The 52,740-nt window shown below is 66.5% G+C and carries 51 protein-coding genes and 1 riboswitch (1 of these 52 running past the window's edge); of the genes, 20 read left to right on the forward strand and 31 right to left on the reverse strand.

The genetic code is table 11. The features are described 5' to 3' along the window. Positions 1 to 386: the 3' portion of a DNA alkylation repair protein gene (locus AB4089_RS08430; RefSeq protein ID WP_441408830.1), read on the forward strand. Its footprint begins 313 nt before the window's first position; the window shows 386 of its 699 coding nt (coding positions 314-699); its start codon lies off the left edge, out of view; it ends in the stop codon at positions 384 to 386. 69 nt (positions 387 to 455) lie between these two features. Here the strand turns inward: AB4089_RS08430 and AB4089_RS08435 are convergent, their stop codons facing one another. Beyond that, positions 456 to 1,679 (reverse strand): cation:proton antiporter, encoded by a 1,224-nt coding sequence (locus tag AB4089_RS08435; protein WP_441408831.1) that lies wholly within the window; start codon positions 1,677 to 1,679, stop codon positions 456 to 458. A 137-nt stretch (positions 1,680 to 1,816) separates the two neighbouring features. Beyond that, the gene (locus AB4089_RS08440) at positions 1,817 to 2,074 is read right to left on the reverse strand and encodes a hypothetical protein (protein WP_441408832.1); all 258 of its coding nucleotides are present in this window, start codon (positions 2,072 to 2,074) and stop codon (positions 1,817 to 1,819) included. A 173-nt stretch (positions 2,075 to 2,247) separates the two neighbouring features. Next, positions 2,248 to 2,447, forward strand: a riboswitch (cyclic di-AMP (ydaO/yuaA leader). A gap of 4 nt (positions 2,448 to 2,451) precedes the next feature. On the opposite strand from AB4089_RS08440, the gene AB4089_RS08445 reads away from it, so the two are divergent. Further along, positions 2,452 to 3,126 carry a hypothetical protein gene (locus tag AB4089_RS08445; RefSeq protein ID WP_441408833.1) on the forward strand — a complete coding sequence of 225 codons (675 nt, stop codon included), beginning with the start codon at positions 2,452 to 2,454 and terminating at the stop codon, positions 3,124 to 3,126. 175 nt (positions 3,127 to 3,301) lie between these two features. Here the strand turns inward: AB4089_RS08445 and AB4089_RS08450 are convergent, their stop codons facing one another. The 5 genes from AB4089_RS08450 to AB4089_RS08470 form a co-directional block, all read right to left on the reverse strand. Further along, on the reverse strand, positions 3,302 to 4,309 hold the full coding sequence (locus AB4089_RS08450; protein ID WP_441408834.1) for a sensor histidine kinase: 1,008 nt from the start codon (positions 4,307 to 4,309) through the stop codon (positions 3,302 to 3,304). Continuing rightward, a complete protein-coding gene (locus AB4089_RS08455; RefSeq protein WP_441408835.1) occupies positions 4,302 to 4,979 on the reverse strand; it encodes a response regulator transcription factor in 678 nt (225 codons plus the stop codon). The genes AB4089_RS08450 and AB4089_RS08455 overlap by 8 nt, the downstream gene beginning before the upstream one ends. 5 nt (positions 4,980 to 4,984) lie before the next feature. Continuing rightward, a complete protein-coding gene (locus AB4089_RS08460; RefSeq protein WP_441408836.1) occupies positions 4,985 to 5,728 on the reverse strand; it encodes a DedA family protein in 744 nt (247 codons plus the stop codon). Between the two features lie 2 nt (positions 5,729 to 5,730). Beyond that, positions 5,731 to 6,558, reverse strand: a complete 828-nt coding sequence (locus tag AB4089_RS08465; RefSeq protein WP_441408837.1) for a phosphatase PAP2 family protein — start codon at positions 6,556 to 6,558, stop codon at positions 5,731 to 5,733. A gap of 100 nt (positions 6,559 to 6,658) precedes the next feature. After that, positions 6,659 to 7,216, reverse strand: coding sequence for a dihydrofolate reductase family protein (locus tag AB4089_RS08470; RefSeq protein ID WP_441408838.1), 558 nt, complete (start codon positions 7,214 to 7,216; stop codon positions 6,659 to 6,661). Positions 7,217 to 7,845: 629 nt separating this feature from the next. On the opposite strand from AB4089_RS08470, the gene AB4089_RS08475 reads away from it, so the two are divergent. Next, complete coding sequence (locus tag AB4089_RS08475) at positions 7,846 to 8,562, forward strand: serine hydrolase (RefSeq protein WP_441408839.1); 717 nt, start codon at positions 7,846 to 7,848, stop codon at positions 8,560 to 8,562. Between the two features lie 15 nt (positions 8,563 to 8,577). Here the strand turns inward: AB4089_RS08475 and AB4089_RS08480 are convergent, their stop codons facing one another. The 4 genes from AB4089_RS08480 to AB4089_RS08495 are packed head-to-tail and all read right to left on the reverse strand — an operon-like array spanning position 8,578 to position 16,339. After that, positions 8,578 to 9,477, reverse strand: coding sequence for a hypothetical protein (locus AB4089_RS08480; RefSeq protein ID WP_441408840.1), 900 nt, complete (start codon positions 9,475 to 9,477; stop codon positions 8,578 to 8,580). A gap of 43 nt (positions 9,478 to 9,520) precedes the next feature. Next, entirely contained in the window at positions 9,521 to 12,661 is a 3,141-nt protein-coding gene (locus AB4089_RS08485; protein WP_441408841.1) for an efflux RND transporter permease subunit, read from the reverse strand. A gap of 1 nt (position 12,662) precedes the next feature. After that, the gene (locus AB4089_RS08490) at positions 12,663 to 13,130 is read right to left on the reverse strand and encodes a hypothetical protein (protein ID WP_441408842.1); all 468 of its coding nucleotides are present in this window, start codon (positions 13,128 to 13,130) and stop codon (positions 12,663 to 12,665) included. Next, positions 13,127 to 16,339, reverse strand: a complete 3,213-nt coding sequence (locus AB4089_RS08495; RefSeq protein WP_441408843.1) for an efflux RND transporter permease subunit — start codon at positions 16,337 to 16,339, stop codon at positions 13,127 to 13,129. The genes AB4089_RS08490 and AB4089_RS08495 overlap by 4 nt, the downstream gene beginning before the upstream one ends. Before the next feature lie 296 nt (positions 16,340 to 16,635). Between AB4089_RS08495 and AB4089_RS08500 the strand changes: the two genes are divergently transcribed. Further along, entirely contained in the window at positions 16,636 to 16,830 is a 195-nt protein-coding gene (locus AB4089_RS08500) for a DUF1918 domain-containing protein (RefSeq protein ID WP_441408844.1), read from the forward strand. On the opposite strand, the gene AB4089_RS08505 is transcribed toward AB4089_RS08500, so the two are convergent. Beyond that, positions 16,827 to 18,281, reverse strand: coding sequence for a DUF5129 domain-containing protein (locus AB4089_RS08505; protein WP_441408845.1), 1,455 nt, complete (start codon positions 18,279 to 18,281; stop codon positions 16,827 to 16,829). The genes AB4089_RS08500 and AB4089_RS08505 overlap by 4 nt on opposite strands. A 198-nt stretch (positions 18,282 to 18,479) precedes the next feature. Between AB4089_RS08505 and AB4089_RS08510 the strand changes: the two genes are divergently transcribed. The 3 genes from AB4089_RS08510 to AB4089_RS08520 all read left to right on the forward strand — a co-directional run bounded on the left by AB4089_RS08510 (position 18,480) and on the right by AB4089_RS08520 (position 20,536). Then, positions 18,480 to 18,677 carry a YegP family protein gene (locus AB4089_RS08510; RefSeq protein WP_441408846.1) on the forward strand — a complete coding sequence of 66 codons (198 nt, stop codon included), beginning with the start codon at positions 18,480 to 18,482 and terminating at the stop codon, positions 18,675 to 18,677. A gap of 50 nt (positions 18,678 to 18,727) precedes the next feature. Continuing rightward, positions 18,728 to 19,195 (forward strand): SRPBCC family protein, encoded by a 468-nt coding sequence (locus AB4089_RS08515; RefSeq protein WP_441408847.1) that lies wholly within the window; start codon positions 18,728 to 18,730, stop codon positions 19,193 to 19,195. A gap of 399 nt (positions 19,196 to 19,594) precedes the next feature. After that, positions 19,595 to 20,536: an alkaline phosphatase family protein gene (locus tag AB4089_RS08520; protein ID WP_441408848.1), complete on the forward strand. Its 942-nt coding sequence runs from the start codon at positions 19,595 to 19,597 to the stop codon at positions 20,534 to 20,536. Between the two features lie 38 nt (positions 20,537 to 20,574). On the opposite strand, the gene AB4089_RS08525 is transcribed toward AB4089_RS08520, so the two are convergent. The 3 genes from AB4089_RS08525 to AB4089_RS08535 form a co-directional block, all read right to left on the reverse strand. Beyond that, on the reverse strand, positions 20,575 to 21,777 hold the full coding sequence (locus tag AB4089_RS08525; protein ID WP_441408849.1) for an alkaline phosphatase family protein: 1,203 nt from the start codon (positions 21,775 to 21,777) through the stop codon (positions 20,575 to 20,577). Continuing rightward, complete coding sequence (locus AB4089_RS08530; protein WP_441408850.1) at positions 21,774 to 23,033, reverse strand: alkaline phosphatase family protein; 1,260 nt, start codon at positions 23,031 to 23,033, stop codon at positions 21,774 to 21,776. The genes AB4089_RS08525 and AB4089_RS08530 overlap by 4 nt, the downstream gene beginning before the upstream one ends. 102 nt (positions 23,034 to 23,135) lie before the next feature. Next, positions 23,136 to 23,843 (reverse strand): endonuclease/exonuclease/phosphatase family protein, encoded by a 708-nt coding sequence (locus AB4089_RS08535; protein ID WP_441408885.1) that lies wholly within the window; start codon positions 23,841 to 23,843, stop codon positions 23,136 to 23,138. Positions 23,844 to 24,052: 209 nt separating this feature from the next. Here AB4089_RS08535 and AB4089_RS08540 point away from each other — a divergent pair, with 209 nt between their 5' ends. Then, positions 24,053 to 24,856 (forward strand): thioesterase family protein, encoded by an 804-nt coding sequence (locus AB4089_RS08540; protein ID WP_441408851.1) that lies wholly within the window; start codon positions 24,053 to 24,055, stop codon positions 24,854 to 24,856. 32 nt (positions 24,857 to 24,888) lie between these two features. Here the strand turns inward: AB4089_RS08540 and AB4089_RS08545 are convergent, their stop codons facing one another. Further along, complete coding sequence (locus AB4089_RS08545) at positions 24,889 to 25,278, reverse strand: DUF2177 family protein (RefSeq protein ID WP_441408852.1); 390 nt, start codon at positions 25,276 to 25,278, stop codon at positions 24,889 to 24,891. Between the two features lie 16 nt (positions 25,279 to 25,294). On the opposite strand from AB4089_RS08545, the gene AB4089_RS08550 reads away from it, so the two are divergent. Together AB4089_RS08550 and AB4089_RS08555 are read left to right on the forward strand one after the other, a co-directional pair. Further along, positions 25,295 to 26,041: a lipoate--protein ligase family protein gene (locus tag AB4089_RS08550; protein ID WP_441408853.1), complete on the forward strand. Its 747-nt coding sequence runs from the start codon at positions 25,295 to 25,297 to the stop codon at positions 26,039 to 26,041. 162 nt (positions 26,042 to 26,203) lie between these two features. Beyond that, positions 26,204 to 27,640, forward strand: coding sequence for an MFS transporter (locus AB4089_RS08555; RefSeq protein ID WP_441408854.1), 1,437 nt, complete (start codon positions 26,204 to 26,206; stop codon positions 27,638 to 27,640). Positions 27,641 to 27,683: 43 nt separating this feature from the next. Here the strand turns inward: AB4089_RS08555 and AB4089_RS08560 are convergent, their stop codons facing one another. Together AB4089_RS08560 and AB4089_RS08565 are read right to left on the reverse strand one after the other, a co-directional pair. Beyond that, on the reverse strand, positions 27,684 to 29,231 hold the full coding sequence (locus tag AB4089_RS08560; protein WP_441408855.1) for a carboxyl transferase domain-containing protein: 1,548 nt from the start codon (positions 29,229 to 29,231) through the stop codon (positions 27,684 to 27,686). Continuing rightward, positions 29,225 to 30,478 carry a CaiB/BaiF CoA transferase family protein gene (locus tag AB4089_RS08565; RefSeq protein ID WP_441408856.1) on the reverse strand — a complete coding sequence of 418 codons (1,254 nt, stop codon included), beginning with the start codon at positions 30,476 to 30,478 and terminating at the stop codon, positions 29,225 to 29,227. The genes AB4089_RS08560 and AB4089_RS08565 overlap by 7 nt, the downstream gene beginning before the upstream one ends. Positions 30,479 to 30,692: 214 nt before the next feature. On the opposite strand from AB4089_RS08565, the gene AB4089_RS08570 reads away from it, so the two are divergent. From AB4089_RS08570 to AB4089_RS08580, 3 genes are all read left to right on the forward strand, one after another. Further along, a complete protein-coding gene (locus tag AB4089_RS08570; protein WP_441408857.1) occupies positions 30,693 to 31,400 on the forward strand; it encodes a FadR/GntR family transcriptional regulator in 708 nt (235 codons plus the stop codon). A 6-nt stretch (positions 31,401 to 31,406) separates the two neighbouring features. Next, positions 31,407 to 32,732, forward strand: coding sequence for a carboxylesterase family protein (locus AB4089_RS08575; RefSeq protein ID WP_441408858.1), 1,326 nt, complete (start codon positions 31,407 to 31,409; stop codon positions 32,730 to 32,732). Positions 32,733 to 32,836: 104 nt separating this feature from the next. Next, entirely contained in the window at positions 32,837 to 33,751 is a 915-nt protein-coding gene (locus AB4089_RS08580) for a helix-turn-helix transcriptional regulator (RefSeq protein WP_441408859.1), read from the forward strand. A 28-nt stretch (positions 33,752 to 33,779) separates the two neighbouring features. Here the strand turns inward: AB4089_RS08580 and AB4089_RS08585 are convergent, their stop codons facing one another. Both AB4089_RS08585 and AB4089_RS08590 read right to left on the reverse strand, forming a co-directional pair. Then, on the reverse strand, positions 33,780 to 34,487 hold the full coding sequence (locus AB4089_RS08585) for a hypothetical protein (RefSeq protein ID WP_441408860.1): 708 nt from the start codon (positions 34,485 to 34,487) through the stop codon (positions 33,780 to 33,782). Between the two features lie 131 nt (positions 34,488 to 34,618). Beyond that, positions 34,619 to 34,789, reverse strand: coding sequence for a hypothetical protein (locus AB4089_RS08590; protein WP_441408861.1), 171 nt, complete (start codon positions 34,787 to 34,789; stop codon positions 34,619 to 34,621). 329 nt (positions 34,790 to 35,118) lie between these two features. Here AB4089_RS08590 and AB4089_RS08595 point away from each other — a divergent pair, with 329 nt between their 5' ends. Next, entirely contained in the window at positions 35,119 to 35,949 is an 831-nt protein-coding gene (locus tag AB4089_RS08595; protein WP_441408862.1) for an oxidoreductase, read from the forward strand. Positions 35,950 to 36,125: 176 nt separating this feature from the next. Here the strand turns inward: AB4089_RS08595 and AB4089_RS08600 are convergent, their stop codons facing one another. Next, a complete protein-coding gene (locus AB4089_RS08600) occupies positions 36,126 to 36,467 on the reverse strand; it encodes a hypothetical protein (protein WP_441408863.1) in 342 nt (113 codons plus the stop codon). Positions 36,468 to 37,090: 623 nt separating this feature from the next. On the opposite strand from AB4089_RS08600, the gene AB4089_RS08605 reads away from it, so the two are divergent. Next, positions 37,091 to 37,636 carry a GNAT family N-acetyltransferase gene (locus AB4089_RS08605; protein WP_441408864.1) on the forward strand — a complete coding sequence of 182 codons (546 nt, stop codon included), beginning with the start codon at positions 37,091 to 37,093 and terminating at the stop codon, positions 37,634 to 37,636. A 6-nt stretch (positions 37,637 to 37,642) separates the two neighbouring features. Here AB4089_RS08605 and AB4089_RS08610 read toward each other — a convergent pair whose 3' ends face one another. Genes AB4089_RS08610 through efeO form a run of 3 tightly spaced genes read right to left on the reverse strand, consistent with a single transcriptional unit; the run spans position 37,643 to position 40,901 of the window. Beyond that, complete coding sequence (locus AB4089_RS08610; protein ID WP_441408865.1) at positions 37,643 to 38,314, reverse strand: hypothetical protein; 672 nt, start codon at positions 38,312 to 38,314, stop codon at positions 37,643 to 37,645. Then, complete coding sequence (efeB, locus tag AB4089_RS08615) at positions 38,311 to 39,684, reverse strand: iron uptake transporter deferrochelatase/peroxidase subunit (RefSeq protein WP_441408866.1); 1,374 nt, start codon at positions 39,682 to 39,684, stop codon at positions 38,311 to 38,313. Before efeB ends, AB4089_RS08610 begins: the two co-directional genes overlap by 4 nt. Continuing rightward, on the reverse strand, positions 39,681 to 40,901 hold the full coding sequence (gene efeO, locus AB4089_RS08620) for an iron uptake system protein EfeO (protein WP_441408867.1): 1,221 nt from the start codon (positions 40,899 to 40,901) through the stop codon (positions 39,681 to 39,683). The genes efeB and efeO overlap by 4 nt, the downstream gene beginning before the upstream one ends. 180 nt (positions 40,902 to 41,081) lie before the next feature. On the opposite strand from efeO, the gene AB4089_RS08625 reads away from it, so the two are divergent. Beyond that, entirely contained in the window at positions 41,082 to 43,643 is a 2,562-nt protein-coding gene (locus tag AB4089_RS08625; protein WP_441408868.1) for an AMP-binding protein, read from the forward strand. Here the strand turns inward: AB4089_RS08625 and AB4089_RS08630 are convergent. After that, on the reverse strand, positions 43,623 to 44,468 hold the full coding sequence (locus tag AB4089_RS08630; protein WP_441408869.1) for an alpha/beta hydrolase: 846 nt from the start codon (positions 44,466 to 44,468) through the stop codon (positions 43,623 to 43,625). The two genes, AB4089_RS08625 and AB4089_RS08630, sit on opposite strands and share 21 nt — an antisense overlap. Before the next feature lie 159 nt (positions 44,469 to 44,627). On the opposite strand from AB4089_RS08630, the gene AB4089_RS08635 reads away from it, so the two are divergent. Together AB4089_RS08635 and AB4089_RS08640 are read left to right on the forward strand one after the other, a co-directional pair. Then, a complete protein-coding gene (locus AB4089_RS08635) occupies positions 44,628 to 45,116 on the forward strand; it encodes a hypothetical protein (protein ID WP_441408870.1) in 489 nt (162 codons plus the stop codon). A 75-nt stretch (positions 45,117 to 45,191) separates the two neighbouring features. Then, on the forward strand, positions 45,192 to 45,980 hold the full coding sequence (locus AB4089_RS08640) for a GNAT family N-acetyltransferase (protein WP_441408871.1): 789 nt from the start codon (positions 45,192 to 45,194) through the stop codon (positions 45,978 to 45,980). A 61-nt stretch (positions 45,981 to 46,041) separates the two neighbouring features. Here the strand turns inward: AB4089_RS08640 and AB4089_RS08645 are convergent, their stop codons facing one another. Both AB4089_RS08645 and AB4089_RS08650 read right to left on the reverse strand, forming a co-directional pair. Further along, positions 46,042 to 47,484: an AAA family ATPase gene (locus tag AB4089_RS08645; RefSeq protein ID WP_441408872.1), complete on the reverse strand. Its 1,443-nt coding sequence runs from the start codon at positions 47,482 to 47,484 to the stop codon at positions 46,042 to 46,044. Between the two features lie 59 nt (positions 47,485 to 47,543). Next, the gene (locus AB4089_RS08650) at positions 47,544 to 48,302 is read right to left on the reverse strand and encodes a VOC family protein (RefSeq protein ID WP_441408873.1); all 759 of its coding nucleotides are present in this window, start codon (positions 48,300 to 48,302) and stop codon (positions 47,544 to 47,546) included. Between the two features lie 166 nt (positions 48,303 to 48,468). On the opposite strand from AB4089_RS08650, the gene AB4089_RS08655 reads away from it, so the two are divergent. Then, a complete protein-coding gene (locus AB4089_RS08655) occupies positions 48,469 to 48,792 on the forward strand; it encodes a hypothetical protein (RefSeq protein ID WP_441408874.1) in 324 nt (107 codons plus the stop codon). A 610-nt stretch (positions 48,793 to 49,402) separates the two neighbouring features. After that, positions 49,403 to 49,606: a hypothetical protein gene (locus tag AB4089_RS08660; protein WP_441408875.1), complete on the forward strand. Its 204-nt coding sequence runs from the start codon at positions 49,403 to 49,405 to the stop codon at positions 49,604 to 49,606. Positions 49,607 to 49,720: 114 nt separating this feature from the next. On the opposite strand, the gene AB4089_RS08665 is transcribed toward AB4089_RS08660, so the two are convergent. The 4 genes from AB4089_RS08665 to AB4089_RS08680 form a co-directional block, all read right to left on the reverse strand. Beyond that, positions 49,721 to 50,221, reverse strand: coding sequence for a DinB family protein (locus AB4089_RS08665; RefSeq protein WP_441408876.1), 501 nt, complete (start codon positions 50,219 to 50,221; stop codon positions 49,721 to 49,723). 101 nt (positions 50,222 to 50,322) lie between these two features. Next, positions 50,323 to 50,982: an MBL fold metallo-hydrolase gene (locus AB4089_RS08670; protein WP_441408877.1), complete on the reverse strand. Its 660-nt coding sequence runs from the start codon at positions 50,980 to 50,982 to the stop codon at positions 50,323 to 50,325. Continuing rightward, complete coding sequence (locus AB4089_RS08675) at positions 50,979 to 52,064, reverse strand: S-(hydroxymethyl)mycothiol dehydrogenase (RefSeq protein WP_441408878.1); 1,086 nt, start codon at positions 52,062 to 52,064, stop codon at positions 50,979 to 50,981. Before AB4089_RS08675 ends, AB4089_RS08670 begins: the two co-directional genes overlap by 4 nt. Before the next feature lie 120 nt (positions 52,065 to 52,184). Beyond that, complete coding sequence (locus tag AB4089_RS08680) at positions 52,185 to 52,442, reverse strand: mycoredoxin (RefSeq protein WP_011692168.1); 258 nt, start codon at positions 52,440 to 52,442, stop codon at positions 52,185 to 52,187. Positions 52,443 to 52,740 lie beyond the last annotated feature (298 nt).

The following is a 52,740-nucleotide window of genomic DNA, read 5'->3' on the forward strand; positions in this document are numbered from 1 at the left end:
ACCTCACCCGGCTGGAGGGCTTCATCCGGGAGGCGCGGCTGCGGGACCTCGTGGATCCGCTCGCCGTCGACGTCGTCGGGCCCCTGGTGGACGGGCTCGACGTCCTGGCCAGGGTGCGGGCCGACAGCGTGCTGGACCGGTGGGTGCGCGAGCCCGATGCCTGGCTGCGCCGGGCCGCGCTGCTCTCGCCGTTGCTGGCGCTGCGCTCCGGGGCGGGGGACTGGGACCGGTTCATCCGTCACGCCACCGCGGTGCTCGGCGAGCCTTCCGGGAAGTTCGACGCCGACGCCGACGCAGACGACGGTGCGGTCCGGGAAGCGGTGTTCCGCGTCCGCGCCGAGATGGCCAAGAGGCGACCCGAGCTGCAATTCACAGCCGTGGGGTGACCCCCAGAACCCTCCGTCCGGCACGGCCGGAGGGTGCCGTCTGGCAGGCGCCCCAGCCCGTCGCCTTGTTCAGTCTTTCGGCCCTCCCGGTCCGCTCGGTCCGCTCGGTCCGCTTGGTCCTACGGCGCTGCCGGTATCGCCGGACCTGCCGCCGGCCTTTGCGGGCAGCGAGAAACCCCTGGCGGCCCGTGATCCGGCGACGGCGCTCGCGGCTATGGTGACCAGCGCGCCCACCAGCAGGGCCGCGGCCTCGCCCGGGAGCAGGACCTGGAGTTGCGTCCCGATGCTCGCCGCCGCGGCAGGTATGCCGAGTTGGGCCGCCGACAGCACTCCGAGGGGCAACGGGAGCCCCAGTACCACCAGGGCGGCGTGCGTCAACAGGGCGCCGACGCCCAGCGCCACACCGAGGGCGATCATGTCCGGATGTCCGGCCAGGTCCTTAAGGGTCAGTGATGCGCCCAGCCAGACGAAGAACACCGGACCCAGGAAGCCGTCGCTGAGGGCGAACAGTTGCCGGGCCAGCCGCCTCGGTTCCCCGACGGCGGCCACCGCCAGGCCGAGGGAAAAGCCTGCCAACATCACGGACACGTTGCTCCACGTCGCGACCGCGGCCAGGGCGAAGAGAACCACCAGCTGGATCCGCAGCTCGAGGGCAAACTTGCGGCTTTCGGAAAGTCGGTGCATGCGCCCGTTGATTCCCCTGCGATCGAGCCAGCGCAGTACGACAAAGAGAACCACCGCGCAGCCGGTCACCGTGAGCACGCCCAGCGCCGCCCGGAGCGCGTGCGGCGGGTCCACCATGAGCGGCAGCGCCACTATGCAGGCTACGTCCGCGATGGCCACTTGCGCAGTCATGGAGATGACGTGGGGTCCGCCGAGGCGGAGGGAATCGATGATCGGCAGGACCAGCGCGGCTGAGGAGGATGCCAGAAGCACTGCGTAGAGGGGAGCATGTCCAGTCCCAAAGAGCAGGCCTATGCCGGTTCCGACCGCCACCGCTGCCGCCGCGCACGCAGCGGCGCGGCGGGAACCACTGCCGAGGGCGGAGCGGATCTGCGGATCCCGCACGGGAACATGGGTTCCGGCCACAAACATCATTAGCGCAAACCCGATATTGGCCAGCAGGCTGAACGTCGGGTCCGCCGGATCAACCAGGGCCAGGCCCGAGCGCCCGATCACGATGCCGGCCAGCAGCTCTCCCAGCACCACGGGCAACCGCCAGCGCACCGGCAGCGCCAGAAGCGGGCCGGCCAGTGCGACGACGGCGATCAGCGCCAGGGACAGGAACGTCACGGCTCGCCCCGCCGGACCTGCCCGGGGCCCACCGGGGCAGCAGGCTCGGCCTGGATGGTGGCGTCCGTGGCCACCGGGTCCTTCGTCATGGAAAGAGATTAGTCCCGTTGACCCTGCAGTGGCCTGGGTGTTGGCAATCAGGAGGTCGTTGACCGCCGTTCCACCACGGCGTAGGCCTTTCCCTCCAGGAAGGCCCAGTCGTTGACAACCATGTAGCCTAGCGAGTCCACCCGGTCATTGAGCACGTGCTCGTCGAAGCCCCTGTCACGAGGTTCCGCATCCCAGGTGGCCACATGGACGTCCCGGCCGTCCAAGATCAGCAGCTCGGTATTGACGTCGAAATCCTCCTTGGGCTGGCTGCTCAACTGGCAGATGGCGACACACAGGCTGTTCATTTCGGGCCTCCGCTTCGAGGTGGTGCTGATGGCATCATCCTACGTTCGGATGCGGCCCCGCCCCATGGGCAACCGACGGACGGCACTGTGGCCTCCGTTACCTGAATGTGACATTGGCGTGCGGTTCGCGTTACGGTGGTTAGGTGCCTGTTTCTCCGATACAGGCGCTCCCCAGCCGATTGCCTAACTCTGCCGCGGCCCCGGGGGTAACTCGCATCGACGCCGGCAGAGACGGGGAAACCACTTTTGGCCTGCTGACATGCAGGTCTTGGGGTGAAGCCGCACAGCGCCCGCCATGACGGGCCCGGGAGTGCGGCCGGGTGACTCCCATCCGAATCCGACAGCTCACCTCGCAGGCATTGGGAGAGGCTACATCCATGTCTTCAATCAGTACTTTTGCGCGCCATAGCGCCATTCTCGCCGCCGCCTCCGGGCTGGTGCTGACGGGCTCGATGGCCGCCAACGCCGCCTCGACCCCCGTGCAGCGGGACTCCGCTCCGGCCTCCAAGGTGGACGTAGCGGGACAGGTCAGCGCCCCCGTCAACGCCGATTCCAGCGTCAAGATCAGCTTCGACCGCCCCGCGGTGGCTTCCGTCGCCGCGCCGGTCATCGAACAGCCTGTTGCCGCGGCACCGGCTCCCGCAGCTGCCCCGGCGGCAGCGCCCGCAGCAGCACCTAAGGCAACAGTGCAGGTGCAGTCGGCCCCCGCCGCCGCGCCGGCTGCGGCGCCCGCCGGCGGACGCAACGCCATCATGCTTTCTGCCGCCTACAGCCAGCTGGGTATCACCCAGGACTGCACCGCCATGGTCGAAAAGGCCCTTGGCGCCGCAGGCAAGCCCGTTGGCGACATCGGTCCCCGGGCATTCCTTGGCCTCGGAACCGTTGTGGGCACCCCGCAGCCTGGCGACATGGTGGTCCAGTCCGGCCACGTTGGCATCTACGCCGGCAACGGCCAGGTGATCAGCGGCGGCATGAACGGTAAGAACCAGACCATGGTCCACCCGCTGTCCTGGCTCACCGCGACCGGTGGCGTGACCTTCGTCCGCGCCTAATCCAGCGCTCCTATTCCAGTAGGGGCCAGGCAGCCCTGCCGGGGCCAGGCAACCCGGAAAGACCGGCGATCGATTTCCTTTGGGGGCAATCGATCGCCGGTCTTTTCTGTGTCTGCCGTCCTATCTGCCAGCATTGCCGTGTGTCCAGGGGCACACCACTTCAGGCATTGCCGCTTCAGGCAGTGACGCTTCCGGCCAGCGGAAGCGTCATCTTCATGACCGTTCCCTCGGCTCCAGTCGCAGCCACCTCGACGGCGCCGCCAGCGGCGACGGCGATCTCGCGGACCAAAGCCAGGCCGATGCCAAAGCTCCGCTGTCCGTGTGAGCCGCCGGTGCTGGCGGTCCGGACGAAGCGGTCAAAGATCCGGGCCTGATCCACGCCGGTAATCCCGGTTCCTGTATCCGCGACGGTAATCACCGCGCTGTTCTGCTCGATCGAGGTCCTGATGGTCACACGGCCGCCCGGAGGAGTGTGCGCGAGGGCGTTGTCCGCCAGGGCCAGCACGGCACGGCGCAGCGCATTCTTCTCGATGCGGGCCAACGGCCGGGCGTCGGCGGAGAAATCCATGCGGACCTCACGCTGGTCTGCCACCAATTGGAGGCTCCCTGCGACGCCTGCGGCGGCGTCGGCGAGATCGGCAGGGGGTGCGGAGCGGTCCGGGGCGTCCGCCGTCGCGGCGAGCAGCAGTTCGTTGACAATCCCGGTCAGCGTCGCAGCGTCCTCCCGGATCCGGGCCAGGTCCTGGCTTTGCCTGGAGCCGGGCACCGTGTTTCGCTGGGCGAGTTGGATCCTGGTATCCAGGATGGTCAAGGGCGTTCGCAATTCGTGGCTCGCGTCCTGGACGAAGCGCCGTTGCCGGGCCAGGGCATCACCGAGGGGGCGGATGGCGCTGCGCGCGCTGAGCCACCCGAGAATGCCGGCCAGCAGGATTCCCGCCACACCGGCGATGACCATGGCTTCGAGGACATCCTTGGAATCCAGGTACGCGTAGGCCGTCCCGGCCGCTGCCGAGCCGGGCACTTCAGGATGGGCCAGCTGATTCATGAGGTAGAGCGCAGTGGCGGCGAAGAGCCCGAGGACCATGACTGCGCACGCGGCGCTGATCCGCAGCGCGACCTTGAGCGAGGCCTTGCGCAGTATCGAGTGGTCCGGGTTTCCGCCGGAGATCCCGCCGTTATTCATGAGCGTCGCCAATCTGGTAACCGACGCCGTGAACCGTACGGATGACGGCCTTGCAAATCTTCCGGCGCAGGTGATGAACATAGGTATCGATCACGCCGGGCTGGTCCGAGGCGTGGAAGTACGCCGCGAGGAGCTCGTCCCGGGTGAACACGCGGCCGGGTTCCGCTGCCAGGGCTGCCAGCAGCTGGCATTCCTTCGCGGTCAGCGGCACCGTGTGCCCGTAGACGGACCGGACGGAGCGCTGCGTCGGGTCCAGTTCCCAGTCCCCGATCATCACCTGAGCCGGGGCCGGAGAAGGGAAGGTGCGCGTCAGGGCGCGCAGGCGGGCGGCCAGTTCGCCGGCGTCGAACGGCTTGGTCACGTAGTCGTTGGCCCCCGCGTCCAGGCCCCTGACCTTCTCGTCGGCGTCGCCCAGGGCGGTCAGGATCAGGATGGGCGTGGCAATGCCTTTCGACCGCAGCGCTGCGATGAGGGCGATGCCGTCCATCACGGGCAGCCCTCGGTCGATCACCATGACGTCCCAGGCCCCGGTCAGTCCGTGGTGGAGGCCATCACGGCCGTTGGTGACAAGCTGGACCCGGTAGTCCGGATCGAGGAGCTCGGCGATGAGCGGCCCCAGGACGGCATCGTCCTCGACGAGCAGCAGGGACGGGCGGTCAGCGGTTCTCATGCCAGCTATTCTTCCGCGGCCATTTCCACAGTCCGCAGTCCGTCGTCTGTTGCCTCCGCCGTGTCGCCCGTAGTGGCGTCTGCTGTGGCGTCGGCGCGCCGAATGTTGCGGCGGCGCTTGAGGAAATGCACGACCCCCGGCACCACCGAGACCAGGACCATGGCGACGGCAATGACGTCGATGTTCCGGGCGATGATGTCAAAGTGTCCCAGCCAGGTGCCCAGCATCGTTACGGAGACGGACCATGCCACCGCGCCAATGACGTTCCAGAGGGTGAAGTACTTGTACTCATAGCGCGCGATCCCGGCGGTCAGCGGAGCAAACGTCCTGACCATGGGGACGAAGCGGGCCAGTACGACGGCGGCGCCGCCATGGCGGCGGAAGAAGTCTTCCGTGGAGGTCAGGTGTGCTGTCTTCAGGATGCGGGCATCGTCCTTGAACCATCGCCGGCCAAATTTCCGCCCCAGCATGTAACCAACCTGGTCCCCGGCGACGGCAGCCGCGGTGACGACGCCGATCAGCACCGGCAACGTCACGTGCAGCTGCTGGTGCAGCAGGCCTGCGGTGAACAGCAACGAGTCCCCGGGCAGGAAGGGAAAAAGCACGCCCGATTCGATGAAGACCATGAGCGCGATGACGCCCAAGGCGGCCGGGCCCAGCCCGGCGAGCAGGCTTGCCGGGTCCAGCAGCGAGGGTGTCCCGGCGGCGTGGGCGGCCGGAAGGAGGGCAAAAACGTCCACAGCGTGCATTCTCAGTTCCTCTCAGTCTTCAGCGACCGCACGGCGGAAGGGGCGCGACGCCGGGCCRCCAGCCAGGGCATCACAACGTTCCAGAGTCCCGTGAGCAGGACAACTGCGGCGCTCGTGGACAGAAATGAAGCTGCCACATCGGTGGGGTAGTGGACACCGATGTACAGCCGCGACCAGGCGACGACGAGTGCCAGCGCAGCCGCACCGAACGCGGTGATCTTGGCCCAGCGGGTTCCGCGGGCCAGGAAGAAGAGCGCGAAACCAACGGCCACCGCACAGGACACATGGCCGCTCGGGAAACTGTCCGAGCCCGATTCCGGAGCCAGGGGATCGAACAGCAGGGCGGGGTTGGGCCGCTGGCGGGCCACGATGATCTTGAAGATTTCACTGGCCACCCAGCCGGAAATTGCCACGAGCCCGAACGCTACCGCCTTGAGCAGGCCGCCGCGGAAGAGCCAGATGCACAGAGCCGCGGCGCCGATCAGTGCGAGGCCCACCACCGGACCAAAGACGACATTCAGCGCCATCGCCACGGCGGTCAGGGCTGGGGAGTGATGCTGGCTGAGGTCCTGGTCCACTCCGATCTCCGTGGCGCTAAAGCCCGGCGTCAGCTGCGCCCCCAAGCCCAGTGCCAGGACGGCAGCGGACAGCAGGACGCCCCACAGCAGCCAATGGCGGATATGGGGGAGGGCCCACAGCCGCGGCTCCGCGGCGGGACGCGTAACGTCGGGGCCGCGCGGTGCTTCGGGGTTTGGTGCTGCGCTAGTTGGTGCTGCGCTGTTTGGTGCTGCATCGCGTTCAAGGCGTCTAACAGGGACGGGTCCAGTCATGGGAACCTCCGGGTCGGGACAACGGGCGCCCGAAAAGGCACCGACTCCCACTCTCCCGCCAGGCGTTTAAGAAACGCTTAAGAAAGAACCGGCCCCCCGGCTAGGGGGCGTAGCGCAGCAGCGTCACGCCGTTGCCAAAAGTGTGCGTCTCCAGCAGCCGGAGCTGGGCCCTGCTGTCGGCATCCTTGAACATGGGCCTGCCCCGTCCAATCAGAACCGGTTGGACGTACACCCAGTATTCGTCGATCAGCCCGAGCCGCCGGAACGTATCGCCCAGTTCCGCCCCGCCGACCGCCATGTCCCCGCCCGGCTGCGACTTCAGGGCCAGGACTTCTTCCGGCACTACCTCCCGGACCACAGTTGCGTTCGGGCCGGCCGTGGTCAGAGTCCGGGAGTAGACGAACTTGGGCATGTCCCGCCAGATGCGGGCGAAGTCGGCCATCACTGGACTGATGTCGGGGTCCTCGTCCGCGGTCGGCCAGTAGCCTTCCATCAGTTCGTATGTGACGCGGCCCTCCAGGAAGGCGCCCATGGGGGCCAGCTTTTCGTTCATGTGGCGGTGCAATTCTTCGTCCACCATGTGCCAGCTGATGTCGCGGTCCGGCCCCTCGAAGAATCCGTCAAGAGACACCTGCATGACCATGACGATTTTTCGCATCTTCGCTCCTCGGTTTTCTCCAGAGTACGCCGCGGCTTTGGCACGCTGACCTGCAACGGAGTTTTTCCCGGTCAGGAATTAGGTTTGACGGCCCAGTTTTTCCCAAGAACCTGCTCTTGCGCGGGGTGCCGGGACCGTGCAGAATGCAGGAACTCTATGGCCCCACCGCGGTCCATCACCTTTCGGGGGAGGAATGATGCCGGCGCACGATTCCGCGCAGATGCCCGGGGCAGGTCCGGATGACTGAACCGCCGCCACGCCACTATGGGTCCGGCGGCCACCGCGCGGACGACGGATCGCAGGCCGGATCCCGGCCCGTACGACCACACACGTGGAGGTTCCGCCCGCAGCACCTGACGGCGGCCGCCGTCGCGGTTGCTCTTGTGGCTGCCGGCAGCGTTTTTGCGACCGTCCAGGCAGGGGTGCCAACCGATTTGGCGGCAGCCGCGGCCACGCCTGGTGCCACCGCAGCTGGGACCGCCGCAGATGTGAACGTCGTAGCGTCCCCCTTGACCGCGCCCCGGGGATCTGCGCCGTCTGACCTTCCCGCACCTGCGGGTGCTTCACCGGTTGCCGGCCCCGCCCCGGCGGCTGTGGCCCAAGCGCCGGCCGCCACGAAGCCGGCTGAAGTGCCTGCCGCCGTCGTCGCGGTGCCGGCCATCGGCCCCGAACTCGACGCCCAGATCAGCGGGATCATCCAGGCCAACAGCGCGTATGCGCTGGGGGTGTCATTGATCGATCTTTCGGACGGCGTGGTCCACGGCTACGGGGTCCAGGAAAAGTTTGTGGCGGCCAGTACGGCCAAGATCCTCGCCGCGTCGGCCTACTACCACCTGGTCGAGACCGGGCGGGCCTCACTGGCCGCTCCGCTGGGTGGCTCGACCGCAGGGGCCCAGATCCGGCAGATGGTCCAGCAAAGCAACAACGATTCATGGACGCTGATCCTGCGTGCGGTCGGCCAGCGGGGTATCACGGACTACGCGGCCTCGATCGGGATCACGTACGACTTTACGGTGAACCTGCTGACCTCCGCAGAAATGGCCCGGACCCTCCAGCTGCTCTACACCGGGGAGCTGCTCAACCCGGCTCACACCGCCCAGCTCCTGTCCTACATGCAGAACACCAACTTCGAGACGCTGATACCTCCGGCAGTTCCGCCGGGCGTCGGAGTTTTTCACAAGTACGGGCTGCTGTTTGGAAACCTCCACGATTCCAGTGTCCTGGTCAAGGACGGCCGGGCGTTCGTGTTCGTGGTGTACACCTGCGGCAAGAATTACTCGGACATGGGTCCGCGGACCCGGATCATCCAGGAACTCACCCGGACTGTGACCGCCGCGTTGTTCTGAGAGGGCTCGCGGCCTTCAGGACCGGTCACAGGACCGGCCGGTGGACCTTTCGGTCGCCCTTTCCGTGGTGCCGTACACGTCAGGGCTCACTTGGTAGCCGTGGCGGTCCTGCGCCAGCGCCCGATTGTCGACGGCGGCCAGGGCAGACTCATCCAGCGTCGTGGTGGAGGTGAGGTCCAGTGATTCCTGGCTGTCCCCACCGGAAGCCGTTACCTTGAAACTGCCCTCCCCGGCGCGGTAGTACTTCTGCTGGTGACCGGCGGCCGCTCCCTCGAGGGGGTTGAACTCGTCGACCTTCAGGATGTTGGCCTTCTTGCTGACCACCTGCCCGCAGTCCAGGAAATCAATGGAGGGTGCTGACCCCTCTGTATAGGTACCAACTTCCTTGGAGGGGTGCGCCAGCATGGCAATGCCGGCCCGGGCCTTCGCGACTCCTGCGATGAACGTGCTGGGGGCGCCGGCAAATTTTCCGGATTCAAACTCCTCCGGATACTCGCCAAACAGCCAGACCGCGCCCTTCCTGGTTTGGCCGAAGAAGGCCAGTTCGGATTCTTCCAGGGCACCGTCGGAGTAGTCGCGGTCCCACAGGACTACCGCGCGGACTCCATCCACCACTTTGGTCAGGCCCGTGACGATGGACACCACACGGTGGGTGTGGACCTCCGGCGGGCTCGTGGTGAGGTCTGTGACCTTGCCGGTGAACTCGGAGCGGGTCCCCGGTTTCATGGGCAGCCAGGTGTTGTCCACCTCCGGATCGTGAGGGAACAGATCAGCATTGAAGTCGGGGAGTGAGCCCGGTCCGCAGTCGGTCGCGGCACCGGCCGGTGCGGTCCCGGCCTGGGCGGTGCCGGCCATGCCGAGTGACGGGGGCAGTGCTACGAGACAACTGAGAACGGCAATGCTCTTGCGGAACATCGGACTTTCCTTTGAGGTGTTCCGGTGCGGCTTCTGGCCGCGGTCAGACGGTCACCGGCCCGGCGGCTGCGCGTTCCCGCTCACGAGTCTTCTTCGATTTGGCGAATCGGAGGTAGAGCGAGGGAACGATGAACAGGTTCAGCAGGGTGGAGGTGATCAGGCCGCCCAGGATCACAACGGCCATGGGGTGTTCGATTTCATGACCCGGGATGTTGCCCATGACAACCAGGGGCACGAGGGCCAGGCCGGTGGCCAGGGTGGTCATGAGAATTGGCGACAGCCGCTCGGCCGCCCCACGCATCACCAGCGCCCGGCCAAAAGTCTCGCCTTCATAGGTCTCCAGATGCTGGCAGTGGTTGATCAGCAGGATGCCGTTGCGCGCCGCGATCCCCATCACCGTGAGGAAGCCAACCAGGGACCCCAGGGACAGGACCCCGCCGGTCATGTAGGCGGCAATGACCCCACCCACCAGGGCTACCGGCAGCGTGAGCAGGGACAGGAGTGCCAGGCGCCAGCTCCGGAAGGACGCCTGCAGCAGCAGGAGGATCACGCCAAGTGCCGCCGCTGAGTAGATCATCAGTCGGTTCGTCGCCGCCTCGCGCTCGGTGTATTCGCCCAGCAGCTGCACGCTGTAGCCGGTCGGCAGATCCATGGTGGCCAGCCGCGACTTCAGCTCACTGGCCACGGTTCCCAGGTCTGCTCCATCGGCCAGGAAAGACCCTACCTCCACACGCCGGGAACCGTTCGTGCGGTCGATCTGGTTCGGCGTCGCCTGCAGGCTCACGTCCGCGACGTCGGCGAGCCGTACCCGCGTTCCGCTGGGGGTGTCGATGGGCAGGTCCTCGATGCTGGTGATGGAGGATCGGGTGGCCGGGGTGCTCCAGACCTGGACGTCGTAGGCCCGGCCGTCCCGGAAGACGTCGCCGACTTCCTCGCCGGCCACGAGCGTCGCGGCCGCGCGCCGGACGTCACCCGGTTTGAGGCCGTACTTCTGCGCCGCGGCCAGGTTGACCGTGACGGCGATCTGGGGGACTTCCACTTCAAGGGACACATGCGGGTTATGGGTGCCCTGGATCGAGTCCATGATGGTCTTGACCCGCTGAGCCTGTTCCCGGAGGACGTTGAGATCGTCTCCGTATACCCGGACCAGTATGGGCTCACTGGCGCCGGTGATGACCTCTTCGATCCGCTCCTTCAGATAGGTCTGGACGTCACGGTGCAGCCCCGGGTATCCCTTGACTACTTCCTCCACAGCGGCCACCGTCTCGTCGTAGTTGGCGTGGCGGTCGATGCTGATCCAGTGTTCGCCGGCGTTGACACCGACGATCTCGTCCGCGGCGAATGCCTGCCCGATGTGCGTGCCGCAGTTCAGGACRCCGGGGACCTTCAGGAATTCCTCACAGCCACGCTGGGAGATCCTGAACTCTTCCGCGGCAGAGGTTCCCGGTTCCGCGATCCAGTGCATCAGGAAGTCCCGCTCCTTGAACGTGGGGAACAGGGAGGAGCCCATCAGGGGAGCCAGGACCAGGCCCACCACCGCCAGCACGCCAAAGCCTGCGTAGCCGAGCCGGGGCCGACTCATGGCCTTGGACAGGGCAGCGTGGTAGCCGCGTTTGAGCACGCGGACCAGTGGCGCGTCGCGTTCTTGCAGTTTGGCGTTGCCCAGCAGGATCAGGGCGAGGGCCGGCGTCACTGTCAGCGCCACGAGCATGGAGGCCAGGACAGCCAACGTGTAAGAGACGGCCAGGGGCCGGAAAAAGACGCCGGTCAGCCCGTCGAGGAAGAAGATTGGCACCGCGGCGACCACAATGATCAGGGTCGCGTAGACGATCGGGCTCCGCATCTCCAGGGAAGCCTTCAAGACCACCGATGCTGACGATTCGTCACTGCCTTCGGCGCGTCTCTGCCGGAGCCGGCGCATGATGTTCTCGACGTCGATGATCGCGTCATCGACCACGACGCCGACTGCGATGACCAGCCCCGCGAGCACCATCGTGTTAATCGCACTGGAGGTGTAGTAGAGCACCAGGGCCGCGGTGAGCAGGGACAACGGAATGGCGACGATGCTGATCAGGGCCGTGCGCCACTGGAAGAGGAACGCCACAAGGATCATGACAACCAGCAGGCAGCCCAGCAGCAGCGCAATGCTGAGGTTGGAGATCGCCTCCTCAACAAAGCTGGCGGGCCGGAAGATCGTGGTGTCGAAGTTGATGCCACTCAGGCCCGGCTGCAGCTCGTGGAGAGCCTCCTCCACGCCCTTGGTCACGTCGAGCGTGTTGCCCCACGGCAGCTTCTCGACGATCAACATGAGCCCGTGCCCGTTGTTGATCACGGCGTCACCGATCAGTGGCTGATGGTCCTCAACAACCTGGGCCACATCGCCCAGATGCAGTGCGACCCCGTCCTTTTCCCGGATGGTCACCTGGGCCAGATCCGCGGGCGTCTGGATCGGCTGGACGTGGCGGATCCCCATTCTCTGGGTCGGGCTGTCGATGAAGCCGCCCGTTCCGATGAACCGGCCAGGCGAGTATTTCAGCAGCCCGGCGTCGAGGGCGCCGGCAGTGACTTCCATCACCTGGTTGAGGGAGACGTTCTGGGCCTTGAGCTTGTCCGGTTCCACCTGGACTTGAAGCATCTGGAGCCGCTCGCCCCAGATGGCCACATTGGCCACGCCGGGCACCCGCAGCAGCCGGGCCCGGATGGTCCAGTAGGAGAGCATGGACATTTCGATGAGCGAATGTTCCGAGGACGTCATGCCGATCTTCATCACGCGGCTGGTCGCGGACAGCGGCTGGAGCATCACCGGCGGTGCCGCCCAGGTGGGCAGCGCCGCGGTTACCGAGGCCATCCGTTCCGAGACGAGCTGGCGGGCGTTGAGCAGGTCAGTGCCCTGATGGAAGAGCAGCACGATCGAGGACAGCTGGGGCACGGACTTGGACCGTATCTCGTCCAGGCCGGGCATCCCGCTCACCGCGGCCTCGATCGGGACGCTGACGAGCTCTTCGACTTCCTGGGCGGTCAACCCGAGGCACGCTGTCTGGATTTCCACCCGTGGCGGGGCGAATTCCGGGAAGACATCCACAGACGCGGAACCGAGCTGCAGGGAACCGAGCAGCATCACGGCGCACGCGAGGGCAACAACGACCGTCTTGAAACGGAGGCTGATCCCGATGAGCCAGCGCATGTCACTCGGCCGTATCAAATTCGGTGCCGAGAAGTTCCTCCGCACCTGTGGTGACCACTACGGTCCCGGCAGGCGGCCCGTCCGTCAGGACGGCGACGTCGCCGTTGATGCGCTGGACCGTGATGGATTGGCGGACATAGACCCGCGGTTCAGGGTTGGCATAGACCCACGCCTTGCCCGAACTGTCGTAGAGTATGGCCCCGTAGGGGACAGTGAGCTTTCCGGTCTGGGGATCCGTGGCAATCACGGCTGTCGCGATCCCGACCCGTTCGATCGCGTGCTCGGTGAGGGTGAGCCGGTGAAGGTCCGTGCCGGGGACTTCGGCGATCGCCGCCGGTTCGCCCTCGGACGGTGGGGCCGCCGGCGCCTGGGCGCAGCCTGCGACCCCGAATGCCATGAATACGGTCACGAACGCTGCAATGATGACTCCCGCGGCCTTGTTGCCCCGCGGCGATGGTATGGAGTTCATGACGCATCCTGGCTTTCAGTCCGTGCAGCTTTGCCCTGGCCGCTCCGTGCGCTGGGTGCTTCCTTCGGCTCGAACCGAAGCAGGACAGCAGGCACAACAAACAGGGTGAAGAAGGTTGTTGTCAGCAGGCCGCCCCAGATGATCACGGCGAGCGGCAGGATAATTTCAGTTCCGACCACGCCACCCAGAAGGACCAGGGGCAGCAGCGCCAGGGCTGTAATCACGGTCGACATCAGGACGGGTCCCAGTCTCTCCTTGGTTCCGCGGACCACCAGCGCCGGCCACGGGGCCGAAGCGTCCGTTGCCCGCAGGCTCCGGACCTGGCCTGTCAGCAGGAGGGCGCCGCGGACGGCGATTCCCAGCACCGCGGCGAAGGCGACCAGGGCCACAAGGGAGTTGATTCCGCCCGTGGCCTGGGCGGCCAGCACGCCACCGGACAATGCCAGGATCAGGCCCAGGAAGAGCGGGGCGGCGAGCCGCCAGCTCCCCGTCGCCGTCTGCAGCAACACCAGGATGCCGGCCGCGGCGACCGCCGCGAGCAGCCAGAGCCACTGGTAGTTGCTTTGCTGCTGGGCGTACTGGGCGAGGACCTCCGCGTGGTAGGAAATCGGGAACTGCATCTGCTGAAGCGCCGTGTTGATGTCCTTCTGGATGTCGTCCAGCGAGCGGCCCTGGATCTCGGCCTTCACATCGACGCGCCGCGAGGTGTCATCGTGCAGGATCACGGACTCGTTGCCCACCATGGTCACTTGCGCGATGTCGCCGAGGCGGGCGTGCCCGCCGCTGGGGGTGTCGATGATCAGGTTGCGGACGCTGTCCAGGCTGCTGTGTGTGGCAGCATTCCCCTTGACGATGACCGAGAAGACCTTCTGCTGTTCGTAGAGGTTGCCGACTTCGATACCCTGCAGCAAAGCGGCCGCCGCGCGCCGTACATCACCGGGGACGACGCCGGCCTTTTGGGCGGCGGCGAGGTCCACCTTGACCTCGGCGATCGGCTGTTCGGGGGGCAGGTCGATGTGGGGATTGACCACACCGGCGGTGTGTTCAAGAATCTGCTTCACCTCCGCGGCCTTCTGCCGCAGGATCGCCGGGTCCAGGCCAAAGACCCGGACGGCAAAGCCGCTGTCCGCTTCTTCCCGGATCTGGTCGATGCGTTCCTGCGGGTACGTGGAGACTTTGCTGGTCAGGCCGGCATAGCCGGCGATCACGCGGTCGACGGCGGCGGCCGTGTCGGCGTAGGACGCGTCGGGGGCCACCGTCACCCAGAGCTCGCCGGAGCTGACGTCACCCACTTGGTCCGAGGTGATCGCACGCCCGATGTGTCCTCCGACGTTGGCCACGCCCTGCACAGAGCGCAGTTCCGTGGCTGCTGCCTCGGTGATCCGGCTCATTTCCTGGTCCGACGTGCCGGCCATGGCGCTCCAGTGCACCACCAGGGTCTTGTCAGCCAGCACCGGCACTACGGGCCGTGTCCCGGCCAGCTGGGGTGCCAGTGCCAGTCCGGCCAGCGCAACCACCGCCGCCGCGGCGAATACCCACCGCGTCTTTCGCATCAGGCGCGTCACGGCCCGGCCGTACGCGCCTTGCAGCCGCGCCAGGGAACGGCGTTCCGGCGCCTTGGAACCGACCGGAAGGACGAACGCGAGTGCCGCCGTGACCGTCAATGCCACGATCATCGAGACGACCAGTGCGAGCAGGTAGCTCTGGACCAAGGGGCCGAACAGGGCGCCGTTCTCACCGGCAATGAAGAATGCAGGCACGACGGCCAGCGCCATGATCAGCAGCGAGTAGAGGATCGGCGTGCGGGCTGCCCGCAGGGCGCCAGGGATCACTGAGTCGCGGCGGGCCTGGTCCTGGGCCGGCGCCTGGCCGGCCTCGGGCCCGCCGTCCCCGGATGCTGTATCTGCCCCAGCGGATGCCCTGGCGGCGGCACTGCGTGCCCGGGCGATGCCGTTCAGGTCTTCGGCGACGTCGCCGACCATGACGGCCAGGGCCAGCACCATGCCGGCCAGGACCATGGTGTTCATTCCGGTGCCGCGCATATCGAGCACAAGCGCTGCCGCGGTCAGCGATACGGGAATCGTGATCAGGCTGATAAGGGCCGTGCGCCACGAACGGAAGAACGCGCCAAACATGGCAACAATCAGCAGCAGTGAGATCAGCGCAGCGACGCCGAGCGTCCCGACCTCTTCGTCGATGAACGAGGCCTGCCGGTAGACGCTGGTATCGACCGTGACTCCGGGCAAGCCGGGCTGGAGCTCCTGGAGGACCTCGTCAACGCCCCGGGTCACGTCCATCGTGTTGGTCTCCGGGAACTTCTCGATCACCAGCAGCAGCTCGGCTGCGTTGCCGAGCAGGGCGTCGCCGATCAGGGGTTGGTGGTCGGTGGACACCGTGGCCACGTCCTTAAGCAGGAGATGGCCGGCCGGCCCCTGGAGGGGAACCTGTCCCAGGTCCTCCGGCGTGGTGATTGGCAGGACGTGCTGGACGCCGATCCGCTGGTGGCCTGTTTCGAAGAAGCCGCCGGTGCCCGGTGTCGATGCCTCGAGATAGCTCAATGGCGAAACCCAGACGGAGTTGCCGGTTGTCTTGATGACTTCGTCAAGGGTGACGCCCTTGGCCTCGAGCTGCGCCGGATCCACCAGGACTTGAAGCTGCTGGTCGCGGAGGCCCCAGATCGCCACGTTCGCGACGCCGGGAACGGCAAGGAGTCCGGGTTTCATCGTCCAGCGGGCCAGAACTGACATGTCGATCGCCGACATGTTCTTGGATGTCAGCCGGACCATCATCACCCGGCTGGTCGAGGACAGCGGCTGCATGAGCACGGGAGCCGCCGAAACATTGGGCAGTGCGCGCGCCTGCGTCAGCCGTTCAGAGACGAGCTGGCGTGCGCGCAAAATGTCGGTCCCTGGCTTGAAAACCATCTGGATCGACGACAGGCCTGGAACGGACTTGGACCTGATCGCCTCAACCCAGGCCACCCCGTTCAGCAGGTCGGCCTCCATGGGGGAGGTGATGAGTTGCTCAACCTCGGCGGCCGAGAGTCCCAGGGCTTCAGTCTGGATCTCCACCTGCGGCGGGGCGAATTCCGGGAAGGCGTCCACGGACATGCTCGGCAGGTTGGTGAGCCCCAGGGCGAGGATTCCTGCCGCGGCGGCCAGCACCAGGAGCCGGAACTGCAGAGTCCAGCGGACGATTGCGGCCATCATGGCCGGTACCCCGCTGGTCCCACAGTGTTGCCCGGGCTGGCGGAGTGAATATCAGGGCGTCGGCGTCGCCTGTGGCCCGGGCCGACGGGCCCGGCCAATGAGGGGAGCCGGCGGCGCGATGGGGCCGCTGAACCGATCTCCGTGAAAAGGGTGCTTAACGCTTTTGCTTCTTGGCAAAATGCCCGGTTGGTATTCACGGCGCGGCTCCTCAATCCAATGCCATAGCGCCCCCCAGCCGTCAAGAGTCATAATGATCTTCGGGCACGCAGGCGTCAATAGGGATACAGGTGATCGCCATGAAAGCAGTCGCAGGGGACCGCATCATCATTCGGGGAACCACGGTCGAGTCCACGGACCGGCACGGCCTGATCCTTGAAGTGAGGGGGTCCGAGGGTGCGCCGCCGTACCTCGTCAGGTTCGACGACGGCCACGAGACCATCATGTTCCCCGGTGGTGATTTCGTCGTCGAGCGGGCCGCGAGCGGGCCCTAGAAACTCGAGGAACTCCCGGACCCGGAGAAGCTGCCGCCGCTGGACCCGTACCCGGTGGTGGCGGCGCCGCCGCGCGCGGAGCTGACGCTGCTGACGCCGGTGTGGAAGCCGGTGTTGAAGCTCGGGACCGAAAAGAAGTAGTAGGACGGGTACACCGTTCCGAGGATGCTCGGCTCGTACGCGCGGCCGTACCTGGCCTTGCTTCCCGCCTGCGCGCTTTCCATTTCCTGGCGCATGAGCCCGGCTTCCTTGTCATTGCGGGCAAAGGCGCCGATCAGGGTGTCGGCGTGATTCTTCAGGAGCTCCGAAAGGTGGGTCCGGGCGTCACGGAGCCGGTCCAGGGCTGTCTCCGGTGTGATTGAACCGTCCGCCAGTTCCGAGGACCAGCGTTCGAGTTCACGCCGGCTTTCATCGCGGAAGGACCTCAGTGCAGCGGCCGAGGCCGAGCTTCCCTCCGCGCGGCGCTGGCTGAGCACCTCTTCCAGGCCATCGAGGTCCCTGCGGAACGGTGCGAGCTGGCGGTCCCACGCTGCAGGCCAGGATGAGCCACGGTTGAGCAGGGCATTGGTATCGGCGATCACGTCGTCCAGGGCGTCGAGTTCGGCCGAGGCGTCGGCGTAGCTTCGGACCAGTTTGAGGTTCTGCCTGCGGCTCAGGTCCCGGCTGCTGAAGGCGTGCACCTGGTTGGAAAGTTCGGTGGTTGTGTTGTACCGGTTCACGAATGTGCGGTGTTTCTCCAGGACCGTGCCCCCATACCGGGACGACTCGGGGATGGTACTGGCGTTCAGCTCGGTGACTTGCAGGTCCATGCTGACGTTGGCGTAGCTGGCGTCGCCCCGGGCAAGTTCCGTCCGGCTGGACACCCGGGTCCGCCACCGCACGATCAGCCACGCTGCGGCACCGCAGACTGCGGCAATCACGGCCGCCCACGCCGTGACAAGGAAGGCTGTGGAGCGATACCACGGCTGGTTGATAAGTTCGGCGCCGCGGCGTATCCCGGCAATGGTGCCGTCGGTCCATTGCGCGTCGCGGAGCAGCTCCTTGGAGGCATTCTGGATGTCCTCGCGCTGTTCGGGTGAGACTTTGCGGTCCTCACCCATGTACGTCCCCACATGCCGGCCCACCGGATCGAGGGCAAAGATGAACAGCCCGTCCGCCCACTTCTGCCCGTCGGCGCTGATCCATTCGGGGTGTTCGGTGCGGGCGAAACGCAGCACTTCCTCGTTCAGGTTGTCCGCGGCCGTGCCGTTGTACGTGTAGATCGCGACTTTGGTCGGCTCGTAAAAGTCGGTGGACTGTACTGCCGGCAGCAGCGTCCGCTGATCCAAAACCCCCGCACGGTCTTCAACCACGACGGCGGTCGGCGTCACGGCGAGCGCGGCGGGAGTTCCGCCGAGAAGGCCGGCCATCAGCACAACGACGGCGGCGAGTGCCTTGCGCATGATTCCCATTTTCCGAGCGTAGTGGCTGGCTCGGGTTGAGTCGAAGCAGGCGCCGCGGAACGCGGGACTTCCGGGTGCCGGTGGCTGTCCTGAAGGGCTGAGAATCCGCGAGCCGATTGACTCTGGTCAGGGGAATCCGGCAGCGATAGTCTTTCCCGTGCCGGCTTCCCCGGCCGGCCACACTCATGGAGAAATCAGGGATGCACCATGGCTGGCAAATATGAGGTCTATAAGGACAAATCCGGCGGATTCCGGTTCCGGCTCAAGGCCGCCAACGGCGAGGTGATCGCCTCTTCGCAGAGCTATAAGACCAAGGCAAGCGCCATGGGCGGTGTCGAGTCAGTCAAGAAGAATGCGGCATCGCAAGTGGTCGACCTGACGGAGGCGCCGGCCGAGACGGCATAAATCCGCAGGTCAGGTGTCTAATTTGGCCGGTCACCGCCTAGGATTACGGCATGTCTACCTATGAAGTCACCCGCAGCGCAGTCATTGCCGCCCCGGCCCAGGACATCTTTCCGCTGGTCAACAGCTTCCACGAATGGACCAAATGGTCCCCTTGGGAGGCTGTGGATCCTGCCATGGAACGGAGCTACTCCGGCAGCGATTCCGGAGTAGGGGCCAAGTACGCCTGGAGCGGGAACCGCAAGGCCGGCGCGGGCACGATGGAAATCGTCGATTCCGCCGAGCCCCGCACCATCAAGATCCGCCTGGAATTCAGCAAGCCTTTCAAGGCAGTCAATCCCACCTCGTTCACGTTCGCGCCGTCAGCCAACGGCACCGAGGTTACCTGGACCATGACCGGGGAAAACAAGGGCATCGGCAAGGTCTTCGCCCTGTTCATGAACATGGACAAGATGGTCGGCTCCGACTTCGAAAAGGGCCTGGCCTCGCTCGCCGGCGCCGTCGCCCAGCGAAAGGCCTGAGACCGCCGGGCAATGTTTCCCGGCGGCTCATTCCCAGCGACTGTGGAGGGACCTTCCGGGTTTTCTTGATCGCCGCGTGAAAGAGTTCAACCACTGAACCGCAAATGCCACGCTGATCGGTCAATCAGAAAGCCGGAATCCATGAGCCGGAATGTCACGAAATCCCGCCCTCGAATCGCTGCACGGCTGCTGGTAGCAGCCCTCCTGGTGGTGTCGGCTGCGGCCTGCCAGCCGACTCCGCCAGGCGGTGGTCCGGCTCCGACAGGCGGGGGCACGGCTCCGACCGGCGGCGGTCCGGCTCCGACAGGCGGGGGCACGGCTCCGACCGCCGGCGGTCCGACTCCCCCCGAAGGGGGCACGGCCACGGCGGGGACCGGGTCGAAGCCAGGGCACGTGTTCGTGATTAATCTTGAGAACAAGGGCTACAACGAAGTGTGGGGCGCCGGCTCCAAGGCCCCTTACCTGTCGGAGACACTTCGCAGCCAGGGCGTCCTGCTGTCCGATTACTACGGGATCGCCCACAACTCGAACCCGAACTACCTTGCCCAGATTTCCGGGCAGGCCGCAAACCCCATGACCCGTGAGGACTGCCCCACATATGCGGCGTTCCAGATGACCGGGACGGCCGCGCTGGGCCAGGCGGAAGGGACCGGCTGTGTCTATCCGGAGTCGGTCCCCACGGTGGCCGGGCAGCTGAGCGCCGCCGGAAAGACCTGGAAGGGCTACATGGAAGACATGGGGACGCCTTGCCGCCATCCCAAACTTGGCGGCAAGGACTCCAGCCAGGGCGCCAAGGTGGGCGATCAATACGCCACACGGCACAATCCGTTCGTATACTTCCAGGCCATCACCTCGTCACCGGATTGCCAGAGCAATGTGGTGGACTTTGGCGAATTGCAGACCGACCTCCAGTCCGTGGACACCACGCCGAACCTGTCCTACATTTCGCCCAATCTTTGCAACGACGGCCACGACAACCCCTGCGTCGATGGCAGCGACGGCGGACTGGCCGCCTCCGACAGCTGGTTGAGCCAGCAGGTCCCGGCAATCCTGAACTCCCCGGCCTTCCAGAAGGACGGGATGCTGGTCATCACCTTCGATGAATCCGAAGGCAAGACGGTGGGGCCGTCGGGACTGCTGCCCGGCGGAACGGCCGGCGGCAAGATTGGTGCGCTGGTGCTCTCGCCGTTCACCCACGGCGGTACGACGTCGGACCGTGCGTACAACCATTTCAGCCTCCTGGCCAGCATCGAGGACGCGTTCTCCCTGCCGCGCCTGGGCTACGCCGGGGCGCCGGGCCTGAACAGCTTCGGCGCGGATGTCTTCAACGCGAAGTCGTAGCCGGAGCGCCGCCTGCCTTTACTCGCCGTCGATCACCCCTAGGCGCCTGCGTTGTATACGTCGAGTCCGAAGCGGTTGAGGCCAGGCGCCCCCGCGAAGCCCAAGTACGGCAGTCCAAAGGTCTCTTCGATGCTGCCCAACAGGCTGTAGTGGTTGTAGGGAGTGGTGGACCAGGTGCCGCCCCTGGTGAAGGGCGAGATCACCAATGCGCCGACGCGTCCTCCGCCCGGGCCGGTGATGCCAGGCGCGGGGGAGTTGGGCCCGGCTGTTTCGCCGCAGCAGGCGCTCGCGTCGGACTGTGGCCCGTCGGATTCGTCGAACGTGATCACCAGGACGCCGTCCTGCTTGAACGCCGGGGACGAGGTGATGGCCGGAACCCATTGTTTGAGCCACTCGTCCGCGCTCGCCAGACCGCCCGGTTGCCCGTCCACGCACGGGGCGTCGTGGCCGTCGTGGCAGAGGTTCGGGGTGATCATGGACAGGTTGGGGGTGGTGGCCGCCGAGGCGAGGTCAGTCTTCAGCGCAGCGAGGTCGACGACGTTTTTGGCGCAGTCCGGCGAGCCGGTGATCCCGGCAAAATAGACGAACGGGTTGTGGCGTGACGCGTATTGGTCACCCGGCTTGGCCTTCTGGGTGTCGTCCACAGCGCCGAGGGCCGGGTGGCGGCATGGAGTTCCCATGTCTTCCATATAGCCTTTCCACGTCTTGCCGGCTCCGGTCAGCTGTCCGGCGACCGTGGGCACGCTGGCCGGGAAGACACAGCCGTCACCGATGGCTTGGCCCTGGCTGGCCGTCCCGGTTCCGGCGAACGGCGAGTAGGTCTGGCAGTCGGCCTGCATTTGCGGGTTGGGACCCTGCCCGGAAATCTGGGCGACGTAGTTCGGCTGAGAATTGTGCGCCGTGCCGTAATACTGGTTCAGCAGCACTCCCTGGGACCGCAATGTTGTGGACAGATACGGCGCCGGAGAACCAGGGCCCCACGTGGAGTCGTAGCCCTTGTTTTCGAGATTGATCACAAAGACGTGCTGGGCGCCCGGGAGAAATCCCTGGCCGGCGGCCGGTGCCGCAGCCGCAGCGCCGGCGGCCGTGCCGGCCGTTGCGGCCACCGGGCCGGAGCCCAGGGTCGCGGCTGCCAGCAACACGAGGGTGGCCGAGGCGAGCCGCCGCAGGGTGCGGGACCTCGCTGGCCGGCGCGGGCCTGCCGGCGGGAAAACGGGCTTCGTGTGGGAGTCAGGGATCAAGGCAGTTTCCATCCGTCCGCGAGGGCTTTTTCTTTCAGTCCGGACCATTCCTCGGCGGGCGGCGGCCCGGCGGGCGTGCAGGCGGGCCCGGCTGCGAAGGGCGGAACCAAGTACTTGGGCGCACTGACGTTGGCCGGGGCCGCGAAGTCGAGGACCTCGGCGATGTTGCGTGCCGCCTGGTCCCGGGGCGTCAGCGGTGGCAGGTTCCACCGCCATTCGATGGCTTTCAAGACCGACGTGTGGTCGTAGACATCGTGGGCGACATACCGGCGTCGGGCGCGTGGGGAAATGACCACGGACGGCACCCGGAAGCCGCGCAAACCGGTCTCCGGGCTGGTGTCCGGAGCAGTTGCCGGCGGGACGTGGTCGTAGAAGCCGCCCCACTCGTCATAGTTGATGACCAGCATGGTGTTCGCCCACGCCGGGCTTGTGGTGACGGCGTCATAGACCTCGGCCAGGAAGAGCTCGCCGGACCGGATGTCCGCGTGGGGGTGGTCATCACCAGAGGTTCCCGAACCCTCGTCCGTGAAGCGGGGATCGACGAAAGACACGGCAGGGAGGTTCCCGGAGCCCGCGTCGGCGAGGAACTGAGAATAGTGGTGGGAGATGCCCACGTACTTGGATCCCCAGAGGGCGGTGAAGGGGATGTCGCCGTAGTAGTACTTGCCCTCCACACCGGCCTCGGCCAGCCGGTCCCAGATGGTGGGCAGGGTGCTGGTAACGGTGGAATTATGGGTGCGGTCCGTGGCGGCCGAGTGCTGGTAGAACCGGTTCGGGTACGTCTCTGCCATGGTGGCGGCAAAGTAGCGGTCGCAGACGGTCCAGTCCGGAGCGGCCTGCCGCCAGAAATCGAGGTCTGCGGCCTCGTAGTATCCGACGGCGAATTCGTCGTTTTCGCCGGCGCGGAGCCAGCCGTCGTTCTTGCCGTTGTTGTACTGGATCCGGCCGCCTTCGTAGGAATGGTCCGGGTCCGGGTGGCCGCAGCCCTGGTAGTCCGTGAGGTGGTGCGTGGTGTGCGGGATCCCGTACCGGTCCGTGTAGCTCAGTCCGGCTTGTTGGCCGTCGGCGCCGGGCAGCCAGCCCATGAAGTGGTCGAAGGAGCGGTTTTCCATCATCAGCACGATGATGTGGTCGATGCCGGATGCGGCAGCCGGGGGCAGGGCGGGCACCGCGGCCGCGGCGGACCGCAGGCTGATCCCGGCGGTGGCTGTGGCCGCTCCGGCGGCGGTCAGGAACGTGCGTCTGGAGAAGTTCACGCCCAGCAGTAGATCACGGCAAGGTTACGGTAAGCCTGCTTTCGATCCCGGGTTCACTGTTTGTTCACCGGGTGTTCTTGGGCGCCAAAACTGCCGCTGCCGCTAGCCAGCCGCTGGTGCCGAACCGTTTCCGGATGCCTCCTGGCCGTATTCGGCCGTGATCAGGATGGGAAGGTGGTCCGAGGCGCCGCGGGGGAGAGTCTCGACGCTTTCGATCTCCAACCCTTGGGAGGTGGCGAAATCGAAATGGCCCTTGAACACCTTGTACCGGGTGTAGGTCCGGCGGTCACTCATGGTGAGGTCGTAGCCGGCGTCCTTCATCTGCGCGGTCAGGGACTTGGTGAAGAACGGGTAGTTGAAGTCTCCCACCATCAGGGACATCAGGCCGCCGCCCATGCTGAGCAGCTCGGCGTGCGCGGCGTGGATCTGGTTGCGCCGCAGCGAATTCGACGCCGTCAGCGGTGCCGCATGGAAGGAGGCGATAACGAGTTCGTGGTCGGTCTCGTTGTCGGTCACACGCGTGCCGATGAGCCGCTCGTGCGCGGGGGCCAGGACACGGTCGTGGAGGGACTTCTTCAAGGCGAACGTCTGGGTGTCGTAGGCCGTGAAGCGGTCCTTGCGGTAGTAGATGGCCAGGCCAAGACGGTTCCCCCGGGTGGCGTCGGCCAGGTGCAGGTCGCCGATGGTGTCCGGCAGGTCCTCGGTATCGCACTCCTGGAGGCACAAAGCGTCAAGCTCGAAATCGCCGGCCAAATCGACCAGCTCACCGCTGGCCGCGTGCTTGCGGAGGTTGTAGCTGATGACTCGAATCAGGGGAGCACCTCTTCGGATGATAGTTGCGTACGCTCTGACCGAGTCTACCTAGTCCGGCTGTCCGATCACGGACTATTGACCCGGCGTCCGCCGCCGCGGTCGGGTTCTGCCGCCCGGCTGGGGCCCGCTGCTGGAGCGGGCGGTGGCGGGTGCTCGAGGCGATAGGGTGGTGGAATTCTCCGATGGAAGCTGCGAAAGGGCGGGCGTTGACTGCTGTACTACCGGAACTTGCCGAGGGCGATTTCTACTATGAAGTGCTAGGCGGCGGACGGTTCCGCTCCACCGTCCACGCCCAGGGTGCCTGGAACGAACACGAGCAGCACATGGCCCCCGCGTCCGGCCTCATGGCCGATTGCCTGGCCAGGCATGAACCCCGCGAAGACATGCGCATGGCGCGGCTCAGCTACGAAATCCTCGGGCTGATCCCCGGCGGCGAGTTCGAGGTCGTCTCCACCACGCTCCGCCCGGGCCGGACTATCGAGCTGGTCCAGGCCGAGCTCGTCGCGGCCGGCCGCACGGCCATCCGCGCCACGGCGTGGCGGATGATTACCTCGGACACCTCAGCCATCGCGGCCTTTGAGGATCCCCGGATCCCGGCGCCGGAGGACTGCGAACCGTACGAAGCCGCCAGTGTCTGGCCCGGCGGCTATATTGCCTCGCTGCAGATGCGGATGGCCGAGGGCCACCGGGCGGGCTCGGGAACGGTCTGGCTCCACACCGACCACCCGCTGACAGACCAGGCGGACAGCGGCGACCTCGCCCGGCTGGTCGGCCTGGTGGACACGGCCAACGGGATTGCCGCCCGCGTCCCGCCGGGCAAGGACAGCTACGCCTTCCCCAACCTGGACCTGCAGATCCACATGTACCGCCAGCCTGAGGGTGAATGGCTGGGGCTGGACAATGAAGTGTCCTTCGGCACCGACGGGATCGGGCTGACATCCACGGTGCTCCATGACCTCACCGGCCCGTTTGGCCGCGCGGAACAGATCCTGACACTGCGCAGATCCTAAGGCCGTGCAAGTCCTGGTTCGTGTGGCGGGACCTAGCTCGTATGGAAGACGAGCCAGCCGGCCAGGGTGGCCAGCGCCGTCAGCGCGGCACCCCAGAGGATGTCGACAACAATCAGTTGCCAGGGCCAGGTCTTAAGTGTGGCGGCATTCGTGAGGTCGTACGTGGCGTAGGCGAACACGCCCAGGGCGGCACCGTAGCCCGCGGCGCCCAGCCAGCTGCCGCCGTCGAGCGCTGGCCTCAGGGCAAAGAACACGATCCCGGCAATGTAGATCACGTAGAACACCACCGCGTACCCTAGATTGGGCCTGTCGGCCATCAGGTCACCGATCTGGCGGCGGTAGAACGGGCTCATCGTCTTGAGCCAGATGGCGTCGATGATGGCGAACGCGGCGGCTACGACGAGGAATTGCAGAATGACCATAAGGGAGCATAACAACATGCCGCAGGCGCCAGCCGGGTCCCGGACGCTGACGGTGGTGCGGCAGCGGGAATCGCTCGGTGCCGCCGCCGACCTCGACTTCGCGCTCGGGCTCCTCCAGAAGGTCAAGACCGGTTCGTTGGGCCCCACCCTGCGGCTGTACCGCCCGGTTCCCACGGTTGCCTTCGGGCAGCGCGACACGCACCTGCCCGGGTTCGACGCCGCCGCCCGGGCCTGCCGGGAACTCGGTTTCGAGCCGCTGGTCCGGAAGGCGGGCGGCCGGGCGGCGGCGTACCACGAGCGAACGCTCGTCATCGATCACCTGGAACCCGAGGCGGACGCCATCGCTGGGGCCAAGGGACGGTTTTCGCGCTTTGGCGAACTGCTCGCCGGGGCACTGCGCGACGCCGGCGTGGAGGCCGGCGTCGGTGAGATCCCGGGGGAATACTGCCCCGGTGAGTTCAGCGTGCACGGCAGCGACCCGCTGATCCCGGAGCGGCGGATCAAACTCGTCGGCACTGCCCAGCGGGTGGTTGCCGGCGGCTGGCTTTTCAGCTCCGTGATCGTGGTGGCGGACTCCGCCCCGATCCGCGCGGTCCTGGAGGCCAGTTACGCCGCCCTTGGCCTGGAATGGGATCCGGCGACGGCGGGCGCGGCCGATGACCTCGTGCCGGGCCTCGACGTCGACGCCGTTGAGGCCGCGGTGATCGCCGCGTACGGACGCTACGCCCCGCTCAGCTACGCGGAGTTCCCGAGCCTGCTTTAGGAAGGTCCGCAGCTTCCCCGGTCCACCGCCGGATAGATGGTCCACCGCGGGATAAATACCGGCATCGGGACTAATTCGGCAAATGGTGCAGTTATGCAGTTGGAACCCGGAACCGGTTCTGCACGGAACGCGCTGTTTGGGCGCCGACGGGAACGAGACCACGTGACGACAACGCCTGCCGAGGGAGTCGGCTTCCGCTCCAAACGCGGACCTGTCCTTATCGCCCTGATGCTTTCGACGGGCCTGGTCGCGATCGACGCGACGATTGTGGCGACGGCCGTGCCTTCGATTGTGCATGACATCGGCGGGTTCACGTCTTTCCCGTGGCTTTTCTCCGCCTACCTGTTGGCCCAGGCCGTCTCGGTACCCGTCTACGCGAAGCTCTCCGACACCATCGGCCGCAAGCCGATCATGCTCCTCGGCATCGGGCTGTTCCTGTTCGGCTCGGTCCTCTGCGGAGTCGCGTGGAGCATGCCGGCGCTCATCGCGTTCCGCGTGGTGCAGGGCCTGGGGGCGGGTGCGGTCCAGCCGATGGCCATCACCATCGCCGGCGATATCTACACGCTGGCGGAGCGGGCAAAAGTGCAGGGCTACCTGGCCAGTGTATGGGCGGTCTCCTCTGTGGTTGGCCCGACTCTCGGGGGCGTGTTTGCCTCACTCGGCATCTGGCGCGGCATTTTCCTCGTGAACATTCCGTTGTGCCTGGTGGCAGGGTGGATGCTGGTCCGGTCGTTCCACGAGGATATCGAGCCCGTGAAGCACCAGGTGGACTATCTGGGGGCGGGTCTGCTCACCACCTCACTGACCCTGCTCATCCTTGGGGCCCTCGAAGGCGGCCAGGCCTGGGCCTGGAACTCCGCGATCAGCACCGCAGTCTTCGCCGGCGGCGCCGTCTTGTTCGCCGCGTTCATCCTCGTCGAGCGAAGGGCGGCGGAGCCGGTCCTGCCGCCCTGGGTTGTGTCCCGGCGGTTGCTGGCGACGACGGCGATGATCGCCTTCGGCGTGGGAGCGGTCTTGCTTGGCCTGACCTCCTACGTTCCCACCTTCCTGGTAGGAGCCCTCTCGACCTCTCCGATCCTGGCCGGGCTCGCCCTGGCGGCACTGACGATCGGCTGGCCGATCAGCGCGTCCCAATCGGGCCGCCTGTATCTTCGGATCGGGTTCCGGAACACGGCCTTGATCGGCGTCACGATCACCGTCATCGGCACCGCCGTCCTTGCCCTCACCGCCTCCGCRCCCAACGTTGCGCTGGTTGCGGGCAGTTGCTTCATTGTCGGGCTTGGACTCGGGCTCGTTGCGACACCGACTCTCATCGCCGCCCAGTCGAGCGTCGAATGGAACGAGCGCGGCGTGGTCACCGGGACCAACCTTTTCGCCCGGTCGATCGGCAGTTCCATCGGAGTCGCCGTGTTCGGGGCGATTGCGAACGCGGTCTACGCCAGCTCCCCGCACGGTGATACGGATCCCCATACCATCGTGGCGGCCTCTTCCGCCGTGTTCCTGGCCGTCATGATCTGCGCCGTACTCACGGTCCTCGCCGTCGTCGCGATGCCCGCTACCAAGCCGGTCAAACAGGCCTACGCCGGCGCGCGAAAGTAATCCGAAAGTCCTGCTGAGGGGTCGGGAAGTCTCCGGCCCGTCATCACCGCCGGGAGAGGCCGCCCAGGTTGCGGTATTTTTCGAGGCGCCGGGGGAGCAGCTCGTTGACTTCGACGCCGGAGAGGGCGGCGAGTTCGTATTCGATGGCCCGGCTGAGGCGCCGGCAGAAGGCTTGCGCCTCGTCCGCGGCATCGGGGCGTTCGTCCACGATGTGCTCCACGAGTCCGTTGGCGTGCAGGGCTGCGACGTTGACGCCCTGGGCCTCGGACATGGCCGGGGCGAAGTCCGTGTTCCGGTGGACGATTGCGCTGGCGCCCTCGGGCGGCAGCGGCGAGAGCCAGGCGTGCTGGGCGGCGATGGTGCGATCCGCGGGCAGCAGGGCCAGTGCACCGCCGCCGGCGCCCTGTCCGAGCAGCACGGACACGGTCGGTGCGTTGAGGCCAATAAGGTCGTGCAGGGAGCGAGCGATCTCGCCGGCCAGGCCTCCTTCCTCGGCCTCCTGGGACAGGGCGGCTCCGGCGGTGTCGATGATCGTGACGAGCGGCAGCCCGAGTTCCGCGGCCAGGCGCATCCCCCGCCGGGCCTCGCGGAGGGATGCCGGCCCCATCGCCGTCTGCCCCACTACCGTGTGTCCTCTGCCCGTTGGCCGCGTCGGCCGGGGCCGGGTGTGGCCGATCACCACGCAGGACTCCTGGCCGAATCGGGCCAGGGCCAGATGCAGGCCAGGGTCCTTTTCGCCCTGGCCGGTGCCGTTGAGCGGCAGCACGTCCCGGGCGCCGTGAGCCAGCAGCTGCCGCACATCCGGCCGGCGCGGATTGCGGGAGATGCCGATCGATTCCCAGGCGGTGGCGCCGGACGGCTTCACAGACAGCGTCGCCGGAGCGGCGATCGGCGCGTGGGGCCGGGTGACCAGGATGCTCAAGGCGCGGTCGACGACGTCGGACAGTTGCGAGGGCGGGACCACCGCGTCGACCAGCCCTTTGTCGAAGAGGTTCTCGGCCGTCTGGACGTTCTCCGGAAACGGCGTTCCGTGGAGGGCCTCGTAGACCCGGGGACCGAGGAAACCAAGCAGGGCCCCGGGCTCGGCGGCCGTGATGTGGCCGAGGGACCCCCATGAGGCCATGACGCCTCCCGTGGTGGGATGCCGCAGGTAGACCAGGTAGGGCAGCCCGGCCCTCCGGTGGGTCCGGACCGCGGCGCTGATTTTGACCATGGAGAGAAACGCGATGGTTCCTTCCTGCATGCGGGTCCCGCCCGAGGCGGGTCCGGCGAGCAGGGGCAAGCCTTCGCGGGTGGCCCGTTCGACGGCGTTCACGATGCGTTCGGCCGCGGCCTGGCCGATGGAGCCGGCGAGGAACTGGAATTCGCTGATGATGACGGCCACCCGGCGTCCCCGGATGAGGCCTTCGCCGGTGAGGACGGATTCGTCCACGCCGGTCTTGGCCCGGGCTGCGGCCAGCTCCTGCCGGTACTCCGGGTCCGGGCCGGGGTCCGTGACAGGGGCGTCCCAGCTCCGGTAGGACCCGGGGTCCAGGACCGCGGTGATGAGTTCGGTGGCATCCAGGTGCCGGACCTTCTGCTCGGTCAGCATGCCGGGCGGCCTTCCTGGTACCGGCCGGCTTCCGCGCCGGCGCCGTTGGCCGTCGCCAGTCCAAGCCACGTCCGGATCTTTTCGCCGTGCTGGTCCAGCAGCGGTGGGGCGGTGTGCGAGGTCAGGGTCGTCTCGGTGGCCCCGGCGGGGCCGAAGAACCGCAGCGGGGGACCGGGCAGGCTCACGTTGCCGAGAGTCTTGTGCTCGACGTCGATCACCAGGCCCTGTGAATGGACCTGGTCCCAGGCGTAGACCTCGTCCAGGGTCCTGACCTTTCCCGCCGGGATGCCGGCGTCGTTGAGTTTGGCGAGCAGCGGCGCGGCCTCAAAGTCGGAGAACACCCGCTCCACTTCTTCGATGACTTTCTCGCGGTTCCGCACCCGGTCCGCATTGGTGGCGAACTCCGGCCGCTCGGCGTCAATCCCGAACGTGGCGGCGAACGTGCGCCAGAGTTTCTCGCTGCCCACGCTGATCTGGACCCGGCCCTGCCGGCAGTGGAACAGTCCGTAGGGGGCGATGGACGGGTGGTGGTTGCCCTGGGCGCGCGGAACCTCCCCGGCAACAGTGGCCCGGGTGCCCTGGAACGCGTGGACCCCGATCAGCGCCGCAAGCAATGAGGTGCGGACAATCTGGCCCTGCCCTGTGCGCTCACGCTGCAGCAGAGCGGCCAGGGTGCCGAACGCCCCGTACATGCCGGAGAGGAGGTCGGCGATGGGGACCCCGACCCGCTGCGGATCATCCGGCCCGGACCCTGTCATCGACATTAGGCCGGCCTCGCCCTGCAGAATCTGGTCATAGCCGCTGCGCCGGGACTCGGGCCCGTCGTGCCCGAACCCGGTGATGGACAGGACCACCAGCGCCGGATTCAGTTCATGCATCCGGGCTGCGGAGAAGCCGAGCCGGTCCAGGACCCCGGGACGGAAGTTCTCGATGAGCACATCGGCGCGTTCCAGCAGTTCCCGCAGAACTCCCCGCCCGTCGTCGCTCTTCAAGTCCAGCACAATGGATTCCTTGTTGCGGTTGCAGGACAGGAAGTACGTGGCCTGGGGATCGTCCTCGGGGCCCACGAACGGCGGGCCCCAGCCGCGGGTGTCGTCTCCAGTGCCGGGGTTCTCCACCTTGATCACCCGGGCGCCGAGGTCGGCCAGCATCATCCCGGCATGCGGGCCGGCGAGGGCACGGCTCAGGTCCACCACGAGGTAGCCGGTCAGCGGGCCTTCGACGTCGGGCGTGGGTTTTGTGCTCATGGGGCTGATCCTTCTCTGGCTGGTCTTTGCGGGAGTGCGCGGTGTGGCTTGGGTGTGCTGGCGCGGTTGGTGGGTGTGCCGGTCACATCCAGCTATTCCTCCGCATCGAAGTCGATGAGTAGCTGGCTTAGTGGCCTAGCCTCCTAGACACTCGGTGTCTTTGTCAATAGTTCTCCGGTAGTCTTAGGGGTCAGGACAGGCTGGAAGGACGCGCATGGCAAAGCAGGCGGCAACGCATCAGATTTCCCGCGTTTCGCGGCCCCGGCTCTATGAACAGCTGGTGGAGCAGATCATGGACTTCATCGAGTCCGCCGAGCTGGGTCCCGGCGACACGCTGCCGGCTGAACGGGAACTTGCCGAGCGGCTGGGGGTTTCGCGGGCAACCCTGGCGCAAGCTTTGGTGGCCCTCGAAGTGCTCGGCGTGATCGATGTCCAGCACGGCACCGGAGCGGTGCTGGTCTATCGCCCCAACGTTCCGTCAGTGATCAAGGGACTCCGCGAGCACCGCAGCCGTTTGCCGGAGATTGTTGAAGCGCGGAGCACACTAGAGGTCAAGCTCGCCGAGCTGGCCGCGGCCCGGCGCACCGGGCGCGACATGAACGCCATCGATCGCGCGCTCGACGAGATGGCGGCCGAGGTGGCCTCCGGAGAGCGGGGTGCGCGCGGCGACGAGCTGTTCCACCAGGCTGTCACGGCCGCGGCGCACTCGGCAGTCCTGGCGCAGCTGATGACATTCATTGCCGGCATGGTCCTGGAAACGCGGCTCGAATCCCTCGGGCAGCCGGGCCGTCCGGAGCAGTCGCTGGCCTCCCACCGCAAAATTGCTGAGGCGATCCGGGCCCAGGATTCGGCGGCCGCTGCGGCGGCGATGCTGGAACACATTGACCTTGTCTCCGACGTTGCCCTGCTGAAAAACAGCTGAACGGGCATGAACGTGGACCTTTCCTTCGAACCGCCGTGTGGCCCTGTCGCCGGGTGGCGCGACGGCGCCGTCGTGCGTGCCACCGGCATTCCGTATGCCACCGCGGAACGGTTTGAGCCGCCTGCGCCGGCATCCGACTGGTCCGAGGTGCTCGCGGCGACCTCCCTGTCCCCGGCGTGCCCGCAGGCCCCCGTGCCCTTCCTGGACGACGTGCTCGGCACCCGCTACGGAGAACTCCCCGGCGACGAGCACTGCCAGCGCCTCTCGATCACCCTGCCCGCCGACCTCGACGACGGTGAGCGGCTGCCCGTGATGGTGTGGCTGCACGGCGGGTCCTACACCTCGGGTTCCGGGGATCTGGCGATTTTCGATCCGGCGGCGCTGGTTGCCGAGACCCGCGTCATTGTTGTCTCGGTGACCTACCGGCTGGGCCTGTTCGGATACCTGTCCACCAGCAGCGGCAGGCCCGCCAACCTGGGCCTGCTGGACCAGCTCGAGGCGCTCCGCTGGGTGCAGCGCAACATCGGATCGTTTGGCGGCGACCCGGGCAGGGTCACCGCTTTCGGGCAATCCGCCGGGGGCGACGCCGTGGCGCACCTCATGGCAACGCCGGATGCGGCGTCGCTCTTCCAGCGGGCCATCATTCAAAGTGCCCCACTGGGCATTACCCGGGGGCGGGAAAAGATGAACGCCGCCATGGGCGCCGCAGCGGAGGTGGTCACCGAGGCCACCCCGGCGATGGACGTCGTTGCCCTCGAGGAGGACGTCGCGCGGGCGGCCCGGAGGTTCGGGCTGATTGCTGCCATGCCGTTCGGGATCCAGTACGGGCATTCACCGCTGCCCAAGGAATCCGAGCTGGACGGTGCCTGGAATGCCACTGCCCCCGGGATCGACATCCTGATCGGCCATACGGCGGAGGAGGCCCGGCTGTTCCTGCCCCGAAGCCCGCAGCTGAGCCGCGTGGCGAGGATTCCCGTCGTCGGCAGCGCAGTGCTCAAAGCGGTGACGTGGGTGGTCACGGAACTGGTGTACGGCAAAGCAACAAGACAGTTTGCCAAACGGCATGTGCGCGCGGGAGGACGGGCCCACCGCTACGTGCTGTCCTGGCGCGCACCGGGAAATCTCTACGGCGCAGCGCACACCGTTGACCTGCCCCTGCTGTTCGGCGACCAGGGCACCTGGCGGGGCGCCGGGCTTCTTGATGGCGCCACCTGGGACGACATCCATGCCGACGGCCGGGCGATGCGGGCACTCTGGGCGAAGTTCGCGCGCGGGGAAAGCCTGGGCACCCGAGGCGAGATTCCCGGCTCACTCCGGTACCACTCGGTCTGAACCCCCCGGGCGCCCTCGCCGTGGTTCCCGGCCGCGGGAAGCACTGTTGAGGCAGGTACCGGCAGGGCCTCCCACCAGGAGACGACGCCTCATAGGGTTGCTGTATGGACAATCGGAAAGAAGCCAGCGAGTTCCTGGCCTCGCGCCGCGCGCGGGTCAGCCCAGAGCATGCGGGCCTGCCTGCCTACGGTGGAAACCGGCGCGTTCCCGGTCTTCGCCGGGAAGAAGTTGCCCTCCTCGCCGGCGTCAGCATCGATTACTACATCCGGCTCGAGCGTGGAAACCTGGGGGGAGTCTCCGACAGCGTGCTCGACGCCGTCGCCCGTGCGCTGCAGTTGGATGAACCGGAGCGCGCGCACTTGTTCGACCTTGCCAGGGCCGCCGGGCCCGCGCCGCGGCCCCGGCGCCCCATGCAGCAGCAGGTCCGGCCGACCGTGCAGAGGATCCTCGACTCCATGAGCGATGCGCCGGCCTATGTGCGCAACGGTCGCCGGGACATACTTGGCGCCAACCGGCTGGGCCATGCGCTGTATTCCGAGCTCTATGCCGATCCGGTCCGGCCCGTGAACGTGGCCAGGTTCGTCTTCCTGAATCCGCGTGCCCGCGACTTCTTCCTCGACTGGGAGCGTGCCGCCGGCGATCTCGTGGCCAATCTGCGCACCGAAGCGGGCCGGAATCCCTATGACCGCGCCCTGACGGACCTGGTGGGAGAACTCTCGGTGCATAGCGGGGAGTTCCGCGCCCTGTGGGCCTCGCACAACGTGCGCTTTCACCAGACCGGGCTCAAGGACATCCACCATCCCGTGGTGGGAGACCTTCATCTGGCGTTTGAGGCGATGGACCTGCCGGCCGATACCGGGCTCTCCCTCATTGTCTACAGTGCCGAGCCGGGTTCGGCCTCGGCGGACGCACTGAAAATGCTCGAGAGCTGGACAGCCACCAACAGTGTCGATATACCGGTTTCCGCCGTAGCAGCACAGGCCCCGGCACCGGCCCCGCATCGGGACAATTCCCGCTGAGCCATCGACGGCGCGGTTTCCCGGCCGCCTAGAACACAACGGCCGCGATCACCCAGAGGATTGCGATGACCCCGATCGCGATCAGCGGGCGGTTCCATGTGGATGCTACTGTGCTGTCGGCTGCCACTGTGCTGTCGGAAGTCACTGTGCTGCCGGATGTCACTGTGCTGCCGGAGGAGGGTAAACCGGCCGCGCGGGCATCTTGCCACGCCTGCGCGATCTCGTCACGGCCGCTGGGCGGCACAGGCTGGCTTATGCGTTCATTGCTCGGGAGGATGCTGAAGGGCCGGCTCTTCAGGTCGCTGACATGCCCAAGACCGGACTCGAACGAGCCCGGCGGAGTAGGGGCGCCCCAGCTCACGTACTTCCTGCCCGCGGTCCTGACCACGACCGCGTAGCCGATCTCGATGTCCACGACGGCATTGAAGGGTATCCGGTGGTCGCGGAGTCCGTTGATCAGTTCGAACCCGTCGCTGTCCGCACGGAGGCACGGCCGCCACTGGGCTGCGTAGACGAACCAGGACCCCAGAGCCAGCCACGGGGTGGCCTCCAGGGCCGCCCCGGATTCTCCGCTGGCCGTCAGCCAGCACAGGGTGCCGGCCGCCGCGGCCCAGGCGGTTGCGGCGACAGGGCGGCCCGACGGCGAGCGGTACGTTTTGACCTGCCGCGTCGAACGCCGCACGGACGCTGAGCGGCCCGACCGCGGCTGATGCTGCTTCTCCTGTGTTGCTTTCAATGGTCCCCCTCCATTGCCCGCGTCGTCGTCGGGATGAGTGCAATCTACCGCATGCGCTGTTCGACCCGGCGGTCAAAGCCGCCGGCTGTGGCCGGGGCTCGGGACCAGTCGAACATGCGGGCGAACTGAAACTATCGCCGCAGGTCTGCCGCTTCAAGGGCCGCGGTCTCCGCTCGAAGTTGGGCGATCCGCAATTTCAGAAACGTGTTCAGCCGGAACACCGTACGTGCCAGAACAAATATCACTGCGGCGGGAAAAGCCCAGTAAAGAATTGCAGCGAGCAGGCCAATATCCAATTTCAAACCCCCAATGTCAATGCCGCGTTCGCGACTCTGCGAAGCATAGATGCTTCAGTGAACATTGACATAGTCAACTAAAACCTTGAGGCGGTTGCCCCTTGCGCCCGCAGAGGTCATGACTTCGCCGATGTGTTCACTTGGTGGCCCGCCATTCATTGAAACGTGAGCCGAACAGGGAGGGCCCGTCATTACCTGTATCAACAGCAACTCCCACATATACCGAATCTGCGGTTATCTATCTAAGTAGCGCCCCGCTTCTGAGCAGGTCCTCGTCCGCCCGTAACGTACGCCACCGTGCCAGAACCCTGGCATCCCACGAAAGGAACACGCTCATGGCTACATGGCTCATCACAGGATGCTCGACCGGGCTCGGCCGGGCACTCGCCCAGGCAGTGCTCGGCCGCGGCCACAACGCCGTCGTCACGGCACGAGATGTCACTACTCTGCAGGACATCGCTACCGGTTTCCCGGACACGGCTCTGGCCCTCCCGCTCGACGTCACCGACCGGGCACAGATCGACTCGGCGGTCCAGCAGGCCCGGACGCGCTTCGGCGGCGTCGACGTGCTGGTCAACAATGCCGGCTACGGCTACCGGGCCGCCGTTGAGGAAGCGGACGACGCCGACATCCGGCAACTGTTCGACACCAACGTGTTCGGTGCCGTCGACATGATCAAGGCGGTCCTCCCGGACATGCGCGCCAACAGGGCCGGGTCCATCCTGAACATCTCCTCCATCGGAGCACGTATCTCACCTGCAGGATCCGGATACTACTCGGCAACCAAGGCGGCCCTGGAGGGCCTGTCCGGATCCCTCCAGAAGGAACTGAAGCCGCTCGGCATCCACGTCACCGTCATCGAGCCCGGGGCCTTCCGCACGGACTTCGCCGGCCGCTCACTCACCCAGTCGGCGACGGCGATCGCGGACTACGCGGAGACCGCCGGGAAGCGGCGGAAAGAGAACGACACGGTCCACGGCACCCAGCCGGGCGACCCTGCCAAGGCCGCGGAGGCCATCCTGGCGATCGTCGAAAGCGAGAACCCGCCGTCGCTGGTGGTGCTCGGCAAAGACGCTTTCGACGCCTTCGCCGCCGTCGCCCAGGCGCAGCGCACGGAACTGGACCAATGGCGGGACCTCAGCCTGGGCACCGGCATGGCGGGCTGAACAATCGAGTCCGGCCAGCCGCTGGATTTGGTGTGGAGCTGCGCGGACCCTGTCTTTAGCCGAATTCAGGGTCCGCGCTTGAAGGTTAACGGTGCGTTGACAGTGTGAGGCGATGGCTAACGAAATCCCTCGGAGCCCAAATTTGAACACATTATCCCCCAAATAATAGTTTCTGATCAGATGTAGTAAATAGTTATCCAATATGTTGTTGTGGCGTCGAGCTCAAGCCGTAGTTCATTCCGGACAGTCGGCGAATCGATAGGAAAATCTGCGGATGCGATATTCGCCAGCGAGCAGGGCGCATCGGCATGAGAAGGCGTTTCCTGTTTCAGAGAGACCTGCCAACTGCTGTCACCCGTGCAGTTAATGGAGAAGCCGATGCGCTTCTTCCCTGGCGGAATTGCCGGAATGGAAAATATCTGCCCTCCTGATCCGGAGCTCGTGGATTGCACTACCGCATCCTTGATGTTCGTCCTAAGGTTGCTCTGCTGACGTGCCAGCACATCGTCAGCATTCACAGTCGATGACGAAGTGCCCGTCGGGCTCGGCGCTGGACTAGGGCTCAAATCCGGAGTGGGTTGAACAGTGCACCCGCTGAGTGCAGATGCCGCAAATAACAATCCAACAATCAGTAACTTCGCTTGATTAATTGACCCCATCGCCTGAGAGTAACCGGAGAAGCGTATTTGACCAGATCTGTCACGGGTGATGACATTTTGTCATAATTGGGCCGTGTGGCAATTTACTCGTCCGGGACGGGCAGGGCTGCGTGCCTACCGCGCTGGAGGATTCGGTCGTAGTGTGATGGCCAAGTGTCGTAGCGGCCAGCCGGGCCCTGCAGCGGCGGAGGGGGTGTCGTGGAGGAATCGCCTCAGCTGCGCCGGCGTCCGGGATGGCCCTGGGCGGGGGCCATTCTGCTGGTGGTCGCCGTCGACGCCTTGCTAATCGGCTTTCGGACAGGCGAGTGCATCGACTATGCGCCGGAATCTGGTGCAGTCAGCGCTTGTTCCACCGGCCCGCTCCTTGGGCTGGAAGGCACATGGCTCCTAGCCGCGGTCAGTGTCCTTCTCATCGCTTACCTTGCGCGCCGCCTCTGGCGCGCCGCACGGCGCCCGTGACCCTGGTTGATAGATTCGGGCACATGACCCCTCCGGATATCAGTGTCAGGGCCGCGACCGACCTCGACGCCGCACGGCTGGCCGAGGTCCACATTGCAGCATGGCGGGCTACCTACCGCGGCGTCATGACCGACGATTACCTTGACGGGCTCGACATCGGACGGGCAGCGAAGGCGTGGCGCCGAAACATCCTGGAGCCCCGGGACGGGACTCTCCACCTCGTCGTCCAAACCGGCAAGGTGGTTACGGGCTTCGCCATCCTCGGTCCCGCCACGGGCGACGCGGACGCCGGAACCGGCCAGCTCCACGCGATCATTGTGCATCCGGACTGGTGGGCACGGGGCGCAGGCTCCGTCCTGTTTGCGGCTGCCGAGCAGAAGTTCATCGAACTCGGCTACGACCGTGCCTGTCTCTGGGTGGCGGCTGGCAACAATCGAGCCATCAGCTTCTACAACAAGCGCGGCTGGCTCGACGACGGAGCGACCCTGGAAGACCCCCGATTCGATCCGCCAGTATCGGAGAACCGCCACAGCCGGATCTTCCCTGACTCGTGGTTGCCAAGGGACTGACCGGCCTCATCCGCCCGTCCAGCGCCGCAGCGTGCTGTTGAGCAGTCCCACCAGAACGCTGGTCCACCAGCAGGCTTGCGAGACACACAGGGCGGCGAGCAAGCGTGCCCGCAACCCGGCCGCCATTGCGGTAAACAGCGTTGCCGGCGGCAGCAGGTGCAGTTGCTTCATGGTCCGGGTCAGGACCAGTCCGTTGAGCATGAGCACCAGGATGCTCACAAGTTTGATTTGGGTCGGAGGGCTGGACAGGTCCGGGTGCAGCAGCGCCCCGGAGATGAGCAGGATCGCCAGCCCGCCCCAGATCAGCGGCTGCGCGGCGGAATCGAGCCGCCGGGTGTCGTGGACGTCGCGGCGGCCCAGCAGCCACAGCAGGCCGACCCAGTCGAGCACCAGGATGGCCCCGAAGGACAGCACAAGGGCCAGGATGTGGGCGGCGAGGGCAATCCGGTGGACAACCACCCCGGGGTCGAGGAACCCGCCCACCAGCACGGATGCCAGCCACGCCGCCGAGCACCCCACCCCCAGGAGCACGAGTTTCAGGGCGGGCTTTCCGCTCGGGCTGGCGGGCTTGACGATGCCGGGTCCCGGCAGTTCCGTGCCATTGGGTTCCGTGCTGTCAGGTACACCTGTTCCGTCAGCGCCCGGCGTCCGCCCGGCATCGGTGAGGGCTGCCGTCACGTGAAGAGCCCCTCGCCGATGAAGCCTCCCGCCGCGGTTCCCGGGGGAACCGCGAACAGGCCCGAACCGGTGTGCTTGAGGTATTCCAGGGCCAGGGTGTCTTCCTTCGCCATGGCCAGCTGCATGGGCACGTAGTGGGTCCGGGGGTCAGTGACAAAGGCGATGAAGAACAGGCCGGCGTCGAGGTGTCCCAGGCCGTCCGATCCGTCAGTGTAGTTGTACCCGCGCCGGAGCATCTTGACGCCGTCGTTCCGGCTCGAGTGCGCGAGGCGGACGTGGGCGTCCAGCGGGATCAGCGGTTCGCCGCCGCTGCCGGTGATGTCGAAGTTGGGGGTGGTGAATTCCTCGCCCCCGGAGAGCGGTGCGCCCGAGCCCTTGGTCCGGCCGATCAGGCCTTCCTGTTCGCGCAGTGAGGTCCGGTCCCAGATTTCGATGTGCATCCGGATCCGGCGCGCCACGAGGTAGGTGCCGCCGGCCATCCAGGCTTCTCCCGGGCGGGTTCCCGGGCCGGCCCAGACGTGCTCGTCCAGCAGGGCGGCCTCCTCGGCTTTGAGGTTGCTCGTGCCGTCCTTGAACCCGAAGAGGTTCCGCGGCGTGGTCTGGGACCGGGACGTGGAGGAGGTCCGGCCGAACCCCAGCTGCGACCAGCGGACGCGTGTTTGCCCGAACCCGATCCGCGCCAGGTTCCGGATCGCATGGACAGCCACCTGCGGGTCGTCGGCGCAGGCCTGGACCACTATGTCGCCGCCGGTGCGCCCCGGTTGGAGATCATCGCCGGGGAAGTGCGGCAGGTCGATCAGGGCGTCCGGGCGCCGGCCATCCAGGCCGAAGCGGGCCTTGCCGTCCTTCTCAAACAGGCCCGGGCCAAACCCAAAGGTGAGGGTGAGCTTTCCGGCCCCAAGGTCCAGCGTCTCGCCCGTGTCCTCCGGCGGCGCATCGTAGGGGCCGTCGACGGCGCCGCTGCTGCCCGTGCCGCGCCCAGCGGTCATCGCCGCGGCGGCCGCGGTCCAGTCCTTCAGAAGTCGGATGAGCTCCGCGCGGTCCTCCGTGACGACGTCGAAGGCCGCAATGTGAAGGCGGTCCTGGGCCGGCGTGACGATGCCGGCCTGGCGGTCGCCGTGGAAGGCGATGATGTCCTCCGCTGCCTGTGGAGGTGCCGCTGCCGCTACGGCGTCGTGGCCGAGGAAACCGGCCGCCAGGCCGGCGACGGCGCCCGCGCCGCCGGCGCCGGCGAGGGACAGGAGCCAGCGGCGGGACAGCCCACGGTTGGCCGAGCCGCCGGCGGCCGGCGGTCCTGCGGCAGCTGCGGGCTCCGGTGCGCCGCCGTCGGGAGTGTGCCCGGGGCTGCCGCTGAAGGGGCAGCCGCTCACAGGACTACCGCGGACGTGAGCTTGGCGAGCGGCTCGCCCAGGGCATCCACCAGGGAAGCGAGCTGCTGGACCTGGGCCTGGCTGAGCTCGTTGTAGTAGGCGAAGCCGTCGCCGGCGGAGTGCTGCTTGAGCCCGGTCTGCAAGGCCGCGAACTTTGCCTCCAAGGTGTCGGCCAAGGCCGGGTCCTTGCGCTGCAGCACGGGTTTCAGGCTCTCGAAGGCGATCCGGGCTCCGTCAACATTGGCCTGGAAGTCCCAGAGATCGGTGTGGGACCAGATTTCTTCCTCACCGGTGACTTTGCCGGTGGCCACTTCGTCCAGGAGTTCCTTGGCGCCGTTGCCGATCTTGTCTGCGGTGAGTTCCACCGTGCGGGTCCGCTGGGCCAGGTCTTCGGTGTCCGCAACGAGCTGTTTAGCCAGGCCGGCGCGTTCCGCCACAGTCAGGGGAGTGTAGCCGGCGGGCGGGAACAGGTCCTTTTCGGCCCGGTGCCAGCCCGTCCAGGCCTGGCCCGGTTTCAGGTCGGCTTGGCGGGCATCGAGCTTGGGGTCTAGGTCCCCGAAGGACTCGGCTACCGGCTCAATGCGTTCCCAGTGCATGCGGGTTGCGGCGTAGAGTCCGCGGGCCTTCTCCAGGTCTCCGGCAGCGTAGGCCTCCRCGAACGCCTTCGTTCCGTCCACCAGCTGATTGGTCTGGTCCTTCACGTACGCGGTGTATTGCCGCGTGCCTGTGTCCGCGAGCTCCTGCAGGCCGGCGTCGACGGCGGGATTCGTCCCGGAGTCCGTGACGCTGAAGCCTGCGCGGATTCCGTCGCCCTGCGTTCCGGGCTTGCAGGCCGTGGTGTACTTGCCGGCGGCCGCCGTGACCACCAGGTTGCGGCTCAGGCCGGGACCGATGTTCTCGACTTCGCCGATGACCCGCAGCCCGTCTTCGGCCAGGAGGTAGAAGTCTGTGGCCTGTGATCCATCGTTCTTGACAGCGAAGGTCAGGTTGCCGCTGGGGACCTGGCCGGTGGAGACCTTGCATTCCGTCTGGGTGCTGGTGACCTGGATCGTCCCGTCCGCTGCGGCCGCAGTTTTTGCGTTGTCCATGCAGCCGGTCAGGGCCAGCGGAGCCGCGGTTGCCGCAGCAACCAAGGCGAGCATCTTCCGGAACCGCGGAGTGTTTTTGGGCAGAGTGTCTTTGGGCGGGGTGTTTTTGGGCAGGGTGATACTGGGCATGGGGGAGTCCTTCGGGTCGGTGGGGGCGGTGCCGTGGCGCGGTGGACTTCCCCAACGACGCCGTTGAGGAAACCCTTAGTTAGGGGCACCTAAATAAGGAGGATACTCATTCCGGGCGATTACGCAAACATTTCGTACCCTAATTTTGATTAGGTAAGCCTAATCTAATAGCATGGTTTGGTGACCACGCAGCTTGATTTCAAGCGGGTGCCCTTTGCCGCCGATCTTGCGAGCTACGGGGACGAGCCCGCCATCCTCACGGACCACTACGCACTGACCTACCGGGAGCTGGCGGGGCGCGTTGATGCTTTGGCACTGCGGCTCGGCCCGGAACGGCGCCTCGTCGCGCTGGCCGCGACCAACGACCTCGATTCGATCGTGGCCTACCTGGCCGCGCTGGTGGGCGGCCACCCCCTGATCCTCCTGCCCGAGGACAAGCCTGCGGCCTTGGAGTCCATGGTGGCGGCATACGACCCCGACGTCGTCATGCGGCCCGGGAACGGGCGGACGGTGCTGGAGGAGCGCCGGCCCGGCACCCGCCACGAGCTGCATCCGGACCTGGCGCTCCTGCTGAGCACGTCCGGATCAACGGGCTCGCCGAAACTCGTCCGCCTCTCGCACGCCAACCTGCAGTCCAATGCCGAGTCGATCTCGGAGTACCTGAAGATCGGCCCGGATGACCGCGCGGCGACGACGCTGCCCATGTCCTACTGCTACGGCCTGTCCGTGATCAACAGCTACCTGCTCCGCGGTGCCGGACTGGTGCTCACCGACCTTTCCGTGGTTGATCCCTGCTTTTGGGAGCTCTTCCGGCGCCGGGGGGCCACGTCCCTGGCGGCTGTTCCCTACACCTTTGAACTGCTGGAACGGGTCGGGTTCGCGGAAATGGACCTGCCCAGCCTGCGCTACATCACACAGGCCGGGGGAAGGCTGGCGCCGGAATCGGTGAGGAAATACGCCGAACTGGGCCGCCGCCACGGTTGGGAATTCTTCGTGATGTACGGCCAGACCGAGGCGACAGCCCGCATGGCGTACCTCCCTCCGGAACTGGCGGTCGAAGTCCCGGGTGCAGTCGGCATCCCGGTGCCCGGCGGTTCTTTCCGCATCGACCCGGTGCCGGGACTGGAGCACGGCGAACTCGTCTACACCGGCCCCAACGTCATGCTCGGCTACGCCGAGAGCCCGTCGGACCTCGCCGCTGGGCGGACCATCACCGAACTTCGCACCGGCGACCTCGCCCGGAAACACCCGGCAGGCGTCTACGAAGTGGTGGGCCGGCGCAGCCGGTTCGTCAAGATCGTCGGGCTGCGCGTTGACCTGGGACAGGTGGAGCGGCTCCTGGCGGACCTCGGGGTGCGGGCCGCCAGCGCAGGGACGGACGACGGCGTCGTTGTCGCCGTTGAAGGCGACCACGACACTCAGCTGCTGGCCAAGGTGCTCGCCCAGGGCGTGGGCCTGCCGCGAGCGGCCCTTGAGGTGCACGCCGTCGAGCATCTCCCGCGTTTGCCCACGGGCAAACTGGACTACCGGGCTGTCCTGGCCCTGTCCGGGCCGAAACCCGGGCCGGCACCTGAGCGGACGACGGGAAGCGGTGCGCCGGACAGCGTCCGGAAGATCTTCGAGGACGCCCTGGAGTGCGCCGGGATTGGGGACGAGGACACCTTTGTCTCGCTGGGTGGGGACTCGCTCTCCTACGTGGCTGCATCGGTCCGGCTCGAACAAGCCTTGGGCCACCTCCCGCCGGATTGGCATGTCACCCCGGTCCGGGACTTGGAACCTCGGCCCCGGACGGCCCCTGTCCGGAAGCGGCGGCGGCTCTTTGCGCCACTTGAAACGAGCATCGTGCTGCGGGCGGTGGGGATCGTCCTGATCGTCAGCACACACGTCGGCCTGTTCAGCTGGCAGGGTGCTGCCCACGTGCTCATGGCCGTGGCCGGGTACAACTTCGCGCGCTTCCAGCTCTCCGGGAAGCGTATCCCGCGGCTGCGGCGGCAGTTGGCCAGCGTGGCAAGGATCGTGGTGCCGAGCATGGCGTTCATCGCGCTGGCCTACCTGGTCACCGACAACTACACACCGGTCAACATCCTGCTGCTTAACGCTATCCTCGGGCCGGAGGCGGTGACCTCCCAATGGCATTTCTGGTTCATCGAAGTCCTTGTCTACCTGCTGGTGGCGGCGACGGCGCTGCTGGCCATCCCGTGGGCTGACCGAGCCGAGCGGCGCTTCCCCCTGCTCTTTCCGCTGGCGTTGACCGGCCTGGGTCTCCTGACCCGCTATGAACTGGTCAACCCCGGGGTGCCGCACACGGCGCCCGCCCTCTGGCTCTTCGCACTGGGGTGGGCTATCGCCCGGTCCCGGACCATTGCCCAGCGTTGCCTGGTCTCGGCCATCGCTGCACTGACCGTTCCGGGATTCTTCGAGAACCCGGGCCGGGAGTGGACACTCCTGGCCGGAATCCTGCTGCTCATCTGGCTGCCCAGCATCCCGGTGCCGATGGGCTTGCGCCGGCTCACGGTGGTGATGGCCAGCGCCTCCCTCTACGCGTACCTGGTGCACTGGCTGGTCTACCCGCCGCTGGCGGAGATAAGTCCCGCGCTCGCCGTCGTTGTCTCACTCGCCGTCGGGGTAGCCTACTGGGTGCTCTGCATGCGTGTGGCGGGAACACTCAGCCGGCGGCGGGCACGCTCCAGTGCCGCCGGCGCCGCAGGGTCGCGGCCGGCTTCACGTGAGGTTCCTGCCTAGGAAGGAAAAGACCTCCGGGAGGATGGAACGCCAGTAGCCGCTGTCGTGGCCGCCGTCCTGAAAGGCTCCCTCGTGTGCCCCTGGCAGGTCCTTTACATAGTCCTTCACGCTGAACAGCAGGTTGTCCGCCGTGCCGCAGTCGATTCTCTTCGGCAGCGACTCCAGTTCCGGCCGCAGCGCGAAGATGTCGTTTGCGGCAAAATCCGCGGCGCTGTCGAAGTTGTCGGACCGGCCGGCGTCGTAAAGGCTCCAGACTGCCGGGCTCATCGCGGCAACGGCGCGGAGGCCGGGGACCCGGTGCTGGGAGGCCAGGAGCAGGGCGCCGAAGCCGCCCATCGATAGGCCGAACACGGCGAGCCTGCCGGTGTCGACTCCCTGGCTGGCCAGGAGCGGGAGGAATTCCTCGACCAGCATGGACTGCGTGTCGGTTCCGGAGTCCCGGCGATGCCACCACGTTTCGCCTCCGTCAATGGCAGCGATCGCGAACGGCGTCCCTCCGCGGGCCACATGGCGAGCCAGGACTCCACCTGCATCCAGTTCGTCGAAGACCATGCGGTGGTCCGCGCCCGTGCCATGCAGGAACAGGGCAACAGGCAAGGGGACGGAAGGGGTGTCGCCGGGGGATCCCGGCACGGCCAGTGACCAGCCCGTGGGTTCCTGCGGCCGGAACCGCGAGGTGAAGCTGCCGGAGCGCATGGCGATGGGTTGCGTTGGTGGTGCCTGGCTCGACGTGCCGGGGCCGGCGCACGCCGCGACCGACGCCGCCGCCACGGTGCCGGCCCCGAGCCCCAGAAGGGCCCGTCGGGTAATTCCGGGTGATCCCATGGCCCGATCATAGGCCAGACGTGCGTGCGGGAGTCGTAGCTGTGCGGGCTGGGCCCCAATCTGAGCCCCAATTTTGGCCTCTGGCGCACCCGGCAACAGTTCGGCTACGAATTCGGGGCAACAGTGGGCATAGCTTCCTGGATCGGCGACACTCTCGGTATGGCTTTACACCTGAAGGACCGTGACCGGCGCGCCGCGATAGGCGCCACGGTTGGCGCGCTGGTGCTGGTTGCCTCGGTTTCGGGGTGTTCGTCCACCGCTGGCCAGGAACCGCCTTGTTTCCCGCCCGCCTATTCGCTGAGCCCGACGGAAGCCAAACCGGGGCAAAGCGTCACGGTGTCAGCGCCGGACGCTGCCTGTAATCCCCGCTACGGCCAGAACGCACGAATCCAAGTGAGCGTCACCGACGCCGCAGGTGCGGAGGTGGTCAACACCACCTCCGCCATGAACGACGCCGGTGGGTTCACGTATACGTTCGTCGTACCCGCCCGGACGGCCGTGGGGGCGGCCGCCGTAACCGCAATGCCCTACAACATTGACTGGTGTGATGACACGGGCCGGAACAACCGCGTGGCGGGAGCAGGGGACGCCCAGGCCGTGCGCGTCTCGTGTGTAATGCCGGTGAAACCCCTGACAATCACCCACTAAGGGACGCTTCCGGCTCACGCCCTGGCCCCGGAATGATCTCCGAGTCCGAATCCGGACCCTGTACCGTGGGTCCCGATGACTCTCTCTGAAGAACTTCTCATTGCCTACGACCAACAGCTCCGCACAGATGCCGAGACTCCAAGCGCCGTAGCCATTGAACGGCTCGGCCCGCTGCGCCTGGTGACCTTTCCCGGCGGCAGGGGCTTCGTGACCTATCAGGACCTCGAGGGGGCCAGCGCCCAGACAATCGCGCATTGGGTGGCCGAGGCGCTCGCGTTTTACCGCAACGATCCCAAAATCGTGCGGGCCGAATGGAAAACCCGTGGCCACGATCACGCGCCTGGACTCCATGACGCCCTGCTCGCGAACGGATTTGAGCCCGATGAGACCGAATCGATCATGATCGGTCCTGCCAGCGCGCTGAATGCGGAGGTGCCGCTMCCGCCCGGCATCAGCCTGCGGCGGGTGACCGAAGAACGGGATATCCGCGCCATGAGCGCCATGCAGGATGAGGTTTTCGGTGATCCCGTTTCTGACGGCAATGCCGATCCAATCCTGCATCGCGCGGCCCTGGACGACGGGATGGAACTGTGGGTGGCCGAACATGATGGGGCGATTGTGAGCGCGGGCCGCCTCGAGCCGGTACCGAACACGGACTTCGCGGGCATCTGGGGCGGGGCAACACGTGCGCAATGGCGCGGCCAGGGTATCTATCGGGCTCTCACCGCGGCCCGGGCCCGAGCAGCGCTGGCGCTGGGCAAGACACTCATCCACAGCGACTCGACAGACTATTCGCGGCCAATCCTGGAACGCTCCGGCTTGCATCGGGTGTCAACAACCACTCCCTACCGCTGGCGGCGTTGACGGCCCAAGCACGTCCGCCGGGATTGCCGTCACCCGGCATGATAGCCCGTAGGGAATTGACCTAGCCCCCGGGATAAAAAGATTCCGGCGGCCCGGGGAATGGTCCTCCATTGCCCCCAGGGTCGCCCCCGCTGCCGCTGCCGAGGAGGCTTCGGGTGAGGGCGGCGCTGTCGGCCATCAGATCATCCACAGCCTTCACAAGGTGATGGTCCGCGACCGGCACGCCTTCCAACGCGCCGGCAACCACCGCCCGGCGGACGAGTTCGCGCGCGAACGAGGCCGTGGTGCCTTCGGTGCGGGCGGCGGCATCGTCAATTGCGTCCGGGGTGAAGGGAATACCGCGGGCATACAGTTTGATCAGCGAGACCCGCTCCGCCTGGGCCGGCAGGGGGATTTCCACGGCCAGGTCCACACGTCCGGGACGCTGTGCGAGGGCACGTTCGAGCATGTCCACGCGGTTGGTGGTGAGGACGAACGCCACGTCGGCGTCGCTGGCCAAACCGTCCATGGCGTCCAGCACCTCGAACAGCAGCGGCTGGGGTCCGTGCCCGAAGCTGCGGTCCTCGGCGATGAGATCACAGTCCTCCAGAACGACGATGGACGGCTGCAGGGCCCGGGCCATGGTGGCGGCTTCTGAGATCCTGGCGAGCGATCCCCCCGAAAGGAGGATTGCGGTGACATCTTCGCTTCGACTCAACAAATACCGCACCGTGTGGGTCTTTCCCGTCCCCGGCCTGCCATAGAGCAGGATCCCGCGTTTGAGGTGCTGGCCGTACTTGTCCAGCGAGTCCCGGTGCTCGGCGATGCCTAGGGCGTGGTCCGACACCTTCCCCAGCAGCCCATCGGGCAGGATGACATCGGACGCGGCAAGGGCCGGCCGGGCGTGAAAGGTCACCCCGGCCGCGCTAGGACCATACTCGCCCATCACCAACGAAATGACCTGCCCCTTGAGTACGCTGCGGTGCTGCATACGACGGCGGAACTCCGAGAGGAAGCGTGCGGCCTGATCGGTGGCGCCGGCCAAGACCTCGAGGGACGCTGACTGTCGGCCATACCGTGGGTTGGCGTCCCGCTGCAGCACCGCGAGTGGACTGCCTTCGTGGCTGAATAGCCATAGTCCCAGTGCCACGGCCTGCCGCTGCTGGTCCGGGCCGACAGCGAGGTTGGTGTAGTCCGGCTGGGACAGCGGGTATTGGGGATATAGCTGGGACTGCTGCAGCATGTCGCTCAGCGAATGATGGTGCCGTTGGTCTCCTCCGCCGATGCCCACGAGCCGGAACTCGGGGTCCTCAGCGGCGAGCTCTTCCATAAGGATGTCCGCGTCCACGAACCGATGCGGCGGAATTTCCTCAACCACCACAGCCACTGATTCTGCCTGGACCCCCAGATGGTCGGTGAGCGTGGTCAGCAGCTGGGTTCCCGGCTGCACCCGATGCTGCCCGGACTGTGCGAGCTCCACCAGACGCGCGAAATTGTCGATGAACTTCCCCAAAATTTCATCCATGCGCTGACCCTACCAGTACCGTCTTGGGGTGCTGACGCCTATGAACGGCAAGGCCAGTGTCAGCCGGTGGTGGCGCTGACCGCGATGACGCCGCCTTGCGGGTCACTGATCACGGCGCTRCGAAATCCCGGTGTGTCCATGGGCGCCATCAAGATGCCGCCACCGAGAGCGACGGCGTGCCGGGCGATGGCGTCCGCGTCGCGGACGGCGAAATTGACGCTCCAATGCGGCGGAACCGCGACGCCGTCTGTGGCCGCCACAACCGCCACGACCCGGCCCTTGCGGAGCCACCGCGAGAAGGGCGCGTCGGTCCCCGATTCGACTTCCCAGCCGAACAGTGCGCCATAGAACGCCTGGGCACGCCCGGGATCTGTGGTGTGAAGGGAGCTCATGGCCCAGCAGTTCGGCTCATTGGCCAGCTCGGCGCCGTCGATCCCGCCCGCCTGCCGCAGGCAGAACGGGACGCCGGTGGCGTCGGTGAGCACAGCAATTTGGTCGCCCGGGCCGGCATCAAACGGCTCCAGGCGCTTGCCTCCCGCCCGTTCGGCACGAGTCAGGGTTTCCCCGACGTCGTCGACCCGCACGTGGGTGATCCACCCCGCCGGCGACTGCGGCGGCGCCTGCCCGATGCCCGCCACCAGCTTCCCGCGCAAGCGCGCGGCGTAATAGTCGCCGTCGAGACCGGCCGGCATCGGCGTCGGCTCGTCAAAACTCCAGCCGAAGAGCGAACCATAGAATTCTTTGGCCGCCCGGGGATCGGGCTGCCAAGCGTCGACCCAGCAAGGCGCGCCGATTGAAGAGATATCTCGCACTGTCATTGATCAAACCCTTTCGGCGGGCCGGATTAGGCGGAAACATTGTTTCCCGGGCCGGCGCATTGAGGCAAGACCGAACCGGTGCCGGTCCCATGGGTTTCTCCGCTCGTGGAGAGCTCATGGACCACTACGGTAGGCTCGCAAAACAATATGGCCAATTGGGGGGACCATGAATAAGCGAACAAAAATTGGAATTGGAGCTGTTTCGCTCACACCACTGCTCGCGCTGGGGTTGTCTGCTGTCTTCGGTTCTTCGACTTCCAGTCCTGTTGACACTGCCTCTGGCGGACTTGAGCATCCCGAGTGCTACAACGAGGCGAGGCTGAGCGATCCGAACGACTTCTGCTACCGGACAATGGGTCCTTGGAACAGCACCAAGTCCTCCGACGAGGAAGTCCGGAGCATGATCTCCGTTGAGCAGATGATTGAGGCCGGCAGGACCGTTCAAGAAATCCGGCGATACTACCCGGAGTATTCTCCAGGCACGAAATAGCGTGCCGAGGACCTCTTGCGGACAGCGTCCCGGATTGACTTGACGGCGTGCGCGTAGGGACCTGAAGGAGGGATTGCCGGCACCGCAACTTGGACCTTGAGAACCCCGGCTTTCCTGCTGAAGTATCCGGTTCGAACGCCCTCAAATTCTGGAGTGAGAATGGGTCCCGGGATATGGAACTCAATGTTGCTCCGAAGGCTGGAATCAATTTCACCTCTGATGTCCCGCACGGCAATGCTGAGGCGTTGGATCGTCTCTGTCCAGATTTTACTTTCTGGCGTCTGGCCACCGACGATCATCCCGATGGAGAGCACCGGATGTATGTCGTTCCTCACCGAAATCACGCTCCCAACGGGTAGTGGTCCAGGGTCACTTCGGCCATTAAAGTTCTGAGTCCGGAGCCTACACGGCGCAGCCTCAAACGGCTGGTAATCCACACGCAGGGTTTGGTCCACTCACACTGGAACGGATTGCGGGAACTCAGGTAAGTGTCGACGGAATAGTTGCATATGAATTGTTACTCTCTTTTCCTTTCATGCGGCAAACGCGATTGATACCCTGAATTTGGTCAGGAAGCGGCCGCCCACTTCGTTGCGGGAGTCCCAGCCCCATGCCCACCAGAACCGATGTCACCGTCAGCCCCGGCGCCGGCTTGCTGGCGGTTGCTGCCGTCCGGCTGGCCGCCCGCAGTGCCGTCGCCCTGCTCCCAGTCCCAGGCTCCAGCACCCCCACGGCGGCCGGCCTGCCCGGTTCCTTGCGCGGACGCTACCGCCCAGGCAGGCAGGGCAACAGCCCCGACCCGGGGCTCCCATAGACCAGCGCGGATGCGACCCTGTGAAAACGCATCGGGGGTGGGCCGCATCCGCGCTAAACCTGCACCCGCCGGGCAAACATGTAGGGACATTCCGGGAACCGCGACTTGGCACCGTCAGGTGCGCGCGGCGAGGATCTGTTCGCGCAGGATGTCCGCGTGGCCGCAGTGCTGCGCGAGTTCACGGAGCATGTGCAGGTAGACCCAGCGCAGGGGCAGCGGACCGCGCCTGTTGCCCCTGACCAGGTCGTCCAGGTCGAGGGAAGCAGCCTGACGGCGTGAATCCTCGCAGGCCTGGACGTAGGTGGCCTGTAGACCGGCGATGGTGTCGCCCTCTTCGAGGATGAACGATTCATCCGGAGTGGCCGGGATACCGATTTCCTGCCGCGTCCTGCACGTGATGGCCTCGTCAAACCAGACCTTTTCCACGACGGTGGCGTGCTTGAGAAGCCCCAGGAGGGTGGTCCTTGACGGCACCAGGGACGCCCGGGCCTCCTGGTCGGTCAGTCCGTCGAGGCAGGCGAGYAGATCCGCCCGGTGCTCATCGAGGAACGCGTCGAACTGGGTCCGCATGTCTGCGGTGAAGGTTGCGGGCTCCATGCTGGGGTTTGGTCTCATGGCCCCACAGCCTAGTACCCGGCGGCCGGGTATCGGGGGACCCGGACACGCCAACGCGGTCCAGGTCCCCACGAATCCGGTCCGGCGGAATGGAGGCGCCGTCAGTGTCCCCGCGCGATCCATTCCTCCAGGTGGCCGGCCTCTTCACCGATCGTCGTCGGATCCCCGTGGCCGGTACGGACCACCGTGTCCGCGGGCAACGGCAGGAGCCGGTTCCGGATGGATTCGATAATGGTGGGAAAGTCGCTGAAGGAACGTCCGGTCGCTCCCGGACCGCCCTTGAACAGCGTGTCGCCGCTGAACACGGTGTTTTCCAACCCGGAGCCCTCGAACCCGGTGCCCTCGTTCCCCAGCAGGAAGCACACGGAGCCGGGGGAATGACCGGGGGTGTGGAGCGCCACCAGCCCGGCACCGGCGACGTCGAACGTGTCGCCGTCGGCAATGGCGTGGTCCGGCTCGGTGCCGGGGAACACCTGCTCCCAGAGCATCCAGTCCGCCCGGTGCAGGTATACGGGCGCGTCCACGAGCGTCCGGACCTCGCCCACGGCGCGGATGTGGTCATCATGGCCGTGCGTGAGCAGGATCGCCTTGACCGTCCTGCCCGCGACGGCGGCGGCCACCGCAACGGGATCGTGGGCGGGGTCGATGATGACGCATTCGGTGTCATCGCCGATGATCCAGACGTTGTTTTCCACGTCCCAGGTCCCGCCGTCGAGCGAAAACGTTCCGGAGGTGACCAGCCGTTCGATCCGGAGGCTCACAGTTCCACCACCGAGCGCAGCACCGAGCCGGCATGCATCTTGGCGAACGCTTCCTCGATCTGCTCGATCGTGATCCGCTCGGTCACGAAGGCGTCCAGGTCCAGCTTGCCCTGCCGGTAGAGGCTGATGAGCATGGGGAAGTCGCGCGAGGGCAGGCAGTCGCCGTACCAGGAGGACTTCAGCGAGCCGCCGCGGCCGAACACGTCCAGCAAGGGCAACTCCAGCGTCATTTCGGGGCTCGGGACGCCCACCAGGACCACGGTGCCGGCGAGGTCACGGGCGTAGAAGGCCTGCTTGTACGTTTCCGGGCGGCCGACGGCGTCGATCACCACATCGGCGCCGAAGCCGCCGGTCAGCTCGCGGATCGCCTCGACGGGGTCGACGGCGGAGGAGTCCACCGTGTGGGTGGCGCCGAGGTCCTTGGCGCGCTGGAGCTTCTTGGCATCGATGTCGACGGCGATCACAGTAGTGGCGCCGGCAAGCGCCGCGCCGGCGACGGCCGCCACGCCCACTCCGCCGCAGCCGATCACAGCCACCGAATCGCCGCGCTGGACGTTACCGGTGTTGATTGCCGCGCCGATGCCTGCCATGACGCCGCAGCCGAGCAGCCCGACGGCGGCGGGATCGGCGTCGGGGTCCACCTTGGTGCACTGGCCGGCGGCAACGAGGGTCTTTTCGGCGAAGGCGCCGATGCCAAGTGCCGGGGCCAGCTCCGTGCCGTCCTCCAGCGTCATCTTCTGGGTGGCGTTGTGGGTGTTGAAGCAGTACTGGGGCTCACCGCGGCGGCAGGCCCGGCACTCGCCGCAGACGGCACGCCAGTTCAGCACCACGCGGTCGCCGGGGGCGACCTCCGTGACGTCCGGCCCCACCGCACTGACAACGCCGGTGGCTTCGTGGCCGAGCAGGAACGGGAAGTCGTCGTTGATGGCGCCCTGCTTGTAGTGCAGATCTGTGTGGCAGACGCCGCACGTCAGGATGTCAACGAGTGCCTCGCCCGGACCGGGGTCCGGCACCAGGATCGTCTCCAGGGTGACGTCGGCATTCTTGGAACGGACTACTGCTGCTTTGACTTTATGGACCATGAAACAAGCTCCTCTGCTCTGGACGCGGATTTCTCGCACAACTTATTGGCACAACGGGCGGCGGCGCGGCCCTTGGGAGGCCGCGCCGTCGAGGTTTGGTGTCTTGGTTACAGGGAGGGGTTAGGCGGCTAGCCGGCTCTTGACCTCTGCCGCGGAGGGATTGGTGGCGGCGGTGCCGTCCGGGAACAGCACCGTGGGGACGGTGCGGTTGCCTCCGTTGAGCTGCTCGACGAGATCGGCGGTGCCTTCGACTTCCTCGATGTTGATCTCGGTGTACCCGATGCCCTGCGCGTCCAGCTGCTTCTTCAACCGGTTGCAGTAGCCGCACCACGTGGTCGAAAACATGGTGATGGTGCCGGATTCGGGGGTGAAGTCCACGAAGTTCTCCTCAAACATTTGGGTAGGGCCGGCGTGTAGGCCGGCCCCACTGAAGTCGTACGTCACTACCAACAACCGTACCTCGGAGCCCGCTATTCCCGCAGGCGCGTGACGGCACTGCGCACGGATGACGCGAATTCGGAGGAAAGCTGCGAAGTCGCCGGAAAGTCGGAATGAATCAAGCTGTTTGTGACAGCGGGTTGGTTTTGTGGTTGATGCCGGCGTGGGCCGGGGCGGCTGGTGCGGTGGGTTTGTTCCGGTAGCGGTGAGGGTGCCGGGCGTGGCAGGCGTTGAGGGT

This window comes from Arthrobacter sp. 2MCAF15 (genome assembly GCF_052115605.1).
Classification (GTDB): Bacteria; Actinomycetota; Actinomycetes; order Actinomycetales; family Micrococcaceae; genus Arthrobacter.

Bases quoted from the DNA above. Each gene is read 5' to 3' on its own strand.
- AB4089_RS08440 (WP_441408832.1), bottom strand. From the start codon at position 2,074: ATGAACAGCCTGTGTGTCGCCATCTGCCAGTTGAGCAGCCAGCCCAAG.
- AB4089_RS08445 (WP_441408833.1), top strand. From the start codon at position 2,452: ATGTCTTCAATCAGTACTTTTGCGCGCCATAGCGCCATTCTCGCCGCC.
- AB4089_RS08450 (WP_441408834.1), bottom strand. From the start codon at position 4,309: ATGAATAACGGCGGGATCTCCGGCGGAAACCCGGACCACTCGATACTG.
- AB4089_RS08455 (WP_441408835.1), bottom strand. From the start codon at position 4,979: ATGAGAACCGCTGACCGCCCGTCCCTGCTGCTCGTCGAGGACGATGCC.
- AB4089_RS08460 (WP_441408836.1), bottom strand. From the start codon at position 5,728: ATGCACGCTGTGGACGTTTTTGCCCTCCTTCCGGCCGCCCACGCCGCC.
- AB4089_RS08470 (WP_441408838.1), bottom strand. From the start codon at position 7,216: ATGCGAAAAATCGTCATGGTCATGCAGGTGTCTCTTGACGGATTCTTC.
- AB4089_RS08480 (WP_441408840.1), bottom strand. From the start codon at position 9,477: ATGTTCCGCAAGAGCATTGCCGTTCTCAGTTGTCTCGTAGCACTGCCC.
- AB4089_RS08490 (WP_441408842.1), bottom strand. From the start codon at position 13,130: ATGAACTCCATACCATCGCCGCGGGGCAACAAGGCCGCGGGAGTCATC.
- AB4089_RS08495 (WP_441408843.1), bottom strand. From the start codon at position 16,339: ATGATGGCCGCAATCGTCCGCTGGACTCTGCAGTTCCGGCTCCTGGTG.
- AB4089_RS08500 (WP_441408844.1), top strand. From the start codon at position 16,636: ATGAAAGCAGTCGCAGGGGACCGCATCATCATTCGGGGAACCACGGTC.
- AB4089_RS08505 (WP_441408845.1), bottom strand. From the start codon at position 18,281: ATGGGAATCATGCGCAAGGCACTCGCCGCCGTCGTTGTGCTGATGGCC.
- AB4089_RS08510 (WP_441408846.1), top strand. From the start codon at position 18,480: ATGGCTGGCAAATATGAGGTCTATAAGGACAAATCCGGCGGATTCCGG.
- AB4089_RS08515 (WP_441408847.1), top strand. From the start codon at position 18,728: ATGTCTACCTATGAAGTCACCCGCAGCGCAGTCATTGCCGCCCCGGCC.
- AB4089_RS08545 (WP_441408852.1), bottom strand. From the start codon at position 25,278: ATGGTCATTCTGCAATTCCTCGTCGTAGCCGCCGCGTTCGCCATCATC.
- AB4089_RS08550 (WP_441408853.1), top strand. From the start codon at position 25,295: ATGCCGCAGGCGCCAGCCGGGTCCCGGACGCTGACGGTGGTGCGGCAG.
- AB4089_RS08560 (WP_441408855.1), bottom strand. From the start codon at position 29,231: ATGCTGACCGAGCAGAAGGTCCGGCACCTGGATGCCACCGAACTCATC.
- AB4089_RS08565 (WP_441408856.1), bottom strand. From the start codon at position 30,478: ATGAGCACAAAACCCACGCCCGACGTCGAAGGCCCGCTGACCGGCTAC.
- AB4089_RS08570 (WP_441408857.1), top strand. From the start codon at position 30,693: ATGGCAAAGCAGGCGGCAACGCATCAGATTTCCCGCGTTTCGCGGCCC.
- AB4089_RS08575 (WP_441408858.1), top strand. From the start codon at position 31,407: ATGAACGTGGACCTTTCCTTCGAACCGCCGTGTGGCCCTGTCGCCGGG.
- AB4089_RS08580 (WP_441408859.1), top strand. From the start codon at position 32,837: ATGGACAATCGGAAAGAAGCCAGCGAGTTCCTGGCCTCGCGCCGCGCG.
- AB4089_RS08595 (WP_441408862.1), top strand. From the start codon at position 35,119: ATGGCTACATGGCTCATCACAGGATGCTCGACCGGGCTCGGCCGGGCA.
- AB4089_RS08605 (WP_441408864.1), top strand. From the start codon at position 37,091: ATGACCCCTCCGGATATCAGTGTCAGGGCCGCGACCGACCTCGACGCC.
- AB4089_RS08630 (WP_441408869.1), bottom strand. From the start codon at position 44,468: ATGGGATCACCCGGAATTACCCGACGGGCCCTTCTGGGGCTCGGGGCC.
- AB4089_RS08635 (WP_441408870.1), top strand. From the start codon at position 44,628: ATGGCTTTACACCTGAAGGACCGTGACCGGCGCGCCGCGATAGGCGCC.
- AB4089_RS08645 (WP_441408872.1), bottom strand. From the start codon at position 47,484: ATGGATGAAATTTTGGGGAAGTTCATCGACAATTTCGCGCGTCTGGTG.
- AB4089_RS08655 (WP_441408874.1), top strand. From the start codon at position 48,469: ATGAATAAGCGAACAAAAATTGGAATTGGAGCTGTTTCGCTCACACCA.
- AB4089_RS08660 (WP_441408875.1), top strand. From the start codon at position 49,403: ATGCCCACCAGAACCGATGTCACCGTCAGCCCCGGCGCCGGCTTGCTG.
- AB4089_RS08675 (WP_441408878.1), bottom strand. From the start codon at position 52,064: ATGGTCCATAAAGTCAAAGCAGCAGTAGTCCGTTCCAAGAATGCCGAC.